Genomic DNA, 57212 nt, shown 5'->3' with positions numbered 1-57212 from the left:
AGGCGCTCTGGGACGGCGAGGCGCCGGCCCCCTTCTCCGTCTTCGCCTACGGCGACGTGGAAAAGGGTCACAACACGGTGGCCATAGAGATTCCGGGCCTGCTGTCCTTCCTGGCCAACGACGACTTCACCTCGTTCGTCCCGGGCATCAACGACGTCAACAAGGCCGAACAGGAGAAGTTCGGGCCCGGTGACTACCGGCCCAACATCCCCGTCGCCTACTGGGGCTTCCGCTGGATGATCGGCTTCGGCATGGCCTCGCTCGGCGTCGGCATGCTGGGGCTCTGGCTGACCCGCAAGAAGTTCTTGCTCCCGCCGGGGCTGCGCACCGGTGAGGAAGAGGTCCCGCACCTGGTCCTCTTCAAGAAGGCGCTGAGCCCCAAGTTCACGAACTGGTACTGGATCATCGCGCTCTGGACCATGGGCTTCCCGCTGATCGCCAACTCCTGGGGCTGGATCTTCACCGAGATGGGCCGTCAGCCCTGGGTGGTCTACGGGGTCCTGCGCACCAGGGACGCGGTCTCGCCGAACGTTTCCCAGGGTGAGGTGCTCACCTCGATGATCGGCTTCACGCTGCTCTACGCCGTGCTCGCCGTGATCGAGGTCAAGCTCCTCGTGAAGTACGTCAAGGCCGGCCCGCCCGAGCTCACCGAGGCCGACCTCAACCCGCCGACCAAGATCGGCGGGGACGACAAGAACCCCGACCGGCCGATGGCCTTCTCGTACTGAGGCTGAGGAGACCACACCATGCAACTCCACGACGTCTGGTTCGTGCTCATCGCCGTTCTCTGGATCGGCTACTTCTTCCTGGAGGGCTTCGACTTCGGAGTCGGCGTCCTGACCAAGCTGCTGGCCCGCAACCGCACGGAGAAGCGGGTCCTGATCAACACGATCGGGCCCGTGTGGGACGGCAACGAGGTCTGGCTGCTCACGGCCGGAGGCGCGACCTTCGCCGCCTTCCCGGAGTGGTACGCCACCCTCTTCTCCGGCTTCTACCTGCCGCTCCTGATCATCCTGATCTGCCTCATCATCCGCGGGGTCGCCTTCGAGTACCGGCACAAGCGGCCCGAGGACAAGTGGCAGACCAACTGGGAACACGCGATCTTCTGGACTTCGCTGATCCCCGCGTTCCTGTGGGGCGTGGCCTTCGCCAACATCGTGCGCGGAGTGAAGATCGACCAGGACATGGAGTACGTCGGAACCTTCTTCGACCTGCTCAACGTCTACTCGATCCTCGGCGGCCTGGTCACCCTGACCCTGTTCACCTTCCACGGCGCGGTGTTCACCTCGCTCAAGACGGTCGGTGACATCCGGGACCGCTCGCGCAAGCTGGCCACGCAGCTCGGGGTGGTGACCGCCGTCCTGGCGCTCGCCTTCCTGACCTGGACCCAGGTCTCGCGCGGTGACGGCTGGAGCCTGATCGCCATGATCGTGGCGGTAGTGGCCCTGGTCGGAGCCCTCGGCTTCAACCTCGCGGGCCGGGAGGGCTGGTCCTTCGGGCTGTCGGGGGTCACCATCGCGGCGGCCGTCGCGATGCTCTTCCTGACGCTGTTCCCGAACGTCATGCCGTCCTCGCTGAACGATGCCTGGAACCTCACGGTCACCAACGCCTCGTCCAGCGCGTACACCCTGAAGATCATGACCTGGTGCGCGGCGGTGGCGACCCCGGTCGTCCTGCTCTACCAGGCGTGGACGTACTGGGTGTTCCGCAAGCGCATCGGCACGCAGCACATCGTCGACGTGCACTGAGCCGCTCGGCCGGCTCGCCCGCTCCGCTCCGCTCCGCCCGTTCCTGCCTGGGGGATGTTTCACGTGAAACCGATCGACCCGCGCCTGCTTCGGTACGCCCGGTCCACCCGCCTCTTCCTGGGGGCGGTGGTGGCCCTCGGGCTCGCCGGGGCGGGGCTGGTCGTCGGTCAGGCCATGCTGATCGCCGAGATCGTGGTCGGTGCCTTCGAGGACGGACTGGACGGCGGAGCCCTTCGGACGCCCCTGCTGCTGCTCGCGGCGGTGGCGCTCGGCCGGGGTCTGGTCGCCTGGCTGACCGAGCTGGCCGCGCACCGGGCGAGCGCGGCGGTCAAGTCGGAACTGCGCGGCCGGCTGCTGGAGCGGGCGGTGGACCTCGGACCCGGCTGGCTGAGCGGACAGCGGACGGGTTCCCTGGTGGCCCTGGCCACCCGGGGAGTGGACGCCCTCGACGACTACTTCTCGCGGTACCTGCCCCAGCTGGGGCTCGCGATCGTCGTCCCCGTGGCGGTGCTCGCGAGGATCGTCACCGAGGACTGGGTGTCGGCGGCGATCATCGTGGTCACGCTCCCGCTGATCCCCCTGTTCATGATCCTGATCGGCATGGCCACCCAGTCCCGGATGGACCGCCAGTGGCGGCTGCTGTCCCGGCTCTCGGGGCACTTCCTGGACGTGGTGGCCGGTCTGCCGACCCTCAAGGTCTTCGGCCGTGCGAAGGCGCAGGCGGAGTCCATCCGCAAGATCACCGATGACTACCGGCAGGCGACGATGCGCACCCTGCGCATCGCGTTCCTGTCCTCCTTCGCGCTGGAACTGCTGGCGACGCTGTCGGTCGCGCTGGTCGCCGTGACCATCGGCATGCGGCTCGTCCACGGGGAACTGGACCTCTACACCGGGCTGGTCATCCTGGTCCTGGCGCCCGAGGCCTACCTGCCGCTGCGCCAGGTCGGGGCGCAGTATCACGCGGCGGCGGAGGGACTGGCCGCCGCGGAAGAGATCTTCGAGGTGCTGGAGACCCCGGTCGCCGCTTCGCACGGGACGGGCTCCCCTGCGGTCTCGGGACTGCGAATCGAGCTCGACGGGGTGGCCGTACGGTACGACGGCCGGGGCGAGGACTCCCCCGGACCCGTATCGCTGACCGTGGAACCGGGCGAATGCGTGGCCCTCACCGGGCCGAGCGGCGCGGGCAAGTCCACGCTGCTGCAGGTGCTGCTGGGCTTCGTGACGCCGAGTGCGGGCCGAGTCCGGGTCGGGGGCGTGGACCTGGCCGGGCTGGCGCCCGAGCAGTGGCGGGAGCGGATCGCCTGGGTGCCCCAGCGGCCGCACCTGTTTGCCGGGACGATCGCGGAGAACGTACGGCTGGCGCGGCCCGGCGCCGCCGCGGCCGAGGTGACCGCCGCCCTGGTGGACGCCGGGGCATGGGAGTTCGTACGGGCCCTGCCGCGAGGGGCGGACACCCTTCTCGGCGAGGGCGGGGTCGGACTGTCCGCCGGGCAGCGCCAGCGCCTCGCGCTGGCGCGGGCGTTCCTGGCGGACCGGCCGGTGCTCCTGCTCGACGAGCCGACGGCGGCCCTGGACGGCGAGACCGAGGCGGCCGTGGTGGAAGCGGTACGCCGCCTCGCGGTCGGGCGGACCGTCCTGCTCGTGGTGCACCGGCCGGCGCTGCTTGCGCTGGCCGACCGGGTCGTCAGGGTCGGGACCGGCCCCGCCGTGCCCTCCCCCACCGCCCCCCTTCCCACCGTGCGGGCGGGACAGACGGCGGCGGGACCGGCGCCGCGCGATCCCGGCGAATGGATCCTCGGGGACGCTCCGGAGCGGGCGGGCGGTACGGGCGGCGGCGACGGCGGCGGCGGCGATCCGCTCAGGCGGGTACGGGGCGTGGCCAAGGCCTGGCAGGGGCGGTTCAGGCTCGGGCTGTTCCTCGGGGCGATGGCCGTCGGCTGCAGCGTCGGGCTGATGGCCGTCTCCGGATGGCTGATCTCGCGCGCCTCCGAACAGCCTCCCGTGCTGTACCTGATGGTGGCCGTCACCGCGACGCGGGCCTTCGGCATGGGACGGGCCGTCTTCCGCTACGCGGAGCGGCTCGTGTCCCACGACGCGGTCCTGCGGATGCTCGCCGACCTGCGCGTCTCGGTGTTCCAGCGGCTGGAGCGCATCGCGCCCGCCGGACTGCGCACCCAACGGCGCGGGGATCTGCTGACCCGGCTCGTGGCCGACGCCGACGCCCTGCAGGACTACTGGCTGCGCTGGCTGCTGCCCGTCGGCACCGCGGCGCTCGTGGGCACCGGCTCCGTGGCGTTCACCGCCTGGCTGCTGCCCGGGGCCGGTGTGGTGCTCGCCGTCGGGCTCCTGACCGCCGGTGTCGGGGTACCGCTCGTCAGCGCGGTCTGCGCCCGCCGCACGGAACGCCGGCTCGCGCCCGCCCGGGGCGAGCTCGCCACCCGTGTGGCAGATCTGCTGACCGGAACCGCGGAGCTCACCGTCGCCGGAGCGCTCGGCGGCCGCAAGGCCGCCGCGAAGGACAGCGACCGCACCCTCACCGGGATCGCGGCCCGCGCGGCCGCCGTCACCGGGCTCGGGAGCGGGCTGTCGGCCCTGGTGACCGGACTGACCGTGGTGTGCGCGGCCGCCGTCGGGGCCAACGCCGTCGCCGGGGGCCGGCTGTCCGGGGTGGCCATGGCGGTGGTCGTCCTGACCCCGCTGGCCGCCTTCGAGGCCGTCAGCGGGCTTCCGCAGGCCGTCCAGTACCGCCAGCGGGTCAGGCGCAGCGCCGAACGGGTCTACGAAGTCATCGACACCCCCGTCCCGGTCACCGAGCCGGAGCGGCCCGAAGCCCTGCCCGCCTCGCCCTTCCCGCTGCGGCTGACGGGGCTCGCCGCCCGCCACCCCGGGCAGGAGAGGGACGCGCTGCACGGGCTCGACCTGACCCTGGAGGCGGGCCGCCGGATCGCGGTCGTCGGGCCCTCGGGAGCGGGCAAGACCACGCTGGCACACGTCCTGCTGCGCTTCCTGGACCAGCACGAAGGCTCGTACACCCTGGGCGGGACCGATGCGCGCGCCCTCGACGGGGACGACGTGCGCCGGGTCGTGGGCCTGTGTGCCCAGGACGCGCACATCTTCGACAGCTCGGTACGGGAGAACCTGCGCCTGGCCGCCCCGGGGGCCGACGAGGCGCGGCTGCGGGAGGCCCTCGCCGCGGCCCGGCTGCTGGACTGGGCCGAGGGGCTCCCGGACGGGCTGGACACGCTGGTCGGCGAGCACGGTGAGCGGATCTCCGGCGGTCAGCGCCAGCGTCTCGCGCTGGCACGGGCGTTGCTCGCGGACTTCCCGGTCCTCGTCCTGGACGAGCCGGCCGAGCACCTGGACCTGGCCACCGCCGACGCGCTGACCGCGGACCTGCTGGCCGCGACCGAGGGCCGCACCACCGTGCTGATCACGCACCGGCTGGCCGGCTTGGAAGAGGTCGACGAGGTACTCGTCCTGGACGGCGGTGCGGTGGTCCAGCGCGGTGCGTACGCGGAGCTGGCGGCGGCCCCCGGTCCGCTGCGCGGGCTGCTGGAGCGGGAGCGGGAGGCGGACCTGACGGCCGGCTCCGGGCAGGCTCGACTTTCCTCGCTAAACGGGACTAACTAGGCTCAAGGGCATGTCAGCGCAGGAGTCGCAGGAATCGCCCGAGTATCCGCCGGAGCCCTCACCGCAATCGCCCGACCCGATGGAGGCCGCGACCGCCGCCACCCGGAGTCTTCAGGGTCTGTCCACCGAGCTCACGGCCCGGGTGCCGCAGCTGCTGGAGGCCATGCGATCGGTCGGTACCGGCCTCGAACTGCACTCCACGCTGGACCGGATCTGCGAGACGGCCGCCGAGCTCGCGGACGCCCGCTACGCGGCCATCGGCGTGGTCGACACCGAGGGCCGGGGGCTCTCGGACTTCGTCACCTTCGGCATCAGCAATGCGCTGGCGAAGAAGATCGGGCACCGCCCGGACGGGAAGCGCGGCCTGCTCGGCGCGCTGATCTCGAACCCGGACCCCGTGCACCTCGCCGACCTGGCCAAGGACCCGCGCTCGTCGGGGTTCCCCGCCCATCACCCGCCCATGAAGACCTTCCTCGGCGTTCCGATCCGGGTCCAGGGAGAGATCTTCGGGAACCTCTACCTGGCGGAGAAGAACGGTGGCGGCGAGTTCAACGACTACGACGTCCACATGGTCCGGGTGCTGGCGACCGAGGCCGGCATCGCCATCGGCAACGCCCGGCTCTACGAGGCCGCCACCCAGCGCGAGCGCTGGATCGACGGCTCGGTCGCCGTCACCACGGCCCTGCTGTCGGGCGGGGACGCGGACGACGCGCTCGCGGTCGTCGCCGAACAGGCCCGCCGGCTCGCCGATTCGGCCGCCGGGATCGTGATGCTGCCGGCCGAGGACGGCGGGATGGAGATCGTCGCGGTCTCCGCGGAGAACCCGGCGACCTCGCTCGGCGTCGTCATCCCGGCGGAGAGCCCGGTGGTGGCCCAGCTGCTGGAGGGCGAGTCGGTCTTCGTGGACGACGCGGCCTCGGACCCGCGCATGATCAGTCGCCTGACCAGCCAGTACGGGGCCTGCATGATGCTTCCCCTGCAGAGCGGCGGCCGGGTCCTGGGGGCCCTCGTCACGCCGCGGGCGCGCGGGAAGAGGCCGTTCACCGAGGCGGAGCGGACCCTGGCCACGCAGTTCGCCTCGCAGGCGGCCCTGGCGCTGATGATGGCGGAGGCGCAGCGGGACCGAGAACGCCTCGCGGTGTTCGAGGACCGCGACCGGATCGCGCGCGACCTGCACGACCTGGTCATCCAGCGGCTCTTCGCCACCGGCATGATGCTGGAGGGCGCCCAGCGCCGTTCCATCGTCCCGGAGGTCCGCGACGGCGTCGGCAAGGCCGTGGACGAGCTCGACGTGACGATCCAGGAGATCCGCACCGCGATCTTCGCGCTCCAGCAAGGACCGGCGGAGGCCCCTTCGGGGCTGCGCACCCGGGTGCTGCGGGAGATCAACATGGCTGCCGTGCCGCTGGGCTTCAAGCCCGCGCACCGCTTCCTCGGACCGATCGACGCGGTCGTCGGCGAGCTCGTCGGAAAGAATCTGATCGCCGCCCTGCGGGAGGCGCTGTCGAACGCGTTCCGGCACTCGGAGGCGTCCCGGATCGAGGTGGTGCTCGACTCCACCGTCAGCCTGGCCGACGGGCGGCCCGGGGTCCGGCTGGAGGTGGCCGACGACGGAGTGGGCATCCCGGAGGGCGGGCGGCGCAGCGGGCTGCGCAACCTGCGCCGACGGGCCGAATCGCTCGGCGGATCCAGCTCGTACGGCCCCGGCCTCGGCGAGGAGGGCGGCGGGACCACCCTGGTGTGGGAGGCCCCGCTGTAGCCGTGCTTCGGCTGGTGGCTACGCCTCGGTGCGGTCGGTCCGTTCGGCCAGGATGCGCTCGATGACCAGGGCGACGCCGTCCTCGTTGTTGGCGACCGTACGGCCCGACGCGGCCGCGATCACATCCGGATGGGCGTTGCCCATCGCGTACGAGGTGCCGGCCCAGCCGAGCATCTCCACGTCGTTCGGCATATCGCCGAAGGCGACCACTTCGGCCGGTGAGATGCCGCGCTCCGCGCAGCACAGCGCCAGGGTGCTCGCCTTGGAGACCCCCGGGCCGCTGATCTCCAGCAGGGAGGTCGGGCTGGAGCGGGTGATCGAGGCGTACGCGCCGGCGACGGAGCGGGCCAGGGCCAGGAACTCGTCCGGGGCCAGCTCGGAGTGGTGCGCGAGCACCTTGAGCACGGGCGCCGAATCGTCGTCCGTGGCCTCGTCGAGCAGCTCCTCGGCGGTGGCGACATGGGCGCCCGGGTCCTGGAAGAACGGCGGGTACTGCGGCTCGTAGTTGATGCCGGTGGTCAGCTCGACGGCGAAGGAGGTGCCGGGGGCGGCGGCCCGCAGGGCCTCCACCACCTTGAGTGCCGTGATCCGCGGCAGCGGCCTGACCTGGACGAACTCCCGACCCGCGGGTGGCCGGCCGGTGGTGTGCTCGTCGGTGGCGTGCCGGTCGATGGCATGCAGGTCGACGACGGCGGCCCCGTTCGCGCAGATGGCCAGGCCGTGGCCCTGGACGTGGTCGCTGACCACACCCATCCAGCGGGCCGGGCGTCCGGTCACGAAGAACACCTCGATGCCGGCCTCCTCGGCGGCGGCGAGGGCGGCGACGGTGCGCTCCGAGACGGATTTGTCGTCGCGCAGCAGGGTGCCGTCGAGGTCGGTGGCGATGAGCCGGGTCGCGGGGGTTGGCCCGTCCGGGCGCTGGGGAGCCGAGGTCACGGCTCCATCTTCGCCCATGCCGAGGGTGGGCGACGTTTCACGTGAAACATCACGACCTTGGTCCGGGCGATGTTTCACGTGAAACATCGCGACATGGTTGTTAGTGGGCGGTGGAAGGATCTCCTCGCCGGTTCCGCTGCCGTTGGCGCTGCCGGCTCGGTGCCGGTTCCGACGACGTCACACGGGGGCGACGTGCTGCTCATCCCTTCAGCCCGCGCGGCGGATTGCGACGCATGTGGCGGCCCGCGCGCCAAGTGGGTCGCGAGCCTGGCGATGGCCCTGTGCACGGTGTGCGAACAGGCGGGCGGCACCCACCGCCCGGAGCGCGAACCGGTGCTGGTGGGCGAGGTCCTGGCCGGTGCGGCCGACGCCCTGGCCCGCGCCGGCCGCGCCGCCGCTCCGGCCCGCCCCTACTCCGCAGTCCTGCTCGCCCTGTGGCGGCACAAGGCCGAGAGCGGGACATGACGGCGGCCGGCACGCCGGTGAGGGCTGCGAGGCCCAGGGCCAGGGAGAGCGGCGTCAGGAGTTGCAGCCACTGCACCGTCCTGAGCGTGCGCCCGGGGACGGGATCTGACGCGCGGCACAAACGCCGAGTCGTCCGCGTGAGGGCCGTGCGGGGCGGACGTAGGCTCGGGGCATGAGTCTGCGCCTGAGCACCGTGATCCTGCCCGTCGACCGCTGGCACGAGGGAGGCCGCGCGAAGTGGCAGCGCGCCGAGGAGCTGGGGTTCCACGCCGCCTACACCTACGACCACCTGTCCTGGCGGACCTTCCGGAACGGGCCGTGGTTCGGCGCTCTGCCGACGCTCACGGCCGCCGCGACGGCCACGGAGCGGCTGCGCCTCGGCACGCTCGTCACCTCGCCGAACTTCCGCCACCCGGTGACGCTCGCCAAGGAACTGATCTCCCTCGACGACGTCTCGGGCGGACGGATCACGCTCGGCATCGGGGCCGGCGGCAACGGCTTCGACGCCACCGTGCTCGGCCAGGAGCAGCCCTGGACCCCCAAGGAGCGCGCCGACCGGTTCGGGGAGTTCCTGCCGCTGCTCGACCGGCTGCTCACCGAGGACTCCGTCTCGCAGCGGGGCACGTTCTACTCGGCGGAGGAGGCCTTCAACATCCCCGGGTGCGTCCAGCGCCCCCGGCTGCCCTTCGCCGTCGCCGCGACCGGCCCGCGCGGCCTGAAGCTCGCCGCGCGGTACGGGCAGGCATGGGTGACCACCGGCGACCCCAAGATCTTCGACGAGGGCACTCCGGAGCAGTCGGTACAGGCCCTGCGCGGCCAGGTCGAGAAGCTCGGCAAGGCGTGTGCGGAGACCGGCCGGGAGATGGCCGAGCTGGACAAGGTCCTGCTCACGGGCTTCACTCCGGACCGGGGGGCGCCGCTGGAGTCCGTGGCGGCCTTCGTCGACTTCGCCGGCCGCCACCAGGAGCTCGGCTTCACCGAGCTCGTGATCCACTGGCCGATCCCCGACTCCGACTTCGCCGCCGACCAGGGAGTCTTCGAGCGGATCGCCACGGAGGCGCTCGCACAGCTGGGCTGAGCGGGCAGCTGCTGCTGCCGCCGCTGCCGCTGCCGCTGCCGCTGCCGCCGCTGCCGCCGCCCCGGGCTTCGGGGCGACGGCAGCGCCCGGCGGCGTCAGGACGAGGTACGCAGCAAGTGCTCCGTGGTCCGTTCGGCGCTCTCCAGCAGCCACTCCGGGGCCACTCCTTCGGGCAGCGCGCGTACCTCGGCCGCCAGCGCCGAGACCCGGGCGGCGCCGGCTTCGGGCCGGCCCAGCTCGTGCTCGGTCCAGGCGGCGTTGTTCACGCACTGGAACCGGGCCTGCAGATGCTCCGGGCCGAGCTCCGCGTGGAGGGCGGCGGCCCGCTCCCACAGCAGGATCTCCTCCAGCCGCAGCGCCTCCAGCTCCGCTGCGCCCAGCGGTTCGGCGGGCCGTGAGTCCCGGCTCTCCTCCAGCTCTTCCGCTTCCCCCGCTTCCCCCTCTTCCCCGACTTCCCCGTCTTCCTCGTGCGCTTCCTCGTCGGCGCGGACCCGGCGGTCGAGTACCTGGGCGAGCTGGTTCCAGGTCTCGGCCAGTTCGGCCCGTGCCTCCTGGTCCTCGGGAGCCTGTGTCAGCGCGGCGGTCAGCACCTCGGCCGCCTCGCCCATCCGGGCCCGGGCCCTCGCCACCCCCGCGTCGGTGACCTCTTCGCGCAGCCCCAGCCAGGCCAGCGACCGCAGGATACGTACCTCGGCGACCGGCGCGTCCTTCGACCGCCGGCGCAGTTCGAGGGCCCGCTCGTACGCGGCGACCGCCTCCGGCACCAGCTGCGCCCCGGAGAGCTGATCGGCGGCGGCCTGGGCGAAGTTCGCCTGCGGACGCGGGTCCTCCCAGTCCTCGGCGAGCTCCGCCGCCAGCAGGTACTGCTCGGCCGCGCCCCGGGGATCGTGCAGTTCGCGCAGCAGGTCGCCGAGGAATTCCCGTACGGAGACGGCCTGGCCCTCACCGTGCTCGAGCAGGTCCGGCAGGGTCGACTGCAACACCTCGGCCGCCTCGGCGGTGCGGCCCTCGCGGGCGTGGCACCGGGCGAGCAGCAGCCGGGCCTGGGCTCCGCCGTCGGCGGTGAGCCCGGCCTGGTCGAACCAGTGCGCCGCCTCCAGAGCGTGCCGCGCGGCCTCCGCGTCGGCCTCGCCGCGCCCCAGCAGGATGTCGGCGAGGGTGAGCCGTACGACGCCCTGCGCCTCGGGGTCGGTCACCTCGGCGGCATGCGTCAGCCCGGCGCGGGCCGACTCCTCGGCCTCAGCCGCCCGGTCCAGCGACATCAGCACGCCGGCCCGCAGCACGAGCGGGTCCACGGCGAGCCACGGCCGGCCCGCCGCCACCGAGCGGTCGGCAGATGTGGCGAGCAGCGTCACGGCACGGTCCGGGTCGCCCTGCGAGAGGGCGAGGCGGCCCAGCATCTCCTCGGCCTCCGCCACCACGTCGGGCAGGGCCGCGGCGTAGGAATCGGCGAAGGCGGCCAGTTCGGCGGCCAGCTCGCCGTGCCCGTGCCCGTGGCCCTGCCCGTGCTCCGGGTCGTGGCCGCCGCCGTCGCCGCGCCCGTGCCCGTGCCGGGGGTCCTCGGTGGCCTCGACCGAGCGCAGGTAGGACTCCACCCGGATCCCGGTCAGTTCCGCGAGCGCGATCCGCCGGGTCCGCAGCGGCTCGCCCGCGTCCAGCGCCTCGGCGGCGCGCAGGGCGACGGCCAGCAGCGCGCGCAGCTCCCCCGCCTCGGTGCCCGACTGCGCGGCCACCGTCGCCAGCCGCAGCTCGGCCAGGGCGGCACGCTCCGCGAGCCCCAGCTCCCGGTAGCGCTCGCGTACGCCGGCCAGCAGTTCCGCGGCGTCGCCGGCGCCGGCCCGAGCGGCCGCCAGGGCCCGGTGGTCCGCCACATCGGCGGTGGCCAGCGGATCGGACCCGGCAGCCGCCTCGGGGCGCAGGGCCACTTGCTCCCAGAGGGCGTCCGCGCCGGGGTGTCCGAGGTCGCGCGCCTCCCGGGCCCGCTCCACGAGTTCCGCGAAGCCCTCGGCCGGGGTTGCTGCCGCTCCGGGCACCGGGGCGGGGCCCGGCTGCGGGAGCGCCGCGAGCGCGGAGCTGCGTACGCCCAGAGGCAGGACCGCGGTCAGCGGGGCTCCGCCGATCCGTGCGAGGAACCGCTCCGAGACCCGGGTGGAGCCGTTGCGGGTGTCGAACCGCCGGGCGATGTCGAGCGAGCCCGCGCGCAGCACCTCGTACAGCTCGGACACGGTGCACGGGCTGCCCTCGTAGGGGACGGTGGGGCTCTGGCCGTGGCCCAGCTCCGTGAGGCGGCGCAGCAGGACGAGGACTCCCCCGTGGAAGGCCAGCTGGTCGGAGAGGTTGGCGAGCGGGGCCACGTGCGCCGCGTGCTCGGCAAGGATCTCCAGGCCGCGGGACTCGTTCCCGGTGAGCGCGCAGAATTCGATGTGCCGGCCCACCGAGGGCAGCAGGCTCTCCTTGTCCCGGGCCAGCCGGTATCCGCGCAGATGGGCCGAGCGTGCCTCGTCGAGGCGGCCGAGTCGCACCAGCGGCAGCAGCGAGGCGGCCAGGACCCGGTGGGGTTCCTCGGCGCAGGTCTGCTCGCCGGACAGCACCGGCTGCCAGCGCACCAGGGCCTCGGCGTCGTCACCGCGCAGCACGGCGTACTGGCCCTGGCTGTTGAGTTCGCAGGCGTGGCAGTCGCTCATGTCGTCGCGATCGGCGGCCTGCCAGCGCTTGTACGCGCGTCCGGCCCGCTCGTCGTCGCCGGTCGCGTCGGCGAGCCACAGCTCGGCCTCGCGGACGGGACGCTCGCTGTAGCCGGCGATCCGGTAGCGGCGCTCCATCTCGTCCAGCCAGCCGGCGGCCGACTCCAGCGGGATCTCGGGAGAGTGGCCGATGGCGCTGGCGATCCACTTGAACTGCCAGAACAGCGAGTGGGCATCCCACTCGTCGAAGGCGCCCGGGTCCTTGTCGTACTCCTGGAGCAGCCGGGCGAAGGGGACGAGCATCTTCGGCGACTCGGAGCTGTACAGGTAGGCGTTGATCAGGTTGTCCAGTGCCGCACGGAACAGCGGGCGGTCCCCGGTCGCTTCGGCGGCGGCGGACAGCGCCTCGGCGTGCGCGTTGCGGGCGGACCCTCCCGGGGCCTGGCGGTTCTCGGCCAGTCCGCGCTCGATCTCCTCGCGCGTCATCGTGCTCACTTCTGCTCCTCCTGGGGGTCGGCTCCGGTGGTGCTGTCCGTGCTGTTGACCGGGTGCGTCGCCCATTCCAGGAGCCCGAGGAAGGCCCGGTTGAGCAGCGTGGTGTCGGCCGCGCGCAGCGGCCGCTGCGACCTCAGCAGGGCCTGTCCGTACAGCGATTCGACGGCGGTGGCGGTCAGGGCTTCGTCGGGGAGGGCGGCGATCCGGCGGATGAGCGGGTTGTTGTGGTTGAGCACGAGGCGGGCGCGCGGAGCGGAGCCGCGCAGCGAACCGAGGATGCCGCTCCACAGGGAGTCGGCGGTCTCCAGGGCGGCGGTGCGGTCGCGCTCCTGACGGGCCTGGCGGTCGTCGAGGTAGAGCGCGGGGACGACGGCGGGCTGGAAGGCGCGCAGGACGACGTCGCAGCTCTGGGGTTCCAGCCGGGTGCGGGCGGTGGCCAGGAAGGGCGCGAGGGCCAGTTCGGCGGAGGTCGGGACCGGATCGAGGCGCTCGGTGACGGCCCCCGCGTCGAGCTCGGTGACCTTGAGCTCCGGGCGTACGGCGGGCAGCAGGGCCAGCAGGTCGGCGTCGTAGGTGTAGCCGGCGTTGATGACTCCGAGTCCGTGGGCCGCCGCGATCGGGGCGATCTGGCGGAACTCCTCCACGGTCCGGGTGAAGTGGATCTCGGTGTGCGCGGCGGCGAACTCCTCCAGGTTCATCGACCCGTCGCTGGTCTCGAACGGCAGCCAGGGCAGCATCAGGCCGAGCAGCTCGGGGTCGTGCCGGGCCAGCGATTTCACCCCGAGGTGGTGGACGCTGAGGAAGGCGGCCAGCCGCTCGGGTTCGCTGGTGGCGAGCTCGGCGAGCCAGGCGCGGACGCGGGCGCCGAGGGCCTCGCGCACGGCGGCCAGGGTCTCGTCGTCGTACAGGTTCTCGCGGGACGCGGTGGGCCGCAGGGTGTCGGTGTCCAGGACGGCGCGCACGAAGAACGCCCAGTCGGGCAGCAGGTTGTCGGCCTTGTCGGTCAGCAGCATGCCCTTGAGGTGGACGCGGTGTCCGGACCGGTGGGCGGGGCTGGTCGGCTCGGGCAGGACGTACGCGACCCCGCGCACTCCGGCCACTGGCAGGTCGAGGTCGATGCTGTCGAGGGGGGTGAAACCGAAGAGCTGCGCGCAGTGCCCGGCGAGCGCGACGCGGCGGGCCGCGGGGGTGAGGAAGGGCCGGTCCCAGACGGCGGGCCGGTCGGTGACCGGGCGGGGTCCGGCAGCGGAGCCGTCGTCGAAGGTGATGTCGTAGGGCAGCAGGGAGCCGTAGTCGCGGGCCAGTTGCTCGACCTTGGCCGGTACGGTCCATTCCTCGGCGCCGGGACGGGCCTCCAGGACGACGGTGGTGCCGGGCTCCGGGCGGGCGTCGAAGGGCAGTTCGCGGACGGTGTACGAGCCGTCGTCGGTGGCCAGCCATTCGACGGGCGCGGCCAGCGGATCGCGGGCGGAGCGGGTGACCACGCGGATCTGGCGGGCGACGACGAAGCAGGCGAGCAGACCGATGCCGAACTGGCCGAGGAACTCCTGGCGGGTGGTCTCCAGGCCGTGCGGGCCCCCGCGCTTGGAGCTGCGCCCGATGGTGGCGAGGAGGGAGTGGGCCTCGTCGGCGGTCAGGCCGATGCCGCTGTCCTCGATGGTCACGCGGTTCCCGGTCGCCGACAGGCGGATGGCGATCTCGGCTTCGGGATCCAGGGCGTGGCGGGCGGTGACCGCGTCGACGGCGTTCTGGAGGAGCTCGCGGACGTACACGCGGGGGCTGGAGTAGAGGTGGTGGGACAGCAGGTCGACCAGGCCGCGCAGATCGACCTGGAAGGTGTTCGGACCGGATTCTTCGGACGTCATGGGGCGTCACCTCGCGTGCTGGTACGGGTTGTTCGGCGACCGCGAGGTACCCCCCTCACAGATCCCGGAGTGAGGAACAGCGTAGGGGGATGATCTGACAATCCCTCGGTGAATTCCCGTCCCCCCGGGGCTTCTCCGGATCTTCTCTCCGGCTTCGCCCGGGCATCTCCGGTGCATCTCGGGGGTTATTGGAAGCGCAGGAATTGCGGCGGCACGGAGTCCGCCAGCCACACCCCATTGGCGCTGACCCGAAACACGTGCCCCGCGGCGCGCATCGCCCCCGCGTCCACGGCGAGGACGACCGGCCGGCCGCGCCGTGCGCCGACCCGGGTCGCGGTCTCCCGGTCCGGGGAGAGGTGGACGTGGTGGCGGGCCATCGGGCGCAGTCCCTCGGCGCGGATCGCGTCCAGGGCGGCCGCGACGGTGCCGTGGTAGAGGTACGCGGGCGGTTCGGCCTCCGGCAGGGCCAGGTCCACGGGGACGGTGTGCCCCTGGTTCGCGCGGATCCGGGTGCCGTCTACGGCGAACCGCTGCTTGTCGTTGGCGGCGACCACGTGGTCGAGCTCGGCCCGGCTAAGGCGGAAGCCGTGGGCGGCCGCGGCGCTCAGAAGATCGTCGATCTCCACCCAGCCTTGCGGGTCGAGCACCAGTCCGATGCGTTCCGGCTGATGGCGGAGGTGTTTCGAGACGTATTTGGACACCTTGACGGTGCGCTTGTCATCCATTCGCCCAGCGTGACGGCTCGGCCGGGTCCGGCGCAGCGATTTTTCGCCGTCCTCCCGAACCTGGACTCCCCCTATCGCGTTTCCAAGATACGGAATACATTTTCCGCTGAACTGCCACCCAAGGGGAAGAAAAGTATGACAAACAGCGCGTCTCTGTCTCTGTCTCGGCGGGCGACCGCCGAGCTCGTCGGCACCGCCGCCCTCCTCGTGGTCGTCATCGGATCCGGAATCCAGGCCGCCGCGCTCACCTCCGATACGGGTGTGGCTCTCGTCGCCAACTCGCTCGCCTCGGCCATCGGGCTCGGCCTGATCATCACGCTCTTCGGGCCGCTCTCGGGCGCCCACCTCAACCCGGTGGTCACCCTCACGGCATGGTGGGGGCGGCGCGCCGGCGGCGAAGGACTCGAAGGCCGGGAGGCCCTGGTCTACGTGGCGGCCCAGACCGCCGGGGCCATAGGCGGGGCCGTGCTCGCGGAGGCGATGTTCGGCCGCGTCCCCGGAGCCTTCTCCACCCAGGTCCGCGACGGCGGACACCTGCTCGTCGGGGAGGTCGTGGCCACCGCCGGTCTGGTCCTGGTCATCCAGGGCCTCGGCCGCATCGGCCGGACGAAGCTGATCCCGGCCGCGGTCGCCGCCTACATCGCCGCCGCGATCTGGTTCACCTCCTCCGGGTCCTTCGCGAACCCGGCCGGCACCATCGGGCGCAGCTTCAGCGACTCCTTCACCGGCATCGCCCCGCAGTCGCTGCCGGGGTTCGTCGCCGCCCAGCTCGTCGGCGGGATCCTCGGCCTGGTCCTCGCGGGCTTGCTCTACGGGAGCACCCGCCGGGCAGCCGCCTCCACCGCAGGCAACGCCTCCATCACCGACAGCGCCTCCACCGCCGACAGCACCCCCACCGCCGCGACCGAGTCCACCACTGCGGCCGTCGGCCCGGTGGCCGAAACCAGCGCACCCGGGCCGGTGTTCCAGGCCGTCGTCTGACCCTCCGGGGGCGGTTCCCCACAGGCCGGTCGGACTTGTCCACAGCCCTTTGCACCGGTTTCGGCGACAAAAGCGTGATCCGGCCTGTGGACTACTGAGCGAGCACTACCGGCCGCCGCGACTGGCCAGATCGTTCATCGTCCGGGCCTGCAACTCCCGCTCCGTGGCGGCCCGGACGAACTCCGCCACATGGTCGGGCCCCACCAGTTCCTGCACCGCCCGTACGGTCTCCGCGGGCAGCGCCACCGGGGCCGGCCCGGACGGCTGGGGGGTCCCGACGGCCCCGAGGTGCCGCTGAAGGTGCCGGGTGGCCAAGAGGCGCATCGCCCGCGCCAGTTCCGCGTCCACCGTCTGCTGGGCCAGTGGCCGCAGTCTCCGTACCATCGTCGCCGCCTCGGCCGCGTCGGAGTCCGTCGGGGGCACGGCACCCAGGTACCGGGCGAAGACGTGCTCCGTGGTGAACTCCAGGAAGCGCGAGGCGATGAGCTCCACCTGTCCGCGCAGCTCCCGCAGATGACCGGTGATCGCGGGCAGCGGGACCCCCGCGGCGTACAGCTCGGCGGCCACGGACAGCTCCTGCGGGGACGGAACGAGGAACTGGTCCGGGCGCCCCGGGATCCGCTCCAGCACGCCCAGCTCGCACGCCTCGCCGACCGCTTCGTCGTCGGGCTTGCCGCCGAACCGTTCGTTCAGCTCGTCCCGGCTTATCCGGGCCGCTTCCTCGTCCGTCCACGGCCCGTGCACCTCGGCCACCAGCCCCAGGACTCCGCCGAGCCCACGGCCCGCGTCCCAGGCCTCCAGCAGTTCCTTGATGGAGGCCAGGGTGTACCCGCGGTCCAGCAGGTCGGCGATCTGACGCAGGCGCGCCAGATGCGTGTCCCGGTAGACGTTGGAACGGCCTCGCCGCTCCGGCTTCGGCAGCAGACCGCGGTCCTGGTACGCCCGGATCGTGCGGACGGTCGCACCGCTGTGGTGCGCCAGATCCTCGATCCGGTACTCGGCTACTGCCTGCTCGGACAATCCCGGCTCCCTACGACATGGCGGCTCGGCCGACCGCGCCCGCAGCGGACCGGGCGGCAGGTGAAGCCGCGAGGTACTCGACCGCCCTGCGCAGCGAGCCCTCCTGCGAGGGATGGTACGACCGCCGCAGGTAGCGGGGTATGGCCGTGCCGAGCTCTCTCCAAGTGGGCAGCAGACCCTTGGCCACGGCCCGGTGGTGCGCGCGCAGCGAATAGCGGGTCCGTCCGCGCAGCTCGGGGTCGTTGCGCAGGAGGTACGAGGCCCCCGCGATCCAGAGCCAGCCCAGGACCGGCGCGACCACGACCATGCCCTCGACGCGCCGGACGTAGCGGGGCAGGCCCGAGCCGCCGCAGTGCTGGTACATGTCGAAGGCGACGGAACGGTGCTCCACCTCCTCCGCGCCGTGCCAGCGCAGCAGATCGAGCATGACCTCGTCCGCTCCGGCCGCGTCCAGCCCCTCGGCGCCGAGCACCCAGTCCCCGAGGACCGCCGTGAACTGCTCGATCGCGGCGACCAGCGAGAGCCGGAAGCGCAGCCACTCCTGCGCGGTGATCGGGGCACCGAACGGCGGGGTCTCCCCCAGCAGCTTCTCGAAGAGGAAGTCCACGTACTTCGTGTACGCCTCGGTGGGCAGCCGCTGTTCGGCGAGGTGGTCCAGGACGTAGGAGTGCTGCACGCTGTGCGTGGCCTCCTGGCCCATGAACCCCTTCACGTCGCTGCGCAGCTTCGGGTCCGTGACCAGGGGCAGGCCCTCTTTGAAGACCTTCACGAACCACCGCTCACCGGCCGGCAGCAGCAGGTGCAGCACGTTGATGACGTGGGTGGCGGTGGGCTCGGCCGGTATCCAGTGCAGCGGGGTGGCCTTCCAGTCGAAGGCCACCCGGCGCGGTGCGATCGCGTACGGGTCCGTCCTGCCCGCGACCGCCCCGGTCACAGCTTGGGCTCCAGTTTCGCGAACCGCCGCAGGGTCCCCGGCGCGAACCGGGACATCCACAGGGCGCCCTTGGACTCGGGGGTCACCGGGACCACGGCCTGGTTCTTCACGACCGCGAGCAGGATCGCGTCGGCGACCTTCTCCGGCGGGAAGTTGCGCAGCCCGTAGAGCCGGGAGGACTTCTGCTGGCGCCGCTTCTCCTCGGCCTCGTCCACCCCGGCGAACCGGGAGGTGGCGGTGATGTTGGTGTTGACGATGCCGGGGCAGATCGCCGACACCCCGATCGACTTCGAGGCCAGCTCGGCCCGCAGGCACTCGCTGAGCATCAGCACCGCCGCCTTGGAGGTGCTGTACGCGGGCAGCACCTTGGACGGCAGGTAGGCGGCGGCGGAGGCGGTGTTGACGATGTGCCCGCCCTGGCCGCGCTCGGCCATCTGCTTGCCGAAGAGCCGGCAGCCGTGGATGACGCCCCACAGGTTGACGTCGAGGACCTTCTTCCAGTCCTCGGTGCTCGTCTCCAGGAACGGCCCCGACAGGCCGATCCCGGCGTTGTTGACCAGGACGTCCACGATCCCGTACTCGGAGGCGACCTTCGCGGCGAGCTTCTCCATGGCCTGCTCGTCGCTGACGTCGACGCACTCGCCCCAGGCCTGCGGCGAGCCGACCAGGCGCGCCATGTCGGCGGTGCGGGCAGCGCCGTCGGCGTCCCGGTCCACGCACACCACGCGTGCGCCGGCCTCGGCGAACGCGAAGGCGGTGGCCCGGCCGATGCCGCTGGCGGCTCCGGTGACCAGGACCAGCCGGCCGCCGAAATGGTCCGCGTACTTGCCCGGAGCCTTCGTCTCCGGCGCCCGCGTGGCGGGCTCCTCCCGGGAGGTGACGAACTCGGTGATCCAGGCGGCCAGCTGGTCGGGCCGGGTCCGCGGCACCCAGTGCTTGGCCGCCAAGGTGCGCCGCACCAGGTCCGGTGCCCACAGCTCCAGCTCGTCGTAGAGCCGCTCGGAGAGGAAGGCGTCGTCGGTGGGGGTGATCAGCTGCACCGGTACGTGGGCGTACGCGTCGGCGCGCGGCCGGCGCAGCCGGGCCCGGATGTTGTCCCGGTAGAGCCAGGCGCCGCGCGCGGCGTCGGAAGGCAGCGAGGCCGTCGGATAGTCCCCGGCAGGGACCTGCTCCATCCGCTGGAGGATCTTCGGCCACTGTTTGCCGAGCGGCCCGCGCCAGGCGAGCTCCGGCAGCACGGGGGTGTGCAGCATGTACACGTACCAGGACTTGGCGCCCTGGTTCAGCAGCTGGGCCGCCCGGCGCGGAGTGGGCCGGGCCATCCGCTTCTTGATCCAGTGCCCGAAGTGGTCGAGCGAGGGCCCCGACATCGAGGTGAAGGAGGCGATCCGGCCCTCGGTACGGGCGACCGTCGCGAACTCCCAGCCCTGTACGGAGCCCCAGTCGTGGCCGACCAGGTGCACCGGGCGGTCCGGGCTGACCGCGTCCACGACCGCGAGGAAGTCGTCGGTCAGCTTCTCCAGGGTGAACCCGCCGCGCAGCGGCTGCGGGGCGGTGGAGCGCCCGTGGCCCCGTACGTCGTAGAGCACGACGTGGAACTGGGAGGCCAGCCGCTCGGCGACCTGCGACCAGACCTCCTTGCTGTCCGGGTAACCGTGTACCAGGACCACGGTCGGGCGGTCCGCGTCGCCGAGCTCGACGACGCACAGCTCGATCCCGCCGGTGCTCACCCAGCGCTCGCGCGCACCCGCCAGGCCCGCGTCCGTCATTGCGCTCATGCCGCCTTCTCCTCAGCCCAGCGCCGCACGTGCGGCAGATCGTCGTCCAGCCAGTACGCGCTCTCCTCGGGGTCCCGGGAGTCGGTGACGACCAGGATCTCCTCGAACTTCGCGCCGGTGCCCCGGAAGCCCAGGTGCGGCTCCACCGCCCACAGGCCGGGCTGGGGCGGGTGGTCGGAGAAGCGGTACGGGCTCCACAGCGGGGACCAGCCCTCGCGGTGGCCGCGCAGGGCATCGGAGGCCAGCCCCTTCAGGGCCTGGGTGCCGAACCCGAACGCGGTCGGCGCCCAGCTCCGCTCCTTGACCCGGTCTATCTTGTGCGCGATGACGCCGAAGGGGTAGGCCCGGTGCCGGTTCGTGTACCCCTGGACGAGCATCAGCCGCTCCACCTCCTCGTAGATGTCGCGCAGGGAGCGGCGCTCGCGCACCTGGTCGAGGATCAGCGTGCGGTGCGCCTGCAGATCGGACATGAGCCGGTCCTGCACCGGGTTGAGGCCGAGGCTCCCCGAGTACCCGATGTCCGCGGTGTGGCCCTTGTAGACCGGGGCCATGTCGAGGATGAACGGCATCCCCGGCTCCAGGGCCCGGTTCGTCGGAAAGAACTGCAGGGGGATCTTGAAGCCGGTGAAGGCGGTCCGGTCCCCGAACCACGCGAACGGCATGTGGAACCAGTCCCGCACCCCGCGCTCGCGCAGCCAGTCGCGCTGCATCCGCGCGGCCTCGCGCTCGGTCACGCCGGGGCGCAGCTGCGCCGCGACGGCCTCGGCGCACTCGTAGGAAAGGCGCTGCACCTCTTTGAATCCGCGCAGCTCGGCGGAGAGTTCCGTGGTGCGTCGCTTCGTGCGTTGCCTCGTGTCCCCAGCCATGCCAGCCGTCCGTCCATATAGCCGTACGCGCCCGTAACTTGACACTGATGAATGTGACAATGACCGGAGATCACGTCAAGGCCCGTGCACGGACCTGTGGACAAACTTGTCCGGTACGCATCAGCCCTACGTCAGCCTTACGTCGGGGTTCGTAGTCCTGAAGGCGGAGAAAAGATCGAGCTCCAGGTCTGACGATCCGGGCTCCGTACGCCACTAACGTCGGTCACGTGACTGTCATCGCGACCGAAAGCCTGAGCAAGCGGTATCCCCGAGTGACCGCCCTCGACCGGCTTTCCTTGGACATCGGACCCGGAGTTACCGGGCTCGTGGGCGCCAACGGAGCCGGTAAGTCCACGCTGATCAAGATTCTGCTGGGACTCGCCCCCGCCACCGAGGGCACCGCCGCCGTGCTCGGACTCGACGTAGCCACCCATGGCAGCGCGATCCGCGAGCGCGTCGGCTACATGCCCGAACACGACTGCCTGCCCCCCGACGTCTCGGCCACCGAGTTCGTCGTGCACATGGCGCGCATGTCCGGGCTCCCGCCGACCGCCGCCCGTGAGCGCACCGCGGACACCCTGCGCCACGTGGGGCTGTACGAGGAGCGCTACCGCCCCATCGGCGGCTACTCCACCGGCATGAAGCAGCGCGTCAAGCTCGCCCAGGCGCTGGTCCACGACCCGCAACTGGTGCTCCTCGACGAGCCCACCAACGGCCTCGACCCGGTCGGCCGCGACGAGATGCTGGGCCTGATCCGCCGCGTCTACACCGACTTCGGCATCTCGGTCCTGGTCACCTCCCACCTGCTCGGCGAGCTGGAGCGGACCTGCGACCACGTCGTGGTCGTCGACGGCGGCAAACTGCTGCGCTCCAGCTCCACCAGCGACTTCACCCAGACCACCACGACCCTCGCGGTCGAGGTCACTGACTCCGACGCCCACCCGGACGGCACCGCCGCCCTGCGTAAGGCGCTCACCGAGGCGGGAGTGACGCTGCACGCGGGCGAGGAAGTGGGCCTGCCGGGAGCCGGTCACATCCTGCTCGTCGAGGCCACCGGCGACGCCACGTACGACATCGTCCGCGACACGGTCGCGGATCTCGGCATCGGCCTGGTCCGCATGGAACAGCGCCGCCACCACATCGCGGAGGTCTTCCGCGACAGCGACGCGGCAGCCGCCAAGTCCGCCGCCCAGGCCGCGGCGCAGTCCGCCGCGTGGGCGGCCAACATGGCCAAGGCCCAGTCCACCACCCAGCAGAAGGGAGCCGGTTCCGATGGCGCCTGACACTTCGACCCAGATCCACAACATCGGCTACCGGTCCTACGACGGTCCCCGGCTCGGCCGCTCCTACGCCCGCAAGTCGCTGTTCGCACAGTCCCTGCGCGGTGCCTACGGACTCGGCCGCTCGGCCAAGTCCAAGGTGCTCCCGATGCTGCTCTTCGCGGTGATGTGCGTTCCCGCGCTGATCCTCGTCGCGGTCGCCATCACCGTGCCCGGCTCCACCGCCCTGCCGATCAAGTACACGACGTACGCCATGACCACCCAGGTGATCGTCTACCTCTACCTGGCCTCCCAGGCGCCGCAGTCCGTCTCGCGTGACCTGCGCTTCAAGACGGTTCCGCTCTACTTCTCGCGGCCGATCGAACGCGTCGACTACGTCCTGGCCAAGTTCGCGGCCATGGCCTCGGCCCTGTTCATCCTCACCGCCACCCCGCTGCTGATCATGTGGATCGGCGCGCTGCTGGCGAAGTTCGACTTCGCCGACCAGACCAAGGGATTCGGGCAGGCACTGGTGTCGGTACTGCTGCTGTCGCTGCTCTTCTCCGGCCTCGGCCTGGTCATGGCCGCGCTCACCCCGCGCCGCGGCTTCGGCGTCGCCGCCATCATCGCCGTGCTCCTGATCCCCTACGGCGCCGTGTCGGTCGTCCAGGCCATCGCCCACGAGACGGGCTCGACCGGGGTCATCGAGTGGCTGGGCCTGTTCTCCCCGATGAGCCTCATCGACGGTCTGCAGACCGCCTTCCTCGGCGCCGACTCCGGCTTCCCCGGCAGCGCGGGCCCCTCGGGCGCCGTCGGCTTCGTCTACCTGCTCGTCATCCTCGGCCTCATCGCCGGCTCCTACGCCGCGCTGATGGCCCGCTACCGGAAGGCCGGGCTGTGAGCATCATCGACATCGACCACACCTCCCGCTGGTTCGGGAACGTCGTCGCCGTCAACGACGTGACCATGCGTATCGGTCCCGGAGTCACCGGTCTGCTCGGCCCCAACGGCGCCGGCAAGTCCACGCTCATCAACATGATGGGCGGCTTCCTCGCCCCCTCCACGGGCACCGTCACCCTCGACGGCGCCCCGATCTGGCAGAACGAGCAGGTCTACAAGCAGATCGGCGTCGTGCCCGAGCGCGAGGCCATGTACGACTTCCTCACCGGCAAGGAGTTCGTCGTCGCCAACGCCGAACTGCACGGTCTCGACGAGGCGGCCGCCCAGCGGGCCCTGGCCACGGTCGAGATGGAGTACGCGCAGGACCGCAAGATCTCCACGTACTCCAAGGGCATGCGCCAGCGCGTGAAGATGGCCTCCGCCCTGGTCCACGACCCGTCGGTGCTCCTGCTCGACGAGCCGTTCAACGGCATGGACCCGCGCCAGCGGATGCAGCTCATGGAGCTGCTGCGGCGGATGGGCGACGACGGCCGCACCGTGCTCTTCTCCTCGCACATCCTGGAGGAGGTCGAACAGCTCGCCTCCCACATCGAGGTGGTCGTCGCCGGCCGGCACGCCGCCTCCGGCGACTTCCGCAAGATCCGCCGCCTGATGACGGACCGCCCGCACCGCTACCTCGTCCGCTCCTCCGACGACCGGGCCCTCGCCGCGGCCCTGATCGCCGACCCGTCCACGGCCGGGATCGAGGTGGACCTCAAGGAAGGCGCCCTGCGCATCCAGGCCGTCGACTTCGGGCGCTTCACCGAGCTGCTGCCGCGGGTCGCCCGCGCGCACGGCATCCGGCTGCTGACGGTCTCGCCTTCCGACGAGTCCCTCGAGTCGGTCTTCTCCTACCTCGTCGCGGCCTGAAGGAGCTGGCACCCATGTACAACCCCACCGTTGCCCGGCTCACCTACCGGGCCCTGCTCGGCCGCCGTCGCGCACTGATCCTCTGTGCGCTGCCCGTCCTGCTGATCGCCATCTCCATCGCGGTCCGTGCCTTCACCGGCCTCGACGACAAGGTCGCCGCCGACCTCCTCGGCGGCTTCGCCCTGGCCACGATGGTCCCGCTGATCGGCGTCATCGCCGGCACCGGTGCCATCGGCCCGGAGATCGACGACGGCTCGATCGTCTACCTGCTCTCGAAGCCGGTGAAGCGCCCGACGATCATCATGACGAAGCTGACCGTCGCGATCGCCGTCACCATGGTCTTCTCCGCGATCCCCACCCTGATCGCCGGCTTCATCCTCAACGGCAACGGCCAGCAGATCGCCGTCGCCTACACCGTCGCCGCGCTCGTCGCCTCGGTCGCCTACAGCGCTCTGTTCCTGCTGCTGGGCACCGTCAGCCGGCACGCGGTCGTCTTCGGCCTGGTGTACGCCCTGATCTGGGAGTCGCTCTTCGGCAGCCTCGTCGACGGCGCCAAGACCCTCAGCGTCCAGCAGTGGTCGCTGGCCCTCGCACAGAAGGTCGCGGGCGAGGGGTACGTGGACGCCACCGTCGGGCTGCCCACCGCAGTGATCCTGCTCGTCGTGGTCACCGTCGGCGCCACCTTCTACGCCGGACAGAAGCTCCGCCGCCTGACCCTGGCGGGCGAGGAGTAGGACCTCTGTACCGGCGTCCGTAGCGGCGTTCACACCGGCGTCCGTACCGGATGTTTCACGTGAAACAGTGCCCCGCCCGGCCCACCGGCCAGGCGGGGCACAGCTTTGCGCGAGATCATCGGGGCATGATCGAGTACACCGAGCCCGAGCCGTCCAGGCCAGTACGGTCCTGGATACGTTCCGCGCCCGGCACTCACATCTGGCTGCTGATCATCGTGGTCACCAGCGTCGTGGTCGTGATCGTGCCCGACCATCTCGAACACGTCCTGCTCCACCGCAACAGCAGCAACATCCACGAGCTCGCCCGGCACCCCATACGGGCGCTGCTCAGCAGCGCGTTCTGGATCGAGGACCCGGCCTCGCTCCCGCTCTACTTCGTCCTCTTCGAGATCTTCCAGGCCAATGTCGAGCGCTGGCTCGGCACCCTGCGCTGGCTCTTCATCATCGCGACCGGACACATCACGGCCACGCTGATCAGCCAGAAGCTGGTCCTGATGGCCATCCAGGACCACCGCGCCCCGCGCAGCATGGTCCACGTCGTCGACATCGGCGTGAGCTACGGACTCGCGACCGCCGTCGGGGTGCTGATGTACCGCCTGCCCGGCCCCTGGCGCTGGCTCTACCTCGCCGGCTCCGTGGCCTTCTTCGGACTCCCGCTCGTCTCCGACGGCACCTTCACCGACTTCGGCCACGCCATCGCACTGGCCGTCGGCCTCCTGGCCTGGCCGCTGACCCGGCACCCGAACCCGAGCCGGATCCACGTCTGACGCACGGAAATTCACTGGTACGAGGCGTGCGGCGGAGGCAGAGTGAGCCGTGCGGGGAGCAACAAGAAGGTCCGGAACAGCCACTTCGAGCGCGCCTCGCGGCGCGGGCCGTTCCGGACCTTCCGTTCGTCTTCCGCTCGGTTACGCGGCGCCCAGCAGACGCTCCAGGACCACGGCGATGCCGTCCTCCTCGTTGGAGGTGGTGACCTCGTCCGCCACCGCCTTGAGCTCCGCGTGCGCGTTGGCCATCGCCACTCCGTGCGCGGCCCAGCCGAACATCGGGATGTCGTTGGGCATGTCGCCGAAGGCGATCGTCTCGGCCGCCTTCACCCCCAGCCGGCGCGCGGCCAGCGAGAGGCCGGTGGCCTTGCTCAGCCCCAGCGGCAGGATCTCCACGACACCCGGACCGGCCATGACGATGCCGACCAGGCTGCCCACGGTCTGCCGCGCCACCTGGACGAGGGCGTCCTCGTCCAGCTCGGGGTGCTGGATGTACAGCTTGTTCAGCGGGGCCGACCACACCTCGGAGGTGTCCTCCAGGTAGAGCGCGGGAAGGCCCTCCTGGACCTGGTAGCCGGGGCCGAAGAGCACTTCGCCCTCGACTCCGTCCCGGCTGGCGGCGATCGCCAGCGGACCCACCTCGGCCTCGATCTTCTCCAGCGCCAGCGCGGCCAGCTTCCGGTCGAGCGTCACCGAGGTCAGGAGCCGGTGCGCGCCCGCGTCGTAGACCTGCGCGCCCTGTCCGCAGACCGCGATGCCCTTGTAGCCGAGGTCGTCGAGGACGTGCCGGGTCCACGGCACGGCGCGGCCCGTGACGATGATGTGCGCTGCGCCCGCCGCGGTGGCCGCGAGGAGCGCCTCACGGGTGCGTTCCGAGACGGTGTCGTCGCCGCGCAGCAGCGTCCCGTCGAGGTCGGTCGCGACGAGTTTGTACGGGAACGGGGCCGGGCTCACTTGGTGATCGGCTCCAGGATTTCCCGACCGCCCAGGTAGGGCCGCAGCACCGGGGGAACCCGGACCGTGCCGTCGGCCTGCTGGTGGTTCTCCAGGATCGCGACGATCGTGCGCGGGACCGCGCACAGCGTTCCGTTCAGCGTGGACAGCGGAGCGGTCTTCTTGCCGTCGCGGTAGCGGATCGACAGACGGCGGGCCTGGAAGCCGTCACAGTTCGAGGCGGAGGTCAGCTCGCGGTACTTGCCCTGGGTGGGGATCCACGCCTCGCAGTCGAACTTGCGGGAGGCGGAGGCGCCCAGGTCGCCGGTGGCGACGTCGATCACCTGGAAGGGCAGCTCCAGGCTGGTCAGCCACTGCTTCTCCCAGTCCAGGAGACGCTGGTGCTCGGCCTCGGCCTCCTCCGGCGCGACGTACGAGAACATCTCGACCTTGTCGAACTGGTGGACGCGGAAGATGCCGCGGGTGTCCTTGCCGTACGTTCCGGCTTCGCGGCGGAAGCACGGGGAGAAGCCGGCGTAGCGCAGCGGCAGCTTGTCCGCGTCGATGATCTCGTCCATGTGGTACGCGGCGAGCGGGACCTCGGAGGTGCCGACCAGGTAGAGGTCGTCGTTCTCCAGGTGGTACACGTTCTCCGCGGCCTGGCCGAGGAAGCCGGTGCCCTCCATGGCGCGCGGGCGGACCAGCGCCGGGGTGAGCATCGGGGTGAAGCCGGCCTCGGTGGCCTGTGCGATGGCCGCGTTGACGAGCGCGAGTTCCAGCAGGGCGCCGATACCCGTGAGGTAGTAGAAGCGCGAGCCGGACACCTTGGCGCCGCGTTCGACGTCGATGGCGCCCAGGGACTCGCCGAGCTCGAGGTGGTCCTTGGGCTCGAAGCCCTCGGCGCCGAAGTCGCGGATCGTGCCGTGCGTCTCCAGGACGACGAAGTCCTCCTCGCCGCCGACGGGCACGTCCGTGTGGACGACGTTGCCGAGCCGCAGGAGCAGCTGCTTGGCGGCTTCGTCGGCCTCGTTCTGCTCGGCCTCGGCGGCCTTCACGTCCTGCTTGAGCTGATCGGCCTTCTTCAGCAGCTCGGCCCGCTCCTCCGGAGAGGCCTTGGGGATGAGCTTGCCGAGCGACTTCTGCTCGTTGCGGAGTTCGTCGAATCGCATGCCGGAGGACCTGCGGCGCTCGTCTGCGGAGAGCAGTGCGTCGACGAGGGCGACGTCCTCTCCACGGGCGCGCTGCGAGGCGCGGACACGGTCAGGGTCTTCACGGAGCAGCCGGAGGTCAATCACCCCACCAGGCTACCGGGCCGGGCTTCAGGGGATCGCACCGATATCACGCTGCGTGTCGCTTTGTCCTAATTGCCGCGAATGGAAAACTTCCGGCGAGAGACTGGAACCGGTCCTTCCGTTGAGGGTAATAAAACTGCCCCCTTTCCCTGAAAGGGGGCACAACGGCAGCGATCGGGCAGCCTCTGAGCAGGAGGGGAGGGTCTTCCTTGTCCACAGGAATTCCCCAGGCGACCGGCTTATCCACAGGCTGTGCGCCGGATCTGTGGACACAGGAATAGATCAATCTCGACGGTGGGGCCCGCGGGCCCAATCAGGGTTCAAACCACCCTGACACACTCATTCGGGTGGGAATGACTCGCCCCAAAGAGTTGATCGGTGATACGGGGGTGACAGCGTTCACCTCCCGCTCGTCAGCGCGAAACCTGTGCCACCCGGCCGATTAGTCGACCTTGTCGTGCTGCTCTGTCGACTTGTCCCCAGGCTGGCACCGCTCCCTGTGGATAACTCTGTGGACAGTGGACAGAGCGTTAGGGGCGCCCGTCGAGGCAACGCGTCAGCCAGTCCGAGGCAGCGGTGAAGTCGGCGTCGGAGGTGCCGGACCGGGCGGCCTGGACGTCACCCTGAGCGACGCCGGCGCGCGGGTAGGAGCCGAGGAACCGGATCTGGGGGCAGGTGCGCTTGAGGCCCATGAGCGCCTCTCCGACCCGGCGGTCGGAGATGTGGCCTTCGGCGTCGACGGCGAAGCAGTAGTTGCCGATCCCCTCACCCGTGGGCCGGGACTGGATCAGCATCAGGTTCACCCCGCGGACGGCGAACTCCTGGAGCAGCTCCAGCAGCGCGCCGGGGTGGTCGTCGCCCAGCCACAGCACGACGGAGGTCTTGTCCGCGCCGGTCGGCGCGGCCGGCCGGGCAGGACGCCCGACGAGCACGAAGCGGGTCTCCGCGTTCTGCGCGTCGTGGATCTCGGTGACCAGCGGCACCAGCCCGTAGGTGGCGGCCGCGAACTCGCCCGCGAAGGCGGCGTCGAAGCGGCCCTCCTGGACCAGCCGGGCACCGTCGGCATTGGACGCCGCGGACTCCCACAGGGCGTCGGGCAGGTTCGACCGCAGCCAGTTGCGCACCTGAGGCTGGGCGACCGGGTGCCCGGTGACGGTCTTGACGTCCGAGAGCTTGGTACCGGGCCGCACCAGCAGTGCGAACGCGATGGGGAGCAGCACCTCGCGGTAGATCATCAGCGGTTCGCCGGAAGCCAGCTCGTCCAGGGTCGAGGTGACCCCGCCCTCCACCGAGTTCTCGATCGGGACCAAGGCCGCCGCGGCCTCGCCGTTGCGCACGGCGTCCAGGGCGGCCGGTACCGAAACCATCGGGACGAGCTCCCGGGTCGCGGCTTCGGGGAGGGTGCGAAGGGCGGCTTCGGTGAACGTGCCTTCGGGACCGAGATAGGTGAAGCGGGTGGCCGACATGCGATCAGCCTAATGCCGGGGCCCGGACGCCACCTGGGTTGTTCACCCTTCGAGCAGCCGCTGACCCACGTACTCCCCGGGGCGCGCGCCGGGCGGCACCGCGTACAGGCCGCTCGACTCGTGCCGGATGAATTCCGACAGGGCGTCGCCGCGGTCGAGCTTGCGCTGGACGGGGACGAAACCGCGGGACGGGTCGGCCTGCCAGCAGATGAAGAGCAGCCCCGCGTCGGGGGTCCCGTCGGCGGCGATCCCGTCGTGGAAGGAGAAGGGGCGTCGGAGCATGGCCGCGCCGCCGTTCTGCGCGGGTGCGGAGATCCGGGCGTGCGCGTTGGAGGGGATGACCGGCTTTCCGTCGGCGCCGATCTTGTCGAGGGCCATGGCGGTGGTCTCGCCGCCTCCGGTCAGGGGGGCGCCGGTGGCCTTCGTACGGCCGATGACCTGCTCCTGCGCGGCCGGCGACTGCTGGTCCCAGGAGTCGAGGAGCATCCGGATACGGCGTACGACGGCGTACGAGCCCCCGACCATCCAGGCGTGCTCCGGGGGCACCGTCCCCTGGACGAAGATCCGCTGGTCGAAGTCGGCTTCGGTGGGCTTCGGATTGTTGGTGCCGTCGACCTGGCCCATGAGGTTGCGGGCTGTCATCGGGGAGGCGGTGGCGCCCGGAGAGCGGTTGAAGCCGTTCATCTGCCAGCGCGGCCGGGCCGCCTCTCCGGCGTCCTTCTGCAGGGCGCGCAGCGCGTGGAAGGCGACCAGCGCGTCGTCGGAACCGATCTGCACCCATAGATCGCCGTTGCTGCGCCCGGCATCGAGCCGGTCGGCGGAGAAGCCCGGCAGCGGGTCGAGGGCGGCGGGACGGCGCGCGGTGAGGCCGGTGCGATCGAAGAAGGAGTGGCCGAAGCCGAAGGTCACCGTCAGGGAGGAAGGGCCGGCGTCGAGGGCGATGCCGGTGTCGGCGACGGGTGCGGTCTCGCCCGCGGTCAGCCGCCGCGCGGTATCGGACCAGCGCCGCATCAGGGCGGCGGCCTCGGTGCGCCCGGCACCGGGCGCCAGGTCGAAGGCGAGGACGTGCCCCTTGGCCTGGAGGGGCGTGGTGATGCCGGCCTGGTGATCCCCGTCGAAGAGGACCCGGGTGGCGCCGAGGCTGCCGGGAGCGCCGACGGAGTCCGCAGTCCCGGACCCCGACGCCTCGGACTGTACGAGGGCCCCGCCGGCGGCGCCGAGCGCGAGCCCGGCGGCGCCCGCGGCGCCGACCGTGCCCAGCAGGCGCCGCCGGGAGATCTCGATGCCGGGGACTTCCGTGGTGGTCTGGGTGCTCTGGGTGCCCTCGGTGGGTGCGCTGTTCTGGGTCACGCTGGTCAGCCGATCTTCACGTTCTTCTGGACGGTCGTCTGGTCGATGTCGGAGGTACGGATGGTCACGTCGATCCGCCAGTCGCCGACCAGCGGAAGCTGGACGCCCGATGCGGTCCAGTGCCCGGGAGCGGCGCGCTCGGGGAGGACCGGAAGCGGGCCGATCTCCTTGGCCTCCAAGGTGAACGACACCTTGAGCTCGGGCAGGTCGAGCGGTTTGCCGTCGGGGGTCTCCGCCCACACGTGGAGCGTGTTCGCACCGATACGGCCCGGGTCCAGCTGGAGCCGGACCGAGCCCTTGCCGTTCTGACCGCCGGTGTCGAAAGGCAGAGTGACCTTGACCGCGCGGTCGGGAACGGCGGTGGCGGTGGAGCCGCGACCCGCCTCCAGCTCCGCGGCACGGCCGGGCTCGGTGCTGGTGAGGATGGTGGTGACGGCCAGCAGGACCACGGCGACGCCCGCCTCGGCGAGCACGGACCTGCGCAGCCCGGCGCGGTCCGGGTCGGCATCGCGCGCCTGCTTCTCCCGCGCGGTGCGCCGGGCGTCACTCTGGCGGGCGAGCTGCGCTGCGCGCCGGGGGTCGGAGGCGGCGGTGTCGGAGGCGGCGGGGATGTCGGAGGCGTCGGGCACGGCGGTGGCGGCCGGGGTGACGGTCACGGGCGATGTTTCACGTGAAACATCGGGGGCGGGCCCCTCGGCCAGCCTCGAGGTCCACTTCCGGGAGGTGTAGGCGATGGCGACGACGAGGGCGACGAGGCCGATCTTGACGAGCAGCAGTCGCCCGTAATCGGTCCCGGTCAGCGCGGACCAACTCCCGACCTGACGCCAGGCCTGGTAGGTGCCGGTGCAGGCCAGGACGAGAACGCTGGTGAAGGCGACGGTGGAGAAGCGCCGGATCGCCGTGCGCTCGATCCCCGGGACCTTGTGGAGTGCGACGAGCAGTGCGGTGAGTCCGCCGAGCCACGTGGCGACGGCCAGCAGGTGCAGGATGTCGACGGGCATGGCGAGGGCGGGCTGGATGCCGGTGGAGGCGTGCTCGGACAGCGCCCAAGTGGCCGCGATACCGCCGGCGACGACGGTCCCGCCGATGCCGAGCCCGAAGACGAGGTCACTCTCCCCCTTGGCGTCCTCTTCGGAGACCTCCGAGGTGCCGGGGCCGTCGGATCCGTCCGAGCCGTCCGACCCCTCCGAGCCGTCCGACCCCTCCGAGCCGTCCGACCCCTCCGAGCCGTCCGATCCGTTCGACGCGTGCCGCCGGGCATAGGAGCCGAACAGGACCGTGATGAACAGTGCGGCGGCGCCGAGGAGAAGCAGCCGCGAGACGAGCGAGGCCCCGGACTTGGTCTCCAGGACGGCCTTCAGCCCGGTCAGGTCGAAGGCGTCGGCGAAGTTCCCCGACCCGGTGTACGGGTTGCGGAGCAGCAGCATCACCAGTGTGGCCACGGTGAGCGCGACCCAGGCCCGTACGACCAGCTTCTGCATCGGCCGCTGCGCGGCGCCCCGGCGCCAGCACAGGAGGATGAAGGCGGCGGCGCCGACGAGCACGGCGAACCCGGCGTAGGCCACGTAGCGCGCGATGCCGTAGGCGACGGCGACGGGCCCGTCACCCGCCGTCCGTGAGGGAAGGGAGACGGCGGTCTCGGAGGGGGCTCCGATGGAGAAGGTGAAGGCGCCGGAGATCGGGTGGCTGTCCGCGGATATGGCCTGCCAGGCGACGGTGTAGGTGCCGTCCGGCAGCCCCGGGCGCAGGGCGGTGCCGTAGCGGATGATGCTCCCGCTGCAGAGGTCGCGCAGTTCGCCGGTGTCGACCCGCTTGCCCCGGGGATCCAGGACGCGGATGGAGTCGCCGTTCATGGCGACCCCCTCCGAGAAGGAGAGGGTGATCTGGGCGGGCGCCGTGGCGACCACCGCCCCGTCCGAGGGGTCGCTCGCGGTCAGCGCGGCGTGTGCCGAGGCCGGCGCGGCAGCGGCGAAGAAGGCTGCCAGCAGAGCGGCGAGGACCAGCGTGAGCCGCGGCAGGAGTGCCGTGGCACGGACGCGGGCCGTCGATGGGGTCGGGGCGGTGGCCGTCATGGCGTGTCAGTCCCTCGGTCCGTCAGTGGGCGGTGCCGTCGGTGGATGTCGGAGCCTTGTACGTCCGCTCCTTGACGTCCAGCTCGACCTTGACCGGGCCGGACTTCTCGAAGCGCAGTTCGATGGTGACCCTGTCGCCGACCTTGGGGGTGTTCTTGAGCCCCATGAACATGACGTGGCTGCCGCCGCGCGCCAGCTTCAGCTCGCCGTTCGCGGGCACGTCCATGGACTGGACCTGCTGCATCTTCTGATCCTTGGTCTCGTGGATCTGCAGATCGTCGGAGAGCGTGCTCGTGGCGCCGGTCAGCTTGTCGGCCGTCTTGGAGTCGTTCTTGATGACCATGAACGCGCCGGCCATCTCGTCGTTCACGGGCTCCGGCATGTAGCCGCCGCTGACCGTCAGCCTCGGCGCGATGCCGGAAGCGGACTCGGACTCCGAGGAGCAGCCGGATATGGCGAGCGCGGCCGTCAGGGAGAGGGCGGCGGCGAGGGTGCGGGTGGTGCGGGTGTTCACGGGTTCTCTCCCTTGACGATCTTCGGCAGGTCCTTGGTGTAGCCATCGACGGTGGTGCTCTCGCCGTAGAGGAGGTATCCCTCGTCGGTCTTGGGCGAGAAGGCGATGACCTGGGCGCCGTGCATGGAGACGACGTTGCCGTCGGCGTCCGTCTTGGCGGCCTCGATACCGATGCCGAGCGTGCGTGCGGCGGCCTGGATGGTGGCGAAGTCCCCGGTCAGCCCGGTGAATGCCGGGTCCAGGCCCTTGAGCCACGAGCCGAGGGACTCGGGAGTGTCCCGTTCCGGGTCGGTGGTGATGAAGACGACCTGGAGCTTGTCCTGGTCGGCCTTGGGAAGTGCCTTCTTGGCGACGGCGATGTTGCTCATCGTCAGGGGGCACACGTCGGGGCAGTGGGTGTAGCCGAAGTAGATGAGCGTCGGCTTGCCCTTGGTCTGCTCGCGCAGGTTCCACGGCTTGCCGGTGGTGTCCGTGAGGACGGCGTCCGGCTTGTCGAAGGGGCGGTCGAGCACGGTGGCGGAGCCGGCTTTCGCCTGGCTCTCGCTGATCTGGGTGACCTGGCCGTTCTCGGCCGGTTCACCACCGCAGGCGGTGAGGGTGAGGGCGGCCGCCGCCACGAGGGCGGCGAGCGTCACACGTGTGGTGCGCATGGGAAAGTCCCTGGGATCGGGGGTGGTACGGGTGGATCCGCGAGCCCGGCCGGCCCGGATGACCGGCCGGCTGCGCGGGATCGTCAGGTCAGGGGGTCAGGGGGTCAGGGGGTCAGGAGGCGCGGCGGCGCGAGGCGACGCCGAAGGCCACGCCGCCGAGTCCGATGACGATGCCGGCGATGCCGAGGGCCCGCGCGGTCGTGTCGGAGCCGCTCTTGGCGGCGGCTGTGTCGTGGCCGTCCTGGCCGTCCTTGTGGCCGGCGTCGGAGTTCTTCGCCTCGTCCGCGGGCTTCTTGGCAGGGTCGTGGTGGTCAGCGCCGGCGGCGGTCAGCTTCAGGACGGGCGCCGGGGCCTGCGGTTCGGCGGCGCCCTCCTTGGGCTCCTCGATCCAGCGGACGACCTCGCCGTTGTCGTAGGTCTGGATGGCCTTGAAGACCATCTGGTCGGCGTTGTCGGGCAGCTTGCCGACGGAGACCGGGAACTGCTGGAACTTGCCGGCCTCGATCTTGCCGCCGGACCAGGTCACCTTGGTGACGACCTCGTTGACCTGCTTGCCGTGCACGGTGAGCGGCTTGTCGAGCTTGGTCTTCTCGACGCTGGACGTCCAGCCGGGGATGTCCTGCGGCATGACGGACGTGAGCGGCTGGTCTACGGGGAAGTTGACCTCGAGCTGCGTGGTCGCAGCGTTGTCGCGCTCGTTGGGGACCTTGAAGTTGAGCGTCGCGTAGCCGCCCTTGGCGGCCTCCCCGACGGGCTGCACGCCGACGTGGGCGAAGGCGGTACCGGAGAGGAGGAGGACGGAACCGGCGGCGAGGGCGGCGGCGAAGGAGACGCGAGAGGTCTTCACGGCAGAAACACTCCACGGAAGCAGTGGTGACGGTGGCTCCGCGCGCGGCGCGCACGGAGTTCGCGGCACCGGTGCTCCCGTCGTGAGTCCCGGGGAGGAGAGGTGCCGCTTCAGGCTGCGAGGGCGAATGCCGTGGGCGGCCCGCGCCTGATCACCGTGTGCTGGAGTGCGTCCCGGCCCGTGGAGAGGGCGGGGCCGGTCCCGTCGCCCGCTGCCCGCGGGGTACGGGCGGGCCGGCCCGGAAGGCCCGCGCCGAGGGCTCGTACGTAGGCCAGTGCGGCACGCAGCGGGCGTACCGGTCCGGCTGCGGCGGAGAGCCTGGACAGTTCGAGGAGACGGAACAGCGCGGCGTCGCCGCGCCCGAGCAGCCAGCCGGCGGCGAGTGCGGCCAGCAGGTGCCCGATCAGCATGGTCGGGCTGAACAGCCCGACCAGTCCGGTGGCCGGCTCGACGAGGCCCTGCCCCAGGTGGGCGTGAGCCATGTGCCCCTGTGCCTCGGCCTGCGCGGCGACGGCGTCCGGGTCCAGCCCGGCGCTCTCCAGGATCCGCCGGGCATCCGACGGGTGGATCGGGACGGAGTTGCCCCCGCACACCAGTTGGGCGGCCAGCGCCGCGAGCGAGGTCTCCGAGGAGGTGCCGCCGCCCGCCGGGACGTTGTGCTGGCCGAGGCCGAACACCGTGTGCAGCGCGAGCTGTCCGCCCGCCAGCGCGGCGGCGATGCCGGGCAGCGAGCGGCGGCGTCCCGCGAGCGGGGCCGCACCTGCGAAGACGGCGAGGAAGCCGGCGCAGAGGGACCACCAGGGCACCGTCGCGCAGGAGGCCAGTGCGTGCCCGGACGCGGACAGCACGACACAGACCGCGGTGAACACCGCGGCCCGGATCAGCCTGAGGCCGGGTCCGGCCTGCGTCGCGTGGGGGGATGCAGTCATGGCCGGGCCATCATCGCACTGGCCTTAGGCGCCGCATACGGCAGGTGCGACAGCAGGTTTGCATTCCCGCGGACGGATCCCGGGCTTGGGTCCGTGCACACACCCGGGCACTCCCCCGCCCGTACCGCATACACCGCCGCCCGGGAGCGCCGCATCGGCCGAACGAGGGCTCTGTCGGCCCTCGGGGGCTTAGCCCGGGCCCCGGGCGGCAATACGTAACCGTATGAGCATCTGGTGGTCTCTCCACTTGAGGCGCGAAGCAGCGAGTGTGCCCCTCGCGAGGCGGCTGCTGCTGGGGACGATGGAGACCGCGGGAGTGGACCCGGACATCTCCTTCGACCTGTCGGTGGCGCTGAGCGAGGCGTGCGCGAACGCGGTGGAGCACGGTGGCCGCGAACCAGCCCCGCGCTCCGGCTCCACGGACGGGACCGGGGCGTACCACGTCACGGCCTATCTGGACGGGGACCGCTGCCGCATCGAGGTGAGCGATTCGGGCCCGGGGTTCCCGCCCGCGACGGTGGCCCGCAGCAGACCGTCCCTTGCCGAGCACGGCCGGGGACTGCACCTGATCGAGGAGCTCGCCGACCACGTCCGCTTCCGCAACCGGCCGGGCCGGGGCGCCGTGGTCAGCTTCGACAAGATGCTGAAGTGGCGGGACGACTCACTGCTGAAGGTGTCGTAGACGCGCCGATGGGCGGAACCCGTGGAGGGTCCCGCCCATCGGCGCGTACGAGCGGTGGCGTCAGCCCTTGAGCCGTGCCATCCACGCCTCGACCTCGTCCGAGGTGCGGGGCAGCCCGGCCGACAGGTTCCGGTTGCCGTCCTCGGTGACGAGGATGTCGTCCTCGATCCGGACGCCGATGCCGCGGTACTCCTCGGGCACGGTCAGGTCGTCGGCCTGGAAGTACAGACCGGGCTCGACGGTCAGGCACATCCCGGGCTCCAGGGTGCCGTCGACGTACGCCTCGGTGCGCGCGGCGGCGCAGTCGTGGACGTCCATGCCGAGCATGTGGCCGGTGCCGTGCAGGGTCCAGCGGCGCTGCAGGCCGAGCTCCAGGACACGCTCGACCGGGCCCTCCAGCAGGCCCCACTCGACGAGCTTCTCGGCGAGCACGTGCTGGGAGGCGTCGTGGAAGTCGCGGAACTTCGCGCCCGGCTTGACGGCGGCGATGCCGGCTTCCTGGGACTCGTAGACCGCGTCGTAGATCTTGCGCTGGATGTCGGTGTACGTGCCGCTGATCGGCAGGGTGCGCGTGACGTCGGCGGTGTAGAGGGAGTGGGTCTCCACACCGGCGTCGAGCAGCAGCAGGTCGCCGGAGCGGACGTCTCCGTCGTTGCGGACCCAGTGGAGGGTGCAGGCGTGCGGGCCGGCGGCGCAGATGGAGCCGTAGCCGACGTCGTTGCCCTCGACGCGGGCGCGCAGGAAGAAGGTGCCCTCGATGTAGCGCTCGGAGGTGGCCTCGGCCTTGTCGAGCACCTTCACGACGTCCTCGAAGCCGCGGACGGTGGAGTCGACGGCCTTCTGCAGCTCACCGATCTCGAAGGCGTCCTTCACGGCGCGGGCCTCGGAGAGGTAGACGCGCAGCTCCTCGTCGCGCTCCTTGGTGACCTTGTCGGTCAGAGCGGTCTCGATGACGGAGTCGTGACCGCGGACGCTACGGACCGGGCCCTCGGCCTCGGCCAGCTCCTCGGGGAGCTTGCGCACGTCCTTGGCGGGGATGCCCAGGAGCTGCTCGGCCTCCGTGAGGGAGTGGCGGCGGCCGACCCACAGCTCGCCGCTGCCGGAGAGCCAGAACTCGCCGTTCTCGCGGTCGGAGCGGGGCAGCAGGTAGACGGTGGCGTGGTGGCCGGTCTCCCCCGCGGGCTCCAGGACCAGGACGCCGTTCTCGGTCTGGTCGCCGGTGAGGTACGCGTACTCGGTCGAGGCGCGGAAGGGGTACTCGGTGTCGTTCGAGCGCGTCTTCAGCCGTCCGGCGGGGACGACGAGGCGCTCGCCGGGGAAGCGCCGGGACAGCGCGGAGCGGCGGGCGGCGGTGTGTGCGGCCTGAGCGATCGGCTCAAGTCCGCGCAGCTCGGTGTCCGCCCAGCCCGTGCGCATGCTCGCGGCGAGTTCCTCGCTGACGCCCGGGTACAGCCCGTTCTTGCGCTGCTTGTGCTTCTTCTTGGGCTGCTCTTCTTCCGGGGTCTCCGGGGTGAGCTCGTCAGCCACGTCTTCTCCTCAGTACGACGGACACGGACCGGGTATGGACCTCATCCATCGTATGTGTGAGCGGACGCCCCCCGACGGGTCGTGTGACAAATCCGCCAAAGCAGGTCACACGTCCCGCCTCTTACGTCCTCGTCACCCGCCCGGCGTCACATGCCCGGCGACCCGCCCGGCGTCACTCGAACCGCGCCGCGAGCAGCACGATGTCCTCGGGGGCGTCCGCCGGGAAGGCGGGCCCGTCCCCGTCGCCGTCCGGCAGAACCGTCCGCAGGATGTGGTCGCAGATGGCGGCCGGGTCCTCGCGGGCGCTACGGGGGATCCCCGCGGCGGCGGCGTGCAGGCGCGCGTACGCCCGGTCCATCGGGTCCCCGGTGCGCCGGAGCAGCCCGTCCGTGTACAGCAGCACCGTTTCTCCGGGCGCGGGCTCGATCTCCACGCTGGGAGCCTCCCAGCAGGACAGCATCCCGAGCGGCGCGGAGAGGGTGGTCTCCACGTACTCGGTGCGCCGCTCGCCGATCAGCAGCGGCGGAGTGTGTCCGGCCCCGGCCAGGATGAGCTTCCTCCCCCGGCCGTTCGAATTCGGGCCCCCGGCGGGCTCGCAGTAGGCGAAGAGTGCGGTCGCCGAGCGCGCGGGCTCGGTCAGGCGCAGCAGCAGCTCCAGGTCGGAGAGGACGGCGACGGGGTCCTCGCCCTCCATGACGGCGTACGCCCGCAGCGAGGCCCGCAGCCGCCCCATCGCGGCGACGGCGCTCGGTCCCGAGCCCGTGACGGAGCCGACGGCCAGCCCGAGGGCGCCCTCCGGCAGCGGCAGCGCGTCGTACCAGTCGCCTCCGCCGTGCGGGCCGGTGTGGTGCCGGGCGGCGAGCTGGACCCCGGGGATCCGGGGGAGCCGGCTGGGCAGCAGTTCCTCGGCGACGGTGGCCAGGCTGGAGCGGGCGCGCTCCACCTCCAGCATCCGGGCCAGGTGCTCGGCGGCGTGCCGGACGTACAGCCCGGCCAGGTCGCGCTGGCGGTCGCTGGGCTCGGCCTGTTCGTCGTAGAGCCAGACGGCTGCGCCGAGCCGGCCGGTGGCCTCGGCGGTCAGCGGCAGCGCGTAGCTGGCGGCGTAGCCGAGGCGGGCGGCGACCTCGCGGTGGCGGGGGTCCACGGGGGTGGCGTACCCGTCGGCGCCGGCGGCGGCGGTCGCGCCGGGCTCGGGCAGGACCTCCGAGCCGCCGTTGGCATCGGGCAGGCCGTCGAGGATGCGGCCGTAGGAGGTGGCGCTGCGCGGCACCGTCTCGATGTGGCCGAGGTCGGCGTGGCCGAGCCCGAGGCCGATCGTGGTGGTGGGGCCGAGTCCGTCGGAGGGCTCCAGGACGATCAGGCCGCGGCGGGCGCCGACGAGGGCCGCGCCCGCCCGCAGGAACTCCTGGAGGGAGGCGGTGAGGTCACTGGTGCGGGCGAGCCGCTCGGTGAGCTCGTGGAGGGTGGTGAGGTCGGAGACCATGCCCGCGAGACGGTCCTGAATGACCGAGCTCGCGGCGGGGCCCTGCGCCGGTGCGTGGACCGCTCGCGGGCTCGTCGATGTGGACACGGCCGTGGGCGCCACAGTGTGCGGGGACGCTGTGACAGCTGGATCGATTCCAGCCACTTTCGGCAGATGCGGGGCGCTCATGGCGTCCGCCTTTCCAGCTGGTGCGATTCGCCATATAGCATCGCAAACCCCCAGATCATGCTGCGCCGCTATCAATGAATCCACATCTACACGCACACGAGGAGCGATGTCCAGCATTGCCCAGGTGGGAATCCTGGTGTCCGTGGGACGGCAACTCACTGTCCGGTCAGGGCTAGAACTTGGCTGGAAAAAGCGGGAAGCGGACGGTTTTTGCGGTCGACTGGGCGAGTCCGTCGACCGGTCCGGGTACGTAATCCGTTGCACCCGGGGAGAGTTGGCGTAGCCCGGTGCCCGCCGGGAACCGTCGGGCACGGTCCGTCGTCCCCATCGACGACAGCCGTCCCCCGCGCGGTCCCGGGTCGCGTACCGCCCCCGACGGACGTTTCATGGACCCGTAAGAAACTGCACGAACCGTGTGAACCTGCTTCAGGCGGACAGTGACGCGAAAACGTGTACGTGCGGTGAACCATCGCTCACATGGTGTGATGTGGCCCTCGGCGTTCAACGGAAAGGAACGAGCGCTCATGCGCGAGATCCTCGGAAGGCGTCTCCAGCGGCTCCGCAATCGCTTGCAATCCCTGCGCCCCGCCCCGCCGCAGGGTGATGCGCCGGCTCTCCTCGACGCGGCGCTGACCTGCGCCACCACCTGGAACTGGCCCGTGCTGCCGGGCGTCGGACGCTCCGGCGCCGACAGCTCCCGGTGCGCCTGCCCCGATCCCGAGTGCGCGGTGCCCGGCGCGCACCCCTTCGATCCCGGGCTGCTCGCGGCCACCGCCGACCCCCGGATGGTCTCCTGGTGGTGGGCCAACCGGGCGGGTGCCCCCATCCTGCTGGCCACCGGCGGGAGTGCGCCCTGCGCGGTGAGCCTGCCCGCCGCGGCGGCCGCGCGTGCCGTCGGACGACTGGACGCCGAGGGGATGCGGCTCGGGCCGATCGTGGCCACGCCCACGCGGTGGTCGCTGCTCGTGGCGCCGTACTCGCTGGAGCGGCTCGGCGAGATCCTCTACGCCAAGGACCACGTGCCCTCCTCGCTGCGTTTCCACGGCGAGGGCGGCTACTTGCTGCTGCCGCCCTCCGCCGCGATCGGCGGCGGCCAGGTGCGGTGGGAGCGTGAGCCGGCGGGCTCAGGGGAGATCTGGCTGCCGGAGGTGGAGGCGGTCGTGGACGCACTGGTGGAGGCGAGCAGCGGCGCCTCGGGCGGCGGGAGCCGGCTCGCGTACTGAGGCTCGCGCACTGAGCCTCGAGTACTGAGGCTCGCGTACTGAGGCTCGCGCACTGAGCCTCGCGCGCTGGGGCTCGCCTTCTGAGGCTCGTGTACTGGCGCCCGTGCACTGACGGATCACTCGTACGGGTGCCAGCGAGACGAGTTTCCAAGGGAATTGGGCGCGGGGATCTCCGTGCCCCATTCCCGGATCGCTATCTTCGGCGAATGAATCTCCGCCTGATCGGTATCGGCGCCGGTGTGTTGATCATCTTGTCGCTCCCGTTGGCGGGCGCGATCGCCGGGCCGGATTTCGCCGGTCAGAGCGACGGAAAGGGCGGCGGGCTGCTCTCCTCCTTCGGCCTCGGTCACCCTCCCAAGGGCGACCCGGGGTCGTCGGACTCCAAGGCTTCCGAGAAGTCCGGGGGCTCAGCCGTTTCGGGCGGTCCGGGAGCGAGTTCCGCCTCCGGCCGGTCCCGTACGCCGGCCTCCGCCGCCGCGCCGGGCCGCCCGGGCCCGGTCGAGCAGCCGCGTACGGACGCCCGCTGCGGACCCGAACTGTCCTCCCCGCAGGGGGTGGAGGCGCAGACGTGCGTCCTGTCGGGCGAGGGCCGGACCTGGGGGCGCAGTTACTACCGGAACACCAGCGGCCGCGCCCTCGATGCGGTGCTCACGGTGATGGGTCCGGCGGGGCGCACGGTGCAGATCCGCTGCGCGGTCGGCGCGGGCGATGAACCGGGGCTGTGCGAAACGCCGAGGGAAGAGTCGGCCGGGGCGCCGGAGGACTACTCGGCCGTAGCGGAATTTGCAGTTCCGGATGATGAAGGAGCCCTGCTCCTGCGGTCCGGGAGTAACTCACCGGTACCGGGTGACGGTTGAGCGCCACCGGAAAATCAAGGGCCCGGTCGCTGGCGACGGGGGATGCACCAGCGACCGGGCTACAAGAACGGTAACAAGAGATCGCCTGTTCGCAAATTCGATCTCTGATATTCAGACACCGATTTGCAGGCGATTAGCGGGAGTTGTGACACCGGTCACCGGTGACCGGTCACCGGTGACCCTCCCGCAGCCCCTCCCGTGGACCCTCGCGGCCGGCCCGCGAAGGGGCCGGCCGCCTGGTCAGCTGAGCGTGACCTGGCGGTTGGTGAGGCCACCGCGGGCCCGGCGCTCCTCCGCAGTCAGCGGCGCGTCCGTCGCGAGGGCCGCGGCGAGCCGCTCCGCGAGCTCCGCCGCGGGCTTCTCCACGTCCTCGGCCGAGACCCCGGTCGGCAGGTCCCAGACGGGGACCATCAGGCCGTGGGCGCGGAAGGAGCCGACCAGCTTGGTGCCCTCGCCGAGCGAGGACGTGCCCGCGGCGGAGAGACGCGCGAGCGCGTCGAGCAGCTTCTCCTCGGGGTGCGGCATGACCCAGCGCAGGTGGTTCTTGTCCGGGGTCTCGCACCAGTAGGCGGCATCCACGCCGGTCAGCTTGACGGTCGGGATGGCGGCCGCGTTGGCGCGCTCCAGGGAGGCGGCGACCTCCGGGGAGGCGCTCTGGGCGCTCTCCGCTTCCGGAATCCAGAATTCGAACCCGCTGTGGACAACCGGCTCGAAACCGCCGTCTGCGGACAGGAGATCCTGAAGTCGCGGACCCTCGGCCGGAACCCGGCGGGCCGCGACGACGGTGCCGGGCTCGGCCACGAGCGCGCGCTCCAGGGTGTCGGCCATGTCCCGGGCGAGGTCGCCGGTGGTCGAGTCGTTCTGCAGGCCGAGCAGGACGGAGCCGTCCTCGCGGCGCAGTGCCGGCGAGGCCAGCGGCAGTACGGTCACCAGCGTGACGGAGGGGACGCCCTCGGGCAGTCCGCCCTTGAGCGTGAGCGGCACGGTGGCGGCGGGGACGAGCTCGCGCAGCGCCACCCAGTCACACTCGCCGGGCAGGCCCTCGAACGGCCGGGCCACGTGCTCGGTGACGGCGTGCGCGGCGGCCGCGCCGTGGCAGGCCTTGTAACGGCGCCCGGATCCGCAGGGGCAGGGCTCGCGAGCGCCCACCACCGGGATCTCCCCGTTGTTGAGCTGCGGCTTTGCGGACTTCGCGGCGGGGCGCTTCTTGGCCATCGTGGGTGTCTCCCGGTTGCGGCGGTACGGCGTCGGTCTGGGCGCGAGCCTAGCCGTTCGTACCGCCACAACCGGTGGGGTGCGGCCGGGAGCACGGTCGGCGTGCGCTCCCGGACGGCCGCCATCCGTCCACCCGCGGTCGATCACCGATCGGATCAGGGATCCAGATCGTCGAAGGCCGTACTGAAATCGATCGCCGGGGGCGCAACGCGCGTAGCGAAATCTTCGTGTCGGGCCCCACAGGCAACGATCGCCCAGACGGTGACCTCACCCGCCGCTCCGTCCCGGACACCCCAGTCCTGGGCCAGGGCGCTGATGATGTTCAGCCCCCGCCCGCCCCGTGCGGTGACCGAGGGCTTGGCCGGGATGGGGCGGGTGGGCCCGCCGCCGTCCGTGACCTCGACCGTCAGCCGCCCCGCCTTGTCGACGCGCCACGACGCTTGTATCCCACCGTCCCCGATCTCCCGCGCGCCCAGCGGTCTGCCGTGCCGGCAGGCGTTGCTGAGCAGTTCGGAAAGGATCAGTACGGCGTCATCCACGATCGATTCGGACACTCCGCTGATGCGCAGCTGCTCGCGCATCCGGTGCCTCGCCTCGCCCACGCCCGCAGGACCATGGGACACGTCCATGCACGACGACGTGGGCACTTCTTGTGCCACCATCAACGCCACCCCCGGAACCTCCTTAGCCCCACGCATGGTCTGGATGCCCCAATGGCCTGGACCGGAAACCGTCGGACCGGCGCCCTCTGACGCATTCACGGCGACCGAACGCGGAGCGGATGCGCCGGTGCACACCCTGTAACGGATGTGGCGCCTGTGGCGGAGGTGCAAACCGGGACGTCAGCGGCCTAGCTGTGACAAAACTTGTCGCGGTCTGTTGGTGATGATCGCTTCCACACCCAGATCAGCGCAGAGCTGAACATCTTCCGGATCGTTCACGGTCCATACGTGAACGGAATGTCCGGAGGCCTGAAGTTTGCGGATGAAGCCCGGGTGGTTGCGCACGATCCGCATCCCCGGCCCGGCGATCCGCACTCCGGCCGGCAGCCGCCCGTCCCGCATCCGGGGCGAGATGAACTGCATCAGGTACACGGTCGGGACCGTCGGCGCGGCCGCTCGCATCCGGTGCAGGGAGCGCGCGGAGAAGCTCATCACCCGGACCGGGTGCGGCCCCTCGGGCGGCGGGGCGTCCAGCGCGAAGCGCTTGAGGAGGAAGAGCAGGCGCTCCTCCACCTGTCCGGCCCAGCGCGTCGGGTGCTTCGTCTCGATCGCCAGCTGAACCGGCCGTCCGGCGTCCGAGACCAGCTCCAGCAGCCGCTCCAGGGTGAGTACGGAGGTCCGCTCGGGATCCGCGTCCCAGTCGGGAGACTCCTCCCGGTCCTTCCACGAGCCGAAGTCGAGGGCGGCGAGATCGGCCAGCTCCAGGGCGGAGACGGCGCCGCGGCCGTTGGAGGTGCGGTTCACCCGCCGGTCGTGGACCAGGACCAGATGGCCGTCGGCCGTGAGCCGGACATCGCACTCGAGGGCGTCGGCCCCGTCGTCGATGGCCTTGCGGTAGGCGGCCAGCGTGTGTTCGGGGGCATCCTCCGAGGCGCCGCGGTGGGCGACGACCTGGATGGTGCGCGGCGTTGCGTGGGTCACCGGCTCATGGTGCCACCGGGAGGGGCTCGGATGTCGGGGAGAGCCCTGCGGGCGCTTCTGGAGATGCGTCCGAAATGTCGGAGATAAAGGATGGGGGAGACTCACAGGTCCGGCTTACAGTGCTCTGACGGGTCATGGGAAAGGCTTTGCCCAGGAACTTGTACGGCACGTCGAACGTTCAGTCGGACCGATATCGCCCGTATTTCTGAAGCCGTGTGTGACGAGGAGAGAGCGCTGTGAGCACCGAGAACGAGGGCACCGCGGCCCCGACGCCCCCCGCGGCTCCGCCCGTACCCCCGGTGGCCGCGCCCGTCGACGCCGCGCCGGTCGCGCCCGCCGCGCCGGCGCCCGTGGAGCCGGTGACGCAGCAGTTGCCGCCGGCGCCCGCCCCGGCCCCGGCTCCCGTGTATGCCGAGAGCCCGGTCCCGCCGGTCACCCCGGCGTACGCCGATGCCCCCGCTCCCGCGCCGCAGGCGATGGGCGCCGAGGGCTGGCCTCCCCCGCCGCCCGCGGCCCCCGCGTACGGGGCCGGTGACGGCCAGGGCGGTGGCGGCTGGGGCGTGCCCCTGGCCACCGACGGCGCACCGCAGCCCAAGCGGAAGGGCAAGGGCGGCATGATCGCGGGCGTCCTCGCGGCGGCGCTCCTCGCGGGAGCCGTCGGCGGCGGCGTGGGCTACTGGGCCGCCGACCGCAGTGGCGACGGCTCCGGCTCCACCACGGTCAGCGCCGGCAACACGCCCAAGGACCTCAAGCGCGATCCGGGTTCCGTCGCGGGCCTGGCCGCCGGCGCGCTGCCCAGCGTCGTCACCATCGAGGCCTCGGCCGGCGACGGCGAGGGCGGCACCGGCACCGGCTTCGTCTACGACCAGCAGGGCCACATCCTCACGAACAACCACGTGGTCGCCTCCGCGGCCAACGGCGGAAAGCTCAGCGCGACCTTCTCCGACGGCAAGAGGTACGAGGCCGAGGTCGTCGGCCGGGCCGAGGGGTACGACGTCGCCGTCATCAAGCTGAAGAACCCGCCGTCCGGGCTCAAGCCGCTGCCCCTCGGCGACTCCGACAAGGTCGCCGTCGGCGACTCGACCATCGCGATCGGCGCTCCGTTCGGCCTGTCCAACACCGTCACCACCGGCATCGTCAGCGCCAAGAACCGGCCGGTCGCCTCGGGTGACGGCTCCAGCGGCAAGAACTCGTACATGAGCGCCCTGCAGACGGACGCCTCGATCAACCCGGGCAACTCCGGTGGTCCGCTGCTCGACAGCCGCGGCGCGGTCATCGGCATCAACTCCGCGATCCAGTCGGCGGGCAGCGGCGGCTTCGGCGGCGGCCAGGCCGGCTCCATCGGCCTCGGTTTCGCCATCCCGGTCAACCAGGCGAAGAACGTCGCCGAATCGCTGATCAAGACGGGCAAGCCGGTCTACCCGGTGATCTCGGTCTCCGTGGACCTCGCGGCCAAGACCGACGGAGCGAAGATCTCCGAGACGGGCGCCGCGGCCAGCGAGCTGGTCGACCCGAACGGTCCGGCGGGCAAGGCGGGGCTGAAGCCCGGCGACATCATCACCGAGCTCGGCGGCAAGCCGATCGACAGCGGCCCGACCCTGATCAGCGAGATCTGGACGTACAAGCCGGGTGACACGGTGAAGATGACCTACCTGCGCGGTGGCAAGCCGACCACGGTGGACATCACGCTCGGCTCGCGGGTCGGCGACAAGTAGAGGCCGGTCGCCTGCGGGCGGCAGAGCCAACTGGCTTGATGGCGAGGGGTCGTAGGCGTGATTGTGCCTGCGGCCCCTCCCAACGTCCGCTTATGCTTCGACCGTGTTCGATTCGCGGCACATACGGACCTTCCACGAGGTGGTCGCCTCGGGGTCCTACTCGGCCGCCGCCCGGGTCCTCGGGTACACCCAGCCCGCCATCACCCAGCAGATGAAGGCGCTCGAACGCGCCGTCGGCACCCCGCTGTTCACCCGCGTGGGACGCCGCATGCAGCTCACCGAGGCCGGGGAGTCGATGGCCCGGCACGCCGAGGCCATCCTGGGCAGTCTTTCCGCCGCCGAGGCCCAGCTGAAGGCCTACGCCCGGCTGCGGACCGGCCGCGTCCGGCTCTGTGGCTTTCCCAGCGCCAACGTCACCCTGGTCCCGGAAGCCCTGAGCAGCCTGGCCAAGGAGCACCCGGGCATCCAGGTCGAGCTGCTGGAGGGGGAGCCCCCGGACTCCCTGCGCAGGCTGGAGCGGGGCGAGTGCGACATCACCCTGGCCTTCACCTATCCCGGCCTGCACGAGGAGGTCCCGGAGGAGGTCGCCGAGGTCAGGCTCATGGAGGACCAGCTGACGGTGCTGCTGCCGACCGGGCACCCGCTGGCCCGGCGGCGGGCCGTGCACCTCGCGGACCTCTCCGAAGAGCGGTGGATCGCCGGCTGCCCGCGCTGCCGGGCGAACCTGCTGCACGAATGCGCGGAGCTCGGCTTCGTGCCCGACATCCGGTTCGCCACCGACGACAACCTGGTGGTCCAGAGCCTGGTCGCACAGGGCCTGGGCGTGGCCATGATGCCCGCCCTGGTGCTGCCCTCGCTCTCGCTGAGCAAGGTGTGCGGGCGGGCCCTCCTGCCGGCCGCGCGTCGTCACATCGCCGCGCACGTGTACCGCGATCATCTGCGGGTCCCGGCGACGGCGGTGGTGCTGGAGGCCCTGAGGCAGGCGGCCTCGAACCGCGTCGGCTGCTGAACCGGCACCGCCGACGCTCCGACTCCGCCCCAACCCATAAGCCGGGCTTGGGATTTCGGCTCACAACTGTCGTTGGACGTGATGGGTGGGCTCCTCGACGCTCCCCCTATGACCACCACCACGCCGGCCCGCACGACCGCGAGGACGGCCGCCCTCGTCAGTGAGATCCGTACGGTCGTGGACCGGGGACTGGCCCCCGACCTGACCGCCTACCTGGTCGGCGAACGCCTCGCCCCGCACCTGGGGACGCCCGGTCTGCTCACCGCCGAGCAGCGCGAGGGTCACTCCGACCGCTACCGGCAGCACATCCTGCACGCGGAGCCGGACGGCAGCTTCTCCGTGGTGGCCCTGGTGTGGCTGCCGGGTCAGGAGACCGCCATCCACGACCACGTCTCGTGGTGCGTGGCCGGGGTGCACGAGGGTGAGGAGAGCGAGCTCCGCTACCGCCTCGCCCCTGCCACGGCCACCACCGGCGCCCGTCTGGTGGCGACCGAGCACGTGGTCAACGGCCCCGGAGAGGTCTGCGGATTCGCCCCGCCCGGTGACATCCACAAGGTCCGCAACTCCTGTCGCACGAAGGCGATATCCCTGCACGTCTACGGCGCCGACGTCGTACGCCTGGGCAGCAGTGTCCGCCGCGTCTACACGCTCCCGACCGACTGATGGCCCTGCTGAACCGCCCGGTGCGCGGGGTGGGATCACCGGTTCCGGGCGATGTTTCACGTGAAACATCGTCATCGTGGCCCGGGTTGGGCCTCGCGGCGGCCGGAGTCCTGGCGGCCTGGTCGGTGCACCGGCTGGCGCCCTGGGCGCCGATGCTGACGGTGTCGGTGGTGCTTGGTATCGCCGCGGCTCACCTCCCCCGTCTACGGGGCTTCGTACGGGGCCCCGCGCGCCCGGGCCTTTCCCTGGCAGGGCGGCGCCTGATGCGGATCGGCATCGTCCTGCTGGGCCTGGCGCTGGGGCTGGACGAGGTGCTCCGGCTGGGCTGGGCCACCGTGGCGATGGTGGCGGGGGTGGTGGCGGCGACCTTCCTCGGCACCCTCTGGCTCGGCCGGCGACTCGGACTCCCCGGAGACCAGCCGTTGCTGATCGCCACCGGGTACTCGATCTGCGGAGCCTCGGCCATCGGAGCCGTCAGCCAGGTATCGGGCAGCGATGAGGAGGACGTGGCCTCCTCGGTGGCCCTGGTCACCCTGTGCGGCACCCTCGCCATCGCCGTCCTGCCGCTCCTGCAGTCCCCACTCGGACTGTCCGACCCGGATTTCGGCCGCTGGGTGGGCGCGAGCGTCCACGACGTCGGCCAGGTGGTGGCGACCGCCCAGACGGCCGGTCCCGGCGCCCTGGGCGAAGCGGTGCTGGTCAAGCTGATGCGCGTGGCGATGCTGGCCCCGCTGGTCGCGGCGGTGGCCTTCTCGGTACGGGCCCGCAGGCGCGGAGTGCGCACTCCCACGGGCCGCAGGCCGGTTCCGGTGCCGCTGTTCGTGGCCGGGTTCCTCGCGGCGGCCGCGCTGCGCGCCACCGGGGTACTGCCCGGCGTAGCGCTGGAATGGGCGCACACGGCCCAGGAACTGCTGCTGGCGGCCGCCCTGTTCGGCCTGGGCAGCGCGGTTCACCTGCCCACCCTGTCCCGTACCGGCGGCCGGGCCGCTCTCTTGGGTCTCGCGGCCTGGGTGGTGGTGGCCGGAGCTTCGTACGCGGGTGTCCTCCTCACCACCTAACCGGAGTTGGCCATTTCCTGGCCGGAACCGACCGAACGTTCCGACTGGTGCCTGACATCTCGTTCCCGGCGTGCCACGCTGCCCCCGATCCGCACCGACAACTCTTCATCCGGGCACGGCAGAAGGAGTCATGCGTGAATCGCCATCGGACAGCCATATCGGTCTTACTCGCGACGGGAGCCCTGCTCGCGGGTACCTTGACGGCGGCCTCCCCCTCGGCCGCCGCGCAGCGCCCCGCCCCGGGCTCCTGGTCGGCCGAGCGGATGCGGGCCGCCACCCCGCTGGACATCACGGCCACCCCGGGCATTGCCGCCCCGGGCGCGGCCGCCCGTACGGCGCCCACCACCGCGGAGCGCCCCACGACGATCGCCCCGACCCCCGCCGGCGCTTCCCCCGCGGCCTTCCCCCAGCCGGGCGGAGCCTGGACGGCCGGTGGCGCGGTGGTCAAAACCTCGGGCCGGGTCTTCTTCACCTTCAACGGGAAGAGCGCCTCCTGCTCGGGCGACTCGATCACCAGCGCCAACGGCAGCACGGTGATCACCGCCGGCCACTGCGTGAAGTACCAGGGCGCCTGGCACACCGACTGGATCTTCGTCCCGGGATACGACAACGGAAACGCGCCCTACGGGCAGTGGACGGCCACCAAGACCTTCGCGACCGACCAGTGGGTGGCGAGCGAGGACATGAACATGGACGTCGGTCTGGCGGTCGTCGCCCCGCTGAACGGACGGACGCTCAGCCAGACCGTCGGAGCCCAGGGCATCGTCTTCAACGGCGGGTACAACAAGAAGATGTACGCCTTCGGCTTCCCGGCAGCGGCCCCGTACGACGGCACCAAGCTCGTGTACTGCAGCGGCAACACCGGCAAGGACTTCCTGCTGACCAAGGACCACAGCCTGCCGTGCAACATGACCGGCGGCTCCAGCGGCGGCCCCTGGTTCCAGGACTTCAACGAGGCGACCGGCCTGGGCACCCAGGTCTCCGTGAACAGCTTCGGCTACACGTTCCTCCCGAACCGCATGTTCGGACCGTACTTCGGCAACGAGGCGAAGGCGGCCTACGACAAGGCCCAGATCGCCTGACCCTCCGAGAATCCCCAGCGCCGCCCACCCCCACCGCCCGGTACTCTGTACCCGCCAGGTGGGTTGCCCGAGCGGCCTAAGGGAACGGTCTTGAAAACCGTCGTGGCGCGAGTCACCGTGGGTTCAAATCCCACACCCACCGCCAAGTCAAGAAGCAGCAGGTCAGAGGGCGGGTACCCGATTCGGGTGCCCGCCCTCCGGCCATGTGTGGGCCAGGGCTCGGGCCGTTGGAACAGGTTCCTCAGTCCGCGGCAAGGGCATCCGCGACGGCCCGGGCGAAGCCTTCGGGGTTGTCGAGCATGATGTTGTGCCCGCAGTCCGGGATGGAGACGACCGCCACTCCAGCGGCCTCCAGGGCCTCGGTCCCGGGGAGGCTGCCGTCCTCGGCCGGGAGCAGGTAGCTGCGCGGGATCTTCAGCCGCAACAGCACCTCGCGCATCGTCGGCGTCGTGCCCGCCGCCAGGTGGACGGCGCTGCGGTGCAGGGCGACGCGGCCCGCCAGCCGCATTGTGGACCACCAGTGCGCGCTGACCCGGTCGCGCACCTCGGTCCAGCCGCCGGCCAGGAACTCCTGCTCGGTGTAGGTGGCGAGCCCGCTGCTGCCCGTGGCGGCGGGGTCGGGCGGGGTCGGGTCCAGGTTGGCGTCGACCAGCACCAGCCGGGAGACGAGGTGGGGGTGCCGGTCGGCCAGCACGATGGCGACAGCGCCTCCCATACTGTGCGCGATCAGTTCGGCGGCGCCGGTGCCGGCCTGCTCCAGCGCGGCGGCGAGGGCGTCGGCATGCGCTTCCAGCGTGTACGAGAAGTCCTCCGGCCGGTCGCTGTGCCCGTGCCCCAGGAGGTCGATCAGCAGGGATCGCCGCCCGGCGAGCAGCGGATGCACGGCGCTCGCCGCGAAGTATGCGGGCGAGGTGGATCCCAGCCCGTGCACGTAGACCCGCGCGGGTCCGCCCCCCGGCAGTTCGGCCCAGCGGATCTGGTCACCATTCGGCGTGACGACGGCACTTCGCATCCTGAACTCCCCCAAGTCGATGTGGATCACGAGCGTAGTGGCTCGCCTCCCGCGCACGAGCTGTGGAGTCAGCCGAACCAGACGACCAGGCGGACGCCCTCGTCGCCGTGCAGGCCGGCCAAGGTCCGCATGACGGACCAGACGGCGCCCCAGTCGCTCTCGGGCACCGTGTCCCTGCGCCGGAGGGGGCCGATGCGGAACAGACGGTCGCCGTCGGGCCACTCCGTGCCCTCCGGGTGGGCGCGGGCCGCGTGGTGGAGGGCTTGGGTGTCGGTGATGCCGGAGAGCTCGGTGAAGCGGTTGAGGTCGGTGTTCCTGCCGTACAGCTCCCAGGTTCCGTCGGCGCCGCGGCGGTACTCGTGGACGCAGTCGTCGACCTCGTTCGAGAATTCGTCCCAGTCCACGGCCGCCAGCTCCGCCCAGGTGATCCAGGACGAGCCCCTCGAATCCCTGCCCCATGCATCGAGGGCGGTGCGGCTCTCCTGGGACGCGTCCTCGGGGAGGCCGCGGTAGTCGGCGAGCGGACGGAACGCGGTGGGCTCGCGCACGCCGAACAGCGACCCGAAGGCGGCGTAAGAACGGCCGTTGTAGAGGTCCGCGATGTCGGCGGCCTTGTTCCAGCTGCGGTCGTCCTCGTCCAGCCAGCGATCCCAGCGGCACTCGATGAAGCCGTAGATGTCTGTCCCCATGCCGGGAATTCTGCTCGGTGGGGCGGCATCGGGCGAGGGATTTGCCGTGTCCCCGCCGGGGCAGCGGTGGGTGCCCGGGCGGGCACCCACCGCCCGTCGGGTCAGTAGTCCTTGAGGGTGATGGAGTTCGCGGCCTTCTGGATCGGCTCCATGACCTTGGCCATCATCCGCTCCTTGCCCGGCAGGCGGCCCAGGAGGGAGAGGATGGTCAGCTGGACCGAGATCTGGCGCTTGGTCCGCATGACCATGTGCTTGATGTTCGAGGGGCCGAGCTTCTGGTTCTCCTCCGCGAAGCGGCGCATCTCGCGTTCGTACGCCGCGAAGCCGGTCCCGTGGTCCCCGCCGGCCGCCGCGAGCTCGCCCGCCAGGACGTAGGCACCGACCAGGGCCAGGCTCGTGCCCTGGCCGGAGGCGGGCGAGGCGCAGTACGCGGAGTCGCCGACCAGGGCGGTGCGGCCCTTGGACCAGCGGTCCAGGTGGGCCTGGCTGAGGGAGTCGAAGTAGAAGTCCGGGGCCTCGTCCAGTGCCGCGAGGAGCCGGGGCACCTCCCAGGCCTCGCCCGCGTACGCCTCCGCGAGCAGCTTCTTCTGCTGGGGGACGTCGTGGCGGTCGTACTCCAGCGGCCCCGAGGCGAAGAGGAACATCGCCTTCGCGCCGGTGTCTTTGGCCGTGCTGTACGTCAGGGCCGTGCGCAGGGGGGAGACGTAGGTCAGCTCCCAGCGGTCGAGGTCGAGGTGGTTGGGGACGCTGTAGATCGAGACGTAGTAGCCCAGGTCCCGGATGAAGCGCTCCTCGGGGCCGAAGACCAGTGCCCGGGTGTGGGAGTGCAGCCCGTCGGCGCCGACGACCAGGTCGAAGACGCGGCGCTCACCGCTGTCGAAGGCCACCTCGATGCCGGCCGCGGTCTCCGTGGCGGAGGCGATGGAGTCGCCGAAGAGGTACTCGACACCGTCGGCTCCGTCGACGGTGAGGTCGTAGAGGATCCGGTTGAGGTCACCGCGCAGGATCTCCGCGTCGTGGCCCGCGCGGCCGCCGAAGGTGTCGCCGTCCAGCGTCGCCACCCGCTTGCCGGCCGCGTTGACGATGGAGCCGCCCTGGACGTCGGTCCGCTGGGCGCGGACCGCTTCGAGAACCCCGGCGCGGGAGACCACGTCGAGCGCGGCACCCCGGATGTCGATCTTGTAGCCGCCCTCACGGAGAGCGGAGGCGCGCTCGACCACGGTCGGCCGGAAGCCGTGGTGGCGCAGCCAGTGGGCCAAGGCGGTACCCGCGATGCCGGCACCCGATATCAGTACGTTTCGGTTCTGCATGGAAACCTGGTCCCCCGACCATGAGAAGAAGATCCGCGCGCCGTGGGTGGAGCATGCTGGTCGGGCTGAGTGGATGTCAACATCCGCCCAGAGAAGGGGAGATGGAGATCTTCCGGCGGAGTTCCGGCCCGTCGTCAGGTAAGGATCCAGAGGGGTGGGATTGTGCGATTAGCCCCTTTGAGTGGTGTTTGTCGGAAGAGCGGCGCGGGGCGTGGAGGCGTTCCGGTTGCGCCCGCATCATGACGAATGTATTCAGATCCGCCCGTCGGAACATCGCGAAAAGAGGGACCCGTCATGGCTCACCGCAGCACCATCACGTCGATCTGGACCACCGTCCTCGCGGCCCTCGTGGCCCTCCTCACCTCCCTCGGCTTCGGCGGTAAGGCCGCCCAGGCCGCCACCACCCCGCTCTCCTCCTCCCCCGCCGCCGCCCCCGCGGCCGTCGCGGCGAACCGGCCGGCCTTCATGGCCCGGCGGACCTGGAGGGCGATGATGCGCGGTGGTTCGCTCCCGCCCACCATCAAGCAGCGCATCCGTGCCGAGGCCCACGGCAAGACCCCGTCCGTCCGCCGCTCCACCACCGCCCTGGCCGCCGGCTCCGGAGCCGAGTTCGATTCCGAGTCCGGAGTGGACGGCAGCGTCCGTAGCGCCGCGATCGCCGCAGCGGCCCGGGTCGCAGCCGCCCGCCGGGAGATGGCGCTCGCCGCGTAGCACGCCTCGGCACGGAGTACTCGTACGGCGCAGATGTGGGACCCGTTGAGCGCAGGGCCCGTTAACCGCAGGACGCAGGACGCAGGACGCAGGACGCAGGACGCAGGACGCAGGACGCAGGACGCAGTGCGCGCAGGTGCAAGGTGTAGGGCCCAGTGCGCGGCGCCCAGTACCCAGTACCCAGGACACAGCAGCACCCGGAACCAGTACCAGACCAGTACCAGCACCCCCAGTACGCCGCAGCATGCAGGAGCAACGCAGGAGCAACGCAGCAGAACGCGAGAGCAACGCAGCGCAGGCGCTGGAGCCCGGTCGGTCGGTGTGAGTAGGCCGCGACCGCGGATCGCGCCGTGAAGGTGCCCCGGAGCGGGGCACAGCGGGAAGGCCCCGGCGAGCGCCGGGGGCGTGCAGGGGGCGTGAAGCTTGGCAGCGCAGGGCCGCAGGCCAGGGAGACGGTGGGGTTCCCGGACGGCGCGGCCCTTTTCGGCATGTCCGGGGCCGGCCGGTTGGCGGAACGGTTCAGCCCTTCCCCGGCAGGGGTTTCGGCGGGTCTCGAGGCGTTGACCTGGGGCGCCGGGGGCGCGAATGGGGTTTATCCGATGTTGGTCATACTTGCGGGGGAATCGAGGACTCCGGGGTGGTTCGCCGGGGATTCGGTGGGCAACTCTGATCTCGCGACGTCGTCACCACACGGAACGACCGAGGCGGTCGGCCAACTGCCTTGGAGTACACCCCACTTCGGTTTTCTGGAGGATAAAGACATGGCAAGCATCCGTACCGCCCGCGTCATCGCCGCCGTCGCCGCTCTCCCCCTCGCCGTCGCCCTCTTCGGCGGGGTGGCCTCGGCCGACAACGGCTCCTTCGCGAACGACGGATCGAATGCGAGCGTCGCCAGCATCATCGGCAGCGGCGTGGGTGGCAACAACCACGGCAACTCCTCCACCTCGCAGCAGGTGGCCACCGGATCCGGCGCGTCCAACCAGAACAACACCGCGCAGGTCAACGGCTCGGCCTTCACCGCGATCGAACAGCACAACTCCAACGTCGCGGTGAACTTCTACCCCTGGTGGTAGCCGCGGCCTGAGCCGCACCGACTGACCAGGGCGCCTGCGCGACCGGACCGGCTGGGGTCCGGTAGTGCAGGCGCCCTCGGGCGTTTTACGTGCTCCGTCACAGCGCCCCGGCCTTGACATCCACGTGGAATCTGACGGACAGTCAGCTTCACTTGATGATGTGATGCCGGGAGGCCAGCGCCGTGCACCTCGCCCCGACCGAAGGCCAGTTGCGGCTCCGCGCCGAGCTGCGGGAGTACTTCGGAAACCTGCTGCCGGACGGGCTGCCCCAGGACCCCGCCGAGCAGCGCGCACTACTGCGCCGGATCGGCGCCGACGGACTCCTCGGCCTCGGCTGGCCCGTCGAGTACGGAGGCCAGGGCCGCGGCCCGGACGAGCAGTTCGTGTTCTTCGACGAGGCCTACCGGGCCGGTGCCCCCGTCTCCATGGTCACCCTCAACACCGTCGGCCCGACCCTGATGAAGTACGGGACGCAGGAGCAGAAGGACTACTTTCTGCCCCGGATCCTCAAGGGCGAACTCGTCTTCGCCATCGGCTACTCCGAGCCCGAGGCGGGCACCGACCTCGCCTCCCTGCGCACCAGGGCCGTCCGGGACGACGAGGGCTGGCTGATCGACGGCCAGAAGATCTTCACCTCCAACGCCCAGAACGCCGACTGGATCTGGCTCGCCTGCCGCACCGACCCGCAGGCCCCCAAGCACAAGGGCATCTCCATCATCCTGGTGCCCACCGACGCCCCCGGCTTCGCCTGGACCCCGATCGACACCGTCGGCGGGCTGACCACGACGGCCACGTACTACGACTCCATCCGCGTGCCCGCCGGCAACCTCGTCGGCCCGGAGCACGGCGGCTGGGGCCTGATCACCAACCAGCTCAACCACGAACGCGTCGCCCTCGCCGCCATCGGCATGCAGGCCGAGGACTTCTACCAGGGCGCGCTCGACCACGCCCGTACCCCCGACCCGGTCACCGGCGAGCGCCCCGCAGACCGTCCCTGGGTGCAGTCGCGGCTCGCCGAGGCCCATGCGCGCCTCGCCGCCGTACGCCTCCTCAACTGGCGCCTCGTCCAGGACGTCGGCGCCGGCACCCTGGCCCCGGGCGACGCGAGCGGGGTGAAGTTCCTGGGTACCGAGTCCACCGTCGAGGTGTACCGGATCTGCCAGGAGGTGGTGGGGGAGGAGGCGCTCATCCGGGGGTCAGGCCCCGAGGTCTTCGCGGGCGGTGAGCTGGAGCGGATGAACAGGGCCGCCCAGATCAACACCTTCGGGGGCGGCGTCAGCGAGGTCCAGCGGGAGATCGTCGCCATGATGCGGCTCGGCATGAAGGGAAGGAAGCGATGACCGCCACGCCCGCCACCGGAGCATCGGAAGCGGAGACGGGAGCGAAATCGGGAGCGGAGACGGGAGCGGAGACGGAAGCAGCGCGCTTCCACACCCTGCTCACGGCCTTCGAAGGGCAGCCCGCCGCCACCGGCGGCCAGGGCAAGGACGCGGTCAACAAGCCGATGATCCGCCACTGGTGCGAGGCGATGGGCGATGCCAACCCCGCCTACACCGGGCCGGACGCCATCGCCCCGCCCACCATGCTCCAGGCATGGACGATGGGCGGGCTCTCCGGACACGCCGGCCGCTCCTCGGCCTACGACGACCTCCTCGCGCTGCTCGACGGCGCGGGCTGCACCTCCGTCGTCGCCACCGACTGCGAGCAGGAGTACCTGAGGCCGCTGCGCCCCGGCGACGCGATCACCTTCGACGCCGTCATCGAATCGGTGTCGCCGCGCAAGACGACCAAGCTGGGCACCGGCCACTTCGTGACCACCCGCATGGACGTCCGCGCGAACGGCGAACTCGCCGGGACGCACCGCTTCCGGATCCTCAAGTACGTCCCGGCGGCGAAGAAGCCCACCGAGCCGGCGGAGAAGAACGCCACCGAGCCGGCGGCGAAGAAGACCACCGAGCCCGGCAAGAAGCCCGCCCAGCGCCCCCGCCCCGTGATCAACCGCGACAACCAGGGGTTCTGGGACGGTGTCCGCGAGCACAGGCTCCTGATCCAGCGCTGCACCGCCTGCGCGACGCTCCGCTTCCCCTGGCTCCCCGGCTGCAACACCTGCGGGAGCCCGGACTGGGACACGGTTGAGGCATCCGGCGCCGGCACGGTGTTCTCGTACGTGGTCATGCACCACCCGCCCTTCCCCGCCTTCGACCCGCCCTACGCGGTGGCTCTCGTCGAACTCGCCGAAGGGGTCCGCATGGTCAGCAACATCACCGGCGTTCCGTACGACAAGGTCCGCATCGGGCTGCCCGTGCGCCTGGAGTTCCTGCGCGTGGACGAGGAACTGGAACTGCCCGTCTTCCGGGGGAGCGAAGCCTGATGGACTTCCACCCCACCGAGGAACAGGCCGCCGCGGCCGGACTCGCCGCCCGGATCTTCGGCGACCTCGCCACCCACGACCGCCTCGGCGCCTCCGGCACCGGCAGCGACGCCGAGCTGTGGAAGGCCCTCACCA

50 protein-coding genes and 1 tRNA gene (2 of these 51 only partly in view) are annotated in these 57212 nt (G+C 71.4%); 26 read left to right on the top strand and 25 right to left on the bottom strand.

What is annotated here, in order from left to right; genetic code table 11:
- The 4 genes from AC3IYI_RS20340 to AC3IYI_RS20325 form a co-directional block, all read left to right on the top strand.
- A protein-coding gene (locus AC3IYI_RS20340) for a cytochrome ubiquinol oxidase subunit I (RefSeq protein ID WP_489405123.1) crosses the window boundary here: on the top strand, positions 1–728 show its end. 778 nt of this gene lie to the left of the window's left edge; the window shows 728 of its 1506 coding nt (coding positions 779–1506); its start codon lies off the left edge, out of view; it ends in the stop codon at positions 726–728.
- Between the two features lie 18 nt (positions 729–746).
- A complete protein-coding gene (gene cydB / locus AC3IYI_RS20335; RefSeq protein WP_489405122.1) occupies positions 747–1748 on the top strand; it encodes a cytochrome d ubiquinol oxidase subunit II in 1002 nt (333 codons plus the stop codon).
- A gap of 63 nt (positions 1749–1811) precedes the next feature.
- Positions 1812–5378, top strand: coding sequence for a thiol reductant ABC exporter subunit CydD (cydD, locus tag AC3IYI_RS20330; RefSeq protein WP_489405121.1), 3567 nt, complete (start codon positions 1812–1814; stop codon positions 5376–5378).
- Between the two features lie 10 nt (positions 5379–5388).
- Positions 5389–7137: a sensor histidine kinase gene (locus tag AC3IYI_RS20325; protein WP_489405120.1), complete on the top strand. Its 1749-nt coding sequence runs from the start codon at positions 5389–5391 to the stop codon at positions 7135–7137.
- Between the two features lie 18 nt (positions 7138–7155).
- Here AC3IYI_RS20325 and AC3IYI_RS20320 read toward each other — a convergent pair whose 3' ends face one another.
- Entirely contained in the window at positions 7156–8091 is a 936-nt protein-coding gene (locus tag AC3IYI_RS20320; protein ID WP_489405119.1) for an HAD hydrolase family protein, read from the bottom strand.
- A 174-nt stretch (positions 8092–8265) separates the two neighbouring features.
- Here AC3IYI_RS20320 and AC3IYI_RS20315 point away from each other — a divergent pair, with 174 nt between their 5' ends.
- On the top strand, positions 8266–8538 hold the full coding sequence (locus AC3IYI_RS20315; protein WP_489405118.1) for a hypothetical protein: 273 nt from the start codon (positions 8266–8268) through the stop codon (positions 8536–8538).
- Between the two features lie 172 nt (positions 8539–8710).
- Positions 8711–9616 (top strand): LLM class flavin-dependent oxidoreductase, encoded by a 906-nt coding sequence (locus AC3IYI_RS20310; RefSeq protein WP_489405117.1) that lies wholly within the window; start codon positions 8711–8713, stop codon positions 9614–9616.
- Positions 9617–9711: 95 nt separating this feature from the next.
- On the opposite strand, the gene AC3IYI_RS20305 is transcribed toward AC3IYI_RS20310, so the two are convergent.
- From AC3IYI_RS20305 to AC3IYI_RS20295, 3 genes are all read right to left on the bottom strand, one after another.
- Positions 9712–12795: a tetratricopeptide repeat protein gene (locus AC3IYI_RS20305; protein ID WP_489405116.1), complete on the bottom strand. Its 3084-nt coding sequence runs from the start codon at positions 12793–12795 to the stop codon at positions 9712–9714.
- Entirely contained in the window at positions 12792–14660 is a 1869-nt protein-coding gene (locus AC3IYI_RS20300; protein WP_489405115.1) for an HSP90 family protein, read from the bottom strand. Before AC3IYI_RS20300 ends, AC3IYI_RS20305 begins: the two co-directional genes overlap by 4 nt.
- A 185-nt stretch (positions 14661–14845) precedes the next feature.
- Positions 14846–15385: an RNA 2'-phosphotransferase gene (locus AC3IYI_RS20295; protein WP_489405114.1), complete on the bottom strand. Its 540-nt coding sequence runs from the start codon at positions 15383–15385 to the stop codon at positions 14846–14848.
- Between the two features lie 135 nt (positions 15386–15520).
- Between AC3IYI_RS20295 and AC3IYI_RS20290 the strand changes: the two genes are divergently transcribed.
- Positions 15521–16366 carry an aquaporin gene (locus AC3IYI_RS20290; RefSeq protein ID WP_489405113.1) on the top strand — a complete coding sequence of 282 codons (846 nt, stop codon included), beginning with the start codon at positions 15521–15523 and terminating at the stop codon, positions 16364–16366.
- 105 nt (positions 16367–16471) lie between these two features.
- Here AC3IYI_RS20290 and AC3IYI_RS20285 read toward each other — a convergent pair whose 3' ends face one another.
- The 4 genes from AC3IYI_RS20285 to AC3IYI_RS20270 are packed head-to-tail and all read right to left on the bottom strand — an operon-like array spanning position 16472 to position 20964.
- Positions 16472–17386, bottom strand: coding sequence for a MerR family transcriptional regulator (locus tag AC3IYI_RS20285; RefSeq protein ID WP_489405112.1), 915 nt, complete (start codon positions 17384–17386; stop codon positions 16472–16474).
- 10 nt (positions 17387–17396) lie between these two features.
- A complete protein-coding gene (locus AC3IYI_RS20280; protein WP_489405111.1) occupies positions 17397–18320 on the bottom strand; it encodes a metal-dependent hydrolase in 924 nt (307 codons plus the stop codon).
- A complete protein-coding gene (locus AC3IYI_RS20275) occupies positions 18317–20089 on the bottom strand; it encodes an SDR family oxidoreductase (RefSeq protein WP_489411598.1) in 1773 nt (590 codons plus the stop codon). The genes AC3IYI_RS20280 and AC3IYI_RS20275 overlap by 4 nt, the downstream gene beginning before the upstream one ends.
- Before the next feature lie 5 nt (positions 20090–20094).
- Positions 20095–20964, bottom strand: coding sequence for a M24 family metallopeptidase (locus tag AC3IYI_RS20270; RefSeq protein ID WP_489405110.1), 870 nt, complete (start codon positions 20962–20964; stop codon positions 20095–20097).
- A gap of 227 nt (positions 20965–21191) precedes the next feature.
- On the opposite strand from AC3IYI_RS20270, the gene AC3IYI_RS20265 reads away from it, so the two are divergent.
- The 5 genes from AC3IYI_RS20265 to AC3IYI_RS20245 all read left to right on the top strand — a co-directional run bounded on the left by AC3IYI_RS20265 (position 21192) and on the right by AC3IYI_RS20245 (position 25533).
- Positions 21192–22247 carry an ABC transporter ATP-binding protein gene (locus AC3IYI_RS20265; RefSeq protein ID WP_489405109.1) on the top strand — a complete coding sequence of 352 codons (1056 nt, stop codon included), beginning with the start codon at positions 21192–21194 and terminating at the stop codon, positions 22245–22247.
- The gene (locus tag AC3IYI_RS20260) at positions 22237–23124 is read left to right on the top strand and encodes an ABC transporter permease subunit (RefSeq protein ID WP_489405108.1); all 888 of its coding nucleotides are present in this window, start codon (positions 22237–22239) and stop codon (positions 23122–23124) included. Before AC3IYI_RS20265 ends, AC3IYI_RS20260 begins: the two co-directional genes overlap by 11 nt.
- Positions 23121–24032: an ABC transporter ATP-binding protein gene (locus AC3IYI_RS20255; protein WP_489405107.1), complete on the top strand. Its 912-nt coding sequence runs from the start codon at positions 23121–23123 to the stop codon at positions 24030–24032. The genes AC3IYI_RS20260 and AC3IYI_RS20255 overlap by 4 nt, the downstream gene beginning before the upstream one ends.
- 14 nt (positions 24033–24046) lie before the next feature.
- Positions 24047–24766, top strand: a complete 720-nt coding sequence (locus AC3IYI_RS20250) for an ABC transporter permease (RefSeq protein WP_489405106.1) — start codon at positions 24047–24049, stop codon at positions 24764–24766.
- A 125-nt stretch (positions 24767–24891) separates the two neighbouring features.
- A complete protein-coding gene (locus AC3IYI_RS20245) occupies positions 24892–25533 on the top strand; it encodes a rhomboid-like protein (protein WP_489405105.1) in 642 nt (213 codons plus the stop codon).
- Between the two features lie 141 nt (positions 25534–25674).
- Here AC3IYI_RS20245 and AC3IYI_RS20240 read toward each other — a convergent pair whose 3' ends face one another.
- The 9 genes from AC3IYI_RS20240 to AC3IYI_RS20200 all read right to left on the bottom strand — a co-directional run bounded on the left by AC3IYI_RS20240 (position 25675) and on the right by AC3IYI_RS20200 (position 35586).
- Positions 25675–26487, bottom strand: coding sequence for an HAD family hydrolase (locus AC3IYI_RS20240; protein WP_243331240.1), 813 nt, complete (start codon positions 26485–26487; stop codon positions 25675–25677).
- On the bottom strand, positions 26484–27761 hold the full coding sequence (serS, locus tag AC3IYI_RS20235) for a serine--tRNA ligase (protein ID WP_489405104.1): 1278 nt from the start codon (positions 27759–27761) through the stop codon (positions 26484–26486). Before serS ends, AC3IYI_RS20240 begins: the two co-directional genes overlap by 4 nt.
- 527 nt (positions 27762–28288) lie before the next feature.
- Complete coding sequence (gene pheA, locus AC3IYI_RS20230; RefSeq protein ID WP_489405103.1) at positions 28289–29224, bottom strand: prephenate dehydratase; 936 nt, start codon at positions 29222–29224, stop codon at positions 28289–28291.
- A gap of 42 nt (positions 29225–29266) precedes the next feature.
- Complete coding sequence (gene efeB / locus AC3IYI_RS20225; protein ID WP_489411597.1) at positions 29267–30508, bottom strand: iron uptake transporter deferrochelatase/peroxidase subunit; 1242 nt, start codon at positions 30506–30508, stop codon at positions 29267–29269.
- Positions 30509–30579: 71 nt separating this feature from the next.
- Positions 30580–32646, bottom strand: a complete 2067-nt coding sequence (locus AC3IYI_RS20220) for a copper resistance CopC/CopD family protein (RefSeq protein WP_489405102.1) — start codon at positions 32644–32646, stop codon at positions 30580–30582.
- A 22-nt stretch (positions 32647–32668) separates the two neighbouring features.
- Entirely contained in the window at positions 32669–33160 is a 492-nt protein-coding gene (locus AC3IYI_RS20215) for a copper chaperone PCu(A)C (RefSeq protein WP_489405101.1), read from the bottom strand.
- The gene (locus tag AC3IYI_RS20210; RefSeq protein WP_489405100.1) at positions 33157–33810 is read right to left on the bottom strand and encodes an SCO family protein; all 654 of its coding nucleotides are present in this window, start codon (positions 33808–33810) and stop codon (positions 33157–33159) included. The genes AC3IYI_RS20215 and AC3IYI_RS20210 overlap by 4 nt, the downstream gene beginning before the upstream one ends.
- Before the next feature lie 112 nt (positions 33811–33922).
- Positions 33923–34657 carry a YcnI family copper-binding membrane protein gene (locus AC3IYI_RS20205; RefSeq protein WP_489405099.1) on the bottom strand — a complete coding sequence of 245 codons (735 nt, stop codon included), beginning with the start codon at positions 34655–34657 and terminating at the stop codon, positions 33923–33925.
- A gap of 110 nt (positions 34658–34767) precedes the next feature.
- A complete protein-coding gene (locus tag AC3IYI_RS20200; RefSeq protein WP_489405098.1) occupies positions 34768–35586 on the bottom strand; it encodes a hypothetical protein in 819 nt (272 codons plus the stop codon).
- Between the two features lie 223 nt (positions 35587–35809).
- On the opposite strand from AC3IYI_RS20200, the gene AC3IYI_RS20195 reads away from it, so the two are divergent.
- The gene (locus AC3IYI_RS20195) at positions 35810–36268 is read left to right on the top strand and encodes an ATP-binding protein (RefSeq protein ID WP_489405097.1); all 459 of its coding nucleotides are present in this window, start codon (positions 35810–35812) and stop codon (positions 36266–36268) included.
- A gap of 60 nt (positions 36269–36328) precedes the next feature.
- On the opposite strand, the gene AC3IYI_RS20190 is transcribed toward AC3IYI_RS20195, so the two are convergent.
- Positions 36329–37795, bottom strand: a complete 1467-nt coding sequence (locus AC3IYI_RS20190) for an aminopeptidase P family protein (RefSeq protein ID WP_489405096.1) — start codon at positions 37793–37795, stop codon at positions 36329–36331.
- A gap of 172 nt (positions 37796–37967) precedes the next feature.
- On the bottom strand, positions 37968–39563 hold the full coding sequence (locus AC3IYI_RS20185; protein ID WP_489405095.1) for a PP2C family protein-serine/threonine phosphatase: 1596 nt from the start codon (positions 39561–39563) through the stop codon (positions 37968–37970).
- A 407-nt stretch (positions 39564–39970) separates the two neighbouring features.
- Between AC3IYI_RS20185 and AC3IYI_RS20180 the strand changes: the two genes are divergently transcribed.
- Together AC3IYI_RS20180 and AC3IYI_RS20175 are read left to right on the top strand one after the other, a co-directional pair.
- On the top strand, positions 39971–40669 hold the full coding sequence (locus tag AC3IYI_RS20180; protein WP_489405094.1) for a bifunctional DNA primase/polymerase: 699 nt from the start codon (positions 39971–39973) through the stop codon (positions 40667–40669).
- A gap of 206 nt (positions 40670–40875) precedes the next feature.
- On the top strand, positions 40876–41526 hold the full coding sequence (locus AC3IYI_RS20175; RefSeq protein ID WP_489405093.1) for a hypothetical protein: 651 nt from the start codon (positions 40876–40878) through the stop codon (positions 41524–41526).
- Between the two features lie 240 nt (positions 41527–41766).
- Here AC3IYI_RS20175 and AC3IYI_RS20170 read toward each other — a convergent pair whose 3' ends face one another.
- The 3 genes from AC3IYI_RS20170 to AC3IYI_RS20160 form a co-directional block, all read right to left on the bottom strand.
- The gene (locus tag AC3IYI_RS20170; RefSeq protein WP_489405092.1) at positions 41767–42741 is read right to left on the bottom strand and encodes a DUF5926 family protein; all 975 of its coding nucleotides are present in this window, start codon (positions 42739–42741) and stop codon (positions 41767–41769) included.
- A gap of 155 nt (positions 42742–42896) precedes the next feature.
- Positions 42897–43403 (bottom strand): ATP-binding protein, encoded by a 507-nt coding sequence (locus AC3IYI_RS20165; protein ID WP_489411596.1) that lies wholly within the window; start codon positions 43401–43403, stop codon positions 42897–42899.
- Positions 43404–43583: 180 nt separating this feature from the next.
- Complete coding sequence (locus tag AC3IYI_RS20160) at positions 43584–44384, bottom strand: glycerophosphodiester phosphodiesterase (RefSeq protein ID WP_489405091.1); 801 nt, start codon at positions 44382–44384, stop codon at positions 43584–43586.
- Between the two features lie 236 nt (positions 44385–44620).
- Between AC3IYI_RS20160 and AC3IYI_RS20155 the strand changes: the two genes are divergently transcribed.
- The 6 genes from AC3IYI_RS20155 to AC3IYI_RS20130 all read left to right on the top strand — a co-directional run bounded on the left by AC3IYI_RS20155 (position 44621) and on the right by AC3IYI_RS20130 (position 50056).
- Positions 44621–46099 carry a S1C family serine protease gene (locus tag AC3IYI_RS20155; protein ID WP_489405090.1) on the top strand — a complete coding sequence of 493 codons (1479 nt, stop codon included), beginning with the start codon at positions 44621–44623 and terminating at the stop codon, positions 46097–46099.
- Positions 46100–46202: 103 nt separating this feature from the next.
- The gene (locus AC3IYI_RS20150; RefSeq protein WP_489405089.1) at positions 46203–47108 is read left to right on the top strand and encodes a LysR family transcriptional regulator; all 906 of its coding nucleotides are present in this window, start codon (positions 46203–46205) and stop codon (positions 47106–47108) included.
- A gap of 108 nt (positions 47109–47216) precedes the next feature.
- The gene (locus AC3IYI_RS20145) at positions 47217–47771 is read left to right on the top strand and encodes a cysteine dioxygenase family protein (protein WP_489405088.1); all 555 of its coding nucleotides are present in this window, start codon (positions 47217–47219) and stop codon (positions 47769–47771) included.
- Entirely contained in the window at positions 47771–48829 is a 1059-nt protein-coding gene (locus AC3IYI_RS20140) for a YeiH family protein (RefSeq protein ID WP_489405087.1), read from the top strand. Before AC3IYI_RS20145 ends, AC3IYI_RS20140 begins: the two co-directional genes overlap by 1 nt.
- Positions 48830–48963: 134 nt before the next feature.
- Positions 48964–49911 carry a trypsin-like serine peptidase gene (locus AC3IYI_RS20135; protein WP_489405086.1) on the top strand — a complete coding sequence of 316 codons (948 nt, stop codon included), beginning with the start codon at positions 48964–48966 and terminating at the stop codon, positions 49909–49911.
- A gap of 57 nt (positions 49912–49968) precedes the next feature.
- Positions 49969–50056: transfer RNA gene (locus AC3IYI_RS20130), tRNA-Ser, on the top strand.
- Between the two features lie 96 nt (positions 50057–50152).
- On the opposite strand, the gene AC3IYI_RS20125 is transcribed toward AC3IYI_RS20130, so the two are convergent.
- The 3 genes from AC3IYI_RS20125 to AC3IYI_RS20115 form a co-directional block, all read right to left on the bottom strand.
- Positions 50153–50923: an alpha/beta fold hydrolase gene (locus AC3IYI_RS20125; RefSeq protein ID WP_489405085.1), complete on the bottom strand. Its 771-nt coding sequence runs from the start codon at positions 50921–50923 to the stop codon at positions 50153–50155.
- Between the two features lie 68 nt (positions 50924–50991).
- Positions 50992–51612: a hypothetical protein gene (locus tag AC3IYI_RS20120; RefSeq protein ID WP_489405084.1), complete on the bottom strand. Its 621-nt coding sequence runs from the start codon at positions 51610–51612 to the stop codon at positions 50992–50994.
- A 101-nt stretch (positions 51613–51713) separates the two neighbouring features.
- A complete protein-coding gene (locus AC3IYI_RS20115; protein ID WP_489405083.1) occupies positions 51714–52922 on the bottom strand; it encodes an FAD-dependent monooxygenase in 1209 nt (402 codons plus the stop codon).
- A gap of 294 nt (positions 52923–53216) precedes the next feature.
- Here AC3IYI_RS20115 and AC3IYI_RS20110 point away from each other — a divergent pair, with 294 nt between their 5' ends.
- From AC3IYI_RS20110 to AC3IYI_RS20090, 5 genes are all read left to right on the top strand, one after another.
- A complete protein-coding gene (locus tag AC3IYI_RS20110; protein ID WP_489405082.1) occupies positions 53217–53633 on the top strand; it encodes a DUF6344 domain-containing protein in 417 nt (138 codons plus the stop codon).
- A gap of 761 nt (positions 53634–54394) precedes the next feature.
- On the top strand, positions 54395–54706 hold the full coding sequence (locus AC3IYI_RS20105; protein ID WP_243331303.1) for a hypothetical protein: 312 nt from the start codon (positions 54395–54397) through the stop codon (positions 54704–54706).
- A 182-nt stretch (positions 54707–54888) separates the two neighbouring features.
- Complete coding sequence (locus AC3IYI_RS20100) at positions 54889–56046, top strand: acyl-CoA dehydrogenase family protein (RefSeq protein ID WP_489405081.1); 1158 nt, start codon at positions 54889–54891, stop codon at positions 56044–56046.
- Entirely contained in the window at positions 56043–57077 is a 1035-nt protein-coding gene (locus AC3IYI_RS20095) for a bifunctional MaoC family dehydratase N-terminal/OB-fold nucleic acid binding domain-containing protein (RefSeq protein WP_489405080.1), read from the top strand. Before AC3IYI_RS20100 ends, AC3IYI_RS20095 begins: the two co-directional genes overlap by 4 nt.
- A protein-coding gene (locus tag AC3IYI_RS20090) for an acyl-CoA dehydrogenase family protein (RefSeq protein ID WP_489405079.1) crosses the window boundary here: on the top strand, positions 57077–57212 show its 5' portion. Its footprint extends 935 nt past the window's final position; the window shows 136 of its 1071 coding nt (coding positions 1–136); it begins with the start codon at positions 57077–57079; the stop codon falls past the right edge of the window. Before AC3IYI_RS20095 ends, AC3IYI_RS20090 begins: the two co-directional genes overlap by 1 nt.

It is taken from the genome of Streptomyces sp. GL_148 (genome assembly GCF_057834205.1).
This window is presented reverse-complemented; position numbering and strand designations above follow the sequence as displayed.

Coding starts and splice junctions, on each gene's coding strand:
- cydB (WP_489405122.1), top strand. CDS start 747: ATGCAACTCCACGACGTCTGGTTCGTGCTCATCGCCGTTCTCTGGATC.
- AC3IYI_RS20325 (WP_489405120.1), top strand. CDS start 5,389: ATGTCAGCGCAGGAGTCGCAGGAATCGCCCGAGTATCCGCCGGAGCCC.
- AC3IYI_RS20320 (WP_489405119.1), bottom strand. CDS start 8,091: ATGGGCGAAGATGGAGCCGTGACCTCGGCTCCCCAGCGCCCGGACGGG.
- AC3IYI_RS20310 (WP_489405117.1), top strand. CDS start 8,711: ATGAGTCTGCGCCTGAGCACCGTGATCCTGCCCGTCGACCGCTGGCAC.
- AC3IYI_RS20300 (WP_489405115.1), bottom strand. CDS start 14,660: ATGACGTCCGAAGAATCCGGTCCGAACACCTTCCAGGTCGATCTGCGC.
- AC3IYI_RS20295 (WP_489405114.1), bottom strand. CDS start 15,385: ATGGATGACAAGCGCACCGTCAAGGTGTCCAAATACGTCTCGAAACAC.
- AC3IYI_RS20290 (WP_489405113.1), top strand. CDS start 15,521: ATGACAAACAGCGCGTCTCTGTCTCTGTCTCGGCGGGCGACCGCCGAG.
- AC3IYI_RS20275 (WP_489411598.1), bottom strand. CDS start 20,089: ATGACGGACGCGGGCCTGGCGGGTGCGCGCGAGCGCTGGGTGAGCACC.
- AC3IYI_RS20270 (WP_489405110.1), bottom strand. CDS start 20,964: ATGGCTGGGGACACGAGGCAACGCACGAAGCGACGCACCACGGAACTC.
- AC3IYI_RS20260 (WP_489405108.1), top strand. CDS start 22,237: ATGGCGCCTGACACTTCGACCCAGATCCACAACATCGGCTACCGGTCC.
- AC3IYI_RS20250 (WP_489405106.1), top strand. CDS start 24,047: ATGTACAACCCCACCGTTGCCCGGCTCACCTACCGGGCCCTGCTCGGC.
- AC3IYI_RS20245 (WP_489405105.1), top strand. CDS start 24,892: ATGATCGAGTACACCGAGCCCGAGCCGTCCAGGCCAGTACGGTCCTGG.
- pheA (WP_489405103.1), bottom strand. CDS start 29,224: ATGTCGGCCACCCGCTTCACCTATCTCGGTCCCGAAGGCACGTTCACC.
- AC3IYI_RS20220 (WP_489405102.1), bottom strand. CDS start 32,646: ATGACGGCCACCGCCCCGACCCCATCGACGGCCCGCGTCCGTGCCACG.
- AC3IYI_RS20210 (WP_489405100.1), bottom strand. CDS start 33,810: ATGCGCACCACACGTGTGACGCTCGCCGCCCTCGTGGCGGCGGCCGCC.
- AC3IYI_RS20200 (WP_489405098.1), bottom strand. CDS start 35,586: ATGACTGCATCCCCCCACGCGACGCAGGCCGGACCCGGCCTCAGGCTG.
- AC3IYI_RS20195 (WP_489405097.1), top strand. CDS start 35,810: ATGAGCATCTGGTGGTCTCTCCACTTGAGGCGCGAAGCAGCGAGTGTG.
- AC3IYI_RS20185 (WP_489405095.1), bottom strand. CDS start 39,563: ATGCTGGACATCGCTCCTCGTGTGCGTGTAGATGTGGATTCATTGATA.
- AC3IYI_RS20180 (WP_489405094.1), top strand. CDS start 39,971: ATGCGCGAGATCCTCGGAAGGCGTCTCCAGCGGCTCCGCAATCGCTTG.
- AC3IYI_RS20175 (WP_489405093.1), top strand. CDS start 40,876: ATGAATCTCCGCCTGATCGGTATCGGCGCCGGTGTGTTGATCATCTTG.
- AC3IYI_RS20170 (WP_489405092.1), bottom strand. CDS start 42,741: ATGGCCAAGAAGCGCCCCGCCGCGAAGTCCGCAAAGCCGCAGCTCAAC.
- AC3IYI_RS20165 (WP_489411596.1), bottom strand. CDS start 43,403: ATGGTGGCACAAGAAGTGCCCACGTCGTCGTGCATGGACGTGTCCCAT.
- AC3IYI_RS20145 (WP_489405088.1), top strand. CDS start 47,217: ATGACCACCACCACGCCGGCCCGCACGACCGCGAGGACGGCCGCCCTC.
- AC3IYI_RS20140 (WP_489405087.1), top strand. CDS start 47,771: ATGGCCCTGCTGAACCGCCCGGTGCGCGGGGTGGGATCACCGGTTCCG.
- AC3IYI_RS20125 (WP_489405085.1), bottom strand. CDS start 50,923: ATGCGAAGTGCCGTCGTCACGCCGAATGGTGACCAGATCCGCTGGGCC.
- AC3IYI_RS20120 (WP_489405084.1), bottom strand. CDS start 51,612: ATGGGGACAGACATCTACGGCTTCATCGAGTGCCGCTGGGATCGCTGG.
- AC3IYI_RS20115 (WP_489405083.1), bottom strand. CDS start 52,922: ATGCAGAACCGAAACGTACTGATATCGGGTGCCGGCATCGCGGGTACC.
- AC3IYI_RS20110 (WP_489405082.1), top strand. CDS start 53,217: ATGGCTCACCGCAGCACCATCACGTCGATCTGGACCACCGTCCTCGCG.
- AC3IYI_RS20105 (WP_243331303.1), top strand. CDS start 54,395: ATGGCAAGCATCCGTACCGCCCGCGTCATCGCCGCCGTCGCCGCTCTC.
- AC3IYI_RS20095 (WP_489405080.1), top strand. CDS start 56,043: ATGACCGCCACGCCCGCCACCGGAGCATCGGAAGCGGAGACGGGAGCG.